Annotated in this window: 42 protein-coding genes and 5 pseudogenes; 18 read left to right on the top strand and 29 right to left on the bottom strand. The window is 60.2% G+C overall.

The features are described 5' to 3' along the window. Window positions 1–628: 628 nt before the first annotated feature. Window positions 629–1,564, top strand: coding sequence for a chemotaxis protein CheV (locus ACXPVS_RS24980; RefSeq protein WP_458512282.1), 936 nt, complete (start codon window positions 629–631; stop codon window positions 1,562–1,564). Window positions 1,565–1,655: 91 nt separating this feature from the next. Then, complete coding sequence (locus ACXPVS_RS24975) at window positions 1,656–2,462, top strand: MOSC domain-containing protein (protein ID WP_458512281.1); 807 nt, start codon at window positions 1,656–1,658, stop codon at window positions 2,460–2,462. A gap of 56 nt (window positions 2,463–2,518) precedes the next feature. Here the strand turns inward: ACXPVS_RS24975 and ppnP are convergent, their stop codons facing one another. From ppnP to ACXPVS_RS24935, 8 genes and pseudogenes are all read right to left on the bottom strand, one after another. Beyond that, on the bottom strand, window positions 2,519–2,803 hold the full coding sequence (ppnP, locus tag ACXPVS_RS24970; protein WP_458512280.1) for a pyrimidine/purine nucleoside phosphorylase: 285 nt from the start codon (window positions 2,801–2,803) through the stop codon (window positions 2,519–2,521). Between the two features lie 69 nt (window positions 2,804–2,872). Next, on the bottom strand, window positions 2,873–3,415 hold the full coding sequence (locus ACXPVS_RS24965) for an exonuclease domain-containing protein (RefSeq protein WP_458512279.1): 543 nt from the start codon (window positions 3,413–3,415) through the stop codon (window positions 2,873–2,875). 71 nt (window positions 3,416–3,486) lie between these two features. Further along, window positions 3,487–5,448, bottom strand: coding sequence for an acetyl-CoA carboxylase biotin carboxylase subunit (locus ACXPVS_RS24960; protein WP_458512278.1), 1,962 nt, complete (start codon window positions 5,446–5,448; stop codon window positions 3,487–3,489). A 63-nt stretch (window positions 5,449–5,511) separates the two neighbouring features. After that, on the bottom strand, window positions 5,512–6,309 hold the full coding sequence (locus ACXPVS_RS24955) for an enoyl-CoA hydratase/isomerase family protein (RefSeq protein ID WP_458512277.1): 798 nt from the start codon (window positions 6,307–6,309) through the stop codon (window positions 5,512–5,514). Next, window positions 6,306–7,463 carry a citronellyl-CoA dehydrogenase gene (gene atuD / locus ACXPVS_RS24950; RefSeq protein WP_458512276.1) on the bottom strand — a complete coding sequence of 386 codons (1,158 nt, stop codon included), beginning with the start codon at window positions 7,461–7,463 and terminating at the stop codon, window positions 6,306–6,308. The genes ACXPVS_RS24955 and atuD overlap by 4 nt, the downstream gene beginning before the upstream one ends. 23 nt (window positions 7,464–7,486) lie before the next feature. Continuing rightward, window positions 7,487–9,103: pseudogene (gene atuC, locus ACXPVS_RS24945) on the bottom strand (geranyl-CoA carboxylase subunit beta). 70 nt (window positions 9,104–9,173) lie between these two features. Beyond that, window positions 9,174–9,270: pseudogene (locus tag ACXPVS_RS24940) on the bottom strand (2,4-dienoyl-CoA reductase); the annotation flags it as partial. A 12-nt stretch (window positions 9,271–9,282) separates the two neighbouring features. Further along, entirely contained in the window at window positions 9,283–11,073 is a 1,791-nt protein-coding gene (locus ACXPVS_RS24935) for an acyclic terpene utilization AtuA family protein (protein WP_458512275.1), read from the bottom strand. A 190-nt stretch (window positions 11,074–11,263) separates the two neighbouring features. On the opposite strand from ACXPVS_RS24935, the gene ACXPVS_RS24930 reads away from it, so the two are divergent. The 3 genes from ACXPVS_RS24930 (at window position 11,264) to ACXPVS_RS24920 (ending at window position 13,902) form a co-directional block, all read left to right on the top strand. Then, window positions 11,264–11,890, top strand: coding sequence for a TetR/AcrR family transcriptional regulator (locus tag ACXPVS_RS24930; protein WP_458512274.1), 627 nt, complete (start codon window positions 11,264–11,266; stop codon window positions 11,888–11,890). Window positions 11,891–11,981: 91 nt separating this feature from the next. After that, window positions 11,982–12,788, top strand: coding sequence for a substrate-binding periplasmic protein (locus tag ACXPVS_RS24925; protein ID WP_458512273.1), 807 nt, complete (start codon window positions 11,982–11,984; stop codon window positions 12,786–12,788). Window positions 12,789–12,888: 100 nt separating this feature from the next. Further along, a complete protein-coding gene (locus ACXPVS_RS24920) occupies window positions 12,889–13,902 on the top strand; it encodes a GNAT family N-acetyltransferase (protein ID WP_458512272.1) in 1,014 nt (337 codons plus the stop codon). Window positions 13,903–13,952: 50 nt separating this feature from the next. Here the strand turns inward: ACXPVS_RS24920 and ACXPVS_RS24915 are convergent, their stop codons facing one another. Beyond that, window positions 13,953–14,501, bottom strand: coding sequence for an RNA polymerase factor sigma-70 (locus ACXPVS_RS24915; protein WP_458512271.1), 549 nt, complete (start codon window positions 14,499–14,501; stop codon window positions 13,953–13,955). A gap of 382 nt (window positions 14,502–14,883) precedes the next feature. Here ACXPVS_RS24915 and ACXPVS_RS24910 point away from each other — a divergent pair, with 382 nt between their 5' ends. Next, window positions 14,884–27,882, top strand: coding sequence for a non-ribosomal peptide synthetase (locus ACXPVS_RS24910; protein ID WP_458512270.1), 12,999 nt, complete (start codon window positions 14,884–14,886; stop codon window positions 27,880–27,882). A gap of 50 nt (window positions 27,883–27,932) precedes the next feature. Continuing rightward, window positions 27,933–28,031: pseudogene (locus ACXPVS_RS24905) on the top strand (alpha/beta fold hydrolase); the annotation flags it as partial. A 61-nt stretch (window positions 28,032–28,092) separates the two neighbouring features. Here ACXPVS_RS24905 and dsbG read toward each other — a convergent pair. Genes dsbG through dsbD form a run of 3 tightly spaced genes read right to left on the bottom strand, consistent with a single transcriptional unit; the run spans window position 28,093 to window position 31,438 of the window. After that, the gene (gene dsbG / locus ACXPVS_RS24900; RefSeq protein WP_458512269.1) at window positions 28,093–28,863 is read right to left on the bottom strand and encodes a thiol:disulfide interchange protein DsbG; all 771 of its coding nucleotides are present in this window, start codon (window positions 28,861–28,863) and stop codon (window positions 28,093–28,095) included. Then, window positions 28,839–29,705, bottom strand: a complete 867-nt coding sequence (locus ACXPVS_RS24895) for a prolipoprotein diacylglyceryl transferase family protein (RefSeq protein WP_458512268.1) — start codon at window positions 29,703–29,705, stop codon at window positions 28,839–28,841. The genes dsbG and ACXPVS_RS24895 overlap by 25 nt, the downstream gene beginning before the upstream one ends. Beyond that, on the bottom strand, window positions 29,705–31,438 hold the full coding sequence (dsbD, locus tag ACXPVS_RS24890) for a protein-disulfide reductase DsbD (RefSeq protein ID WP_458512267.1): 1,734 nt from the start codon (window positions 31,436–31,438) through the stop codon (window positions 29,705–29,707). Before dsbD ends, ACXPVS_RS24895 begins: the two co-directional genes overlap by 1 nt. A 153-nt stretch (window positions 31,439–31,591) precedes the next feature. Here dsbD and ACXPVS_RS24885 point away from each other — a divergent pair, with 153 nt between their 5' ends. From ACXPVS_RS24885 to ACXPVS_RS24865, 5 genes are all read left to right on the top strand, one after another. Next, the gene (locus ACXPVS_RS24885) at window positions 31,592–32,275 is read left to right on the top strand and encodes a response regulator (protein WP_367372412.1); all 684 of its coding nucleotides are present in this window, start codon (window positions 31,592–31,594) and stop codon (window positions 32,273–32,275) included. Further along, on the top strand, window positions 32,272–33,597 hold the full coding sequence (locus ACXPVS_RS24880; protein WP_458512266.1) for an ATP-binding protein: 1,326 nt from the start codon (window positions 32,272–32,274) through the stop codon (window positions 33,595–33,597). Before ACXPVS_RS24885 ends, ACXPVS_RS24880 begins: the two co-directional genes overlap by 4 nt. 100 nt (window positions 33,598–33,697) lie before the next feature. Next, window positions 33,698–34,183, top strand: coding sequence for an N-acetyltransferase family protein (locus ACXPVS_RS24875; RefSeq protein WP_458512265.1), 486 nt, complete (start codon window positions 33,698–33,700; stop codon window positions 34,181–34,183). A gap of 77 nt (window positions 34,184–34,260) precedes the next feature. Beyond that, window positions 34,261–35,673: a diaminobutyrate--2-oxoglutarate transaminase gene (locus ACXPVS_RS24870; protein WP_458512264.1), complete on the top strand. Its 1,413-nt coding sequence runs from the start codon at window positions 34,261–34,263 to the stop codon at window positions 35,671–35,673. A gap of 81 nt (window positions 35,674–35,754) precedes the next feature. Then, entirely contained in the window at window positions 35,755–35,982 is a 228-nt protein-coding gene (locus ACXPVS_RS24865) for an MbtH family protein (RefSeq protein ID WP_458512263.1), read from the top strand. 15 nt (window positions 35,983–35,997) lie between these two features. On the opposite strand, the gene ACXPVS_RS24860 is transcribed toward ACXPVS_RS24865, so the two are convergent. The 11 genes from ACXPVS_RS24860 to soxR all read right to left on the bottom strand — a co-directional run bounded on the left by ACXPVS_RS24860 (window position 35,998) and on the right by soxR (window position 43,539). After that, window positions 35,998–36,960: a metal ABC transporter substrate-binding protein gene (locus tag ACXPVS_RS24860; RefSeq protein WP_458512262.1), complete on the bottom strand. Its 963-nt coding sequence runs from the start codon at window positions 36,958–36,960 to the stop codon at window positions 35,998–36,000. Beyond that, complete coding sequence (locus ACXPVS_RS24855) at window positions 36,961–37,860, bottom strand: metal ABC transporter permease (protein WP_458512261.1); 900 nt, start codon at window positions 37,858–37,860, stop codon at window positions 36,961–36,963. Then, window positions 37,860–38,603 carry a metal ABC transporter ATP-binding protein gene (locus ACXPVS_RS24850; protein ID WP_458512260.1) on the bottom strand — a complete coding sequence of 248 codons (744 nt, stop codon included), beginning with the start codon at window positions 38,601–38,603 and terminating at the stop codon, window positions 37,860–37,862. The genes ACXPVS_RS24855 and ACXPVS_RS24850 overlap by 1 nt, the downstream gene beginning before the upstream one ends. Then, window positions 38,600–39,526, bottom strand: a complete 927-nt coding sequence (locus tag ACXPVS_RS24845; RefSeq protein WP_458512259.1) for a metal ABC transporter substrate-binding protein — start codon at window positions 39,524–39,526, stop codon at window positions 38,600–38,602. The genes ACXPVS_RS24850 and ACXPVS_RS24845 overlap by 4 nt, the downstream gene beginning before the upstream one ends. A 35-nt stretch (window positions 39,527–39,561) precedes the next feature. Beyond that, a complete protein-coding gene (locus tag ACXPVS_RS24840; RefSeq protein ID WP_458512258.1) occupies window positions 39,562–40,134 on the bottom strand; it encodes a DUF6162 family protein in 573 nt (190 codons plus the stop codon). Next, the gene (locus ACXPVS_RS24835) at window positions 40,131–40,460 is read right to left on the bottom strand and encodes a hypothetical protein (protein WP_458512257.1); all 330 of its coding nucleotides are present in this window, start codon (window positions 40,458–40,460) and stop codon (window positions 40,131–40,133) included. Before ACXPVS_RS24835 ends, ACXPVS_RS24840 begins: the two co-directional genes overlap by 4 nt. Then, window positions 40,457–40,999: a thiamine pyrophosphate-binding protein gene (locus ACXPVS_RS24830; RefSeq protein WP_458512256.1), complete on the bottom strand. Its 543-nt coding sequence runs from the start codon at window positions 40,997–40,999 to the stop codon at window positions 40,457–40,459. The genes ACXPVS_RS24835 and ACXPVS_RS24830 overlap by 4 nt, the downstream gene beginning before the upstream one ends. Then, window positions 40,996–42,195 (bottom strand): PepSY-associated TM helix domain-containing protein, encoded by a 1,200-nt coding sequence (locus tag ACXPVS_RS24825; protein WP_458512255.1) that lies wholly within the window; start codon window positions 42,193–42,195, stop codon window positions 40,996–40,998. The genes ACXPVS_RS24830 and ACXPVS_RS24825 overlap by 4 nt, the downstream gene beginning before the upstream one ends. A 230-nt stretch (window positions 42,196–42,425) precedes the next feature. Further along, window positions 42,426–42,884, bottom strand: coding sequence for a VOC family protein (locus ACXPVS_RS24820; protein WP_458512254.1), 459 nt, complete (start codon window positions 42,882–42,884; stop codon window positions 42,426–42,428). Between the two features lie 62 nt (window positions 42,885–42,946). Next, window positions 42,947–43,069 (bottom strand): hypothetical protein, encoded by a 123-nt coding sequence (locus tag ACXPVS_RS24815; protein ID WP_458512253.1) that lies wholly within the window; start codon window positions 43,067–43,069, stop codon window positions 42,947–42,949. 2 nt (window positions 43,070–43,071) lie between these two features. Beyond that, window positions 43,072–43,539: a redox-sensitive transcriptional activator SoxR gene (gene soxR / locus ACXPVS_RS24810; protein WP_458512252.1), complete on the bottom strand. Its 468-nt coding sequence runs from the start codon at window positions 43,537–43,539 to the stop codon at window positions 43,072–43,074. A 95-nt stretch (window positions 43,540–43,634) separates the two neighbouring features. On the opposite strand from soxR, the gene ACXPVS_RS24805 reads away from it, so the two are divergent. Continuing rightward, window positions 43,635–44,000, top strand: coding sequence for an antibiotic biosynthesis monooxygenase (locus tag ACXPVS_RS24805; protein ID WP_458512251.1), 366 nt, complete (start codon window positions 43,635–43,637; stop codon window positions 43,998–44,000). A gap of 59 nt (window positions 44,001–44,059) precedes the next feature. Here the strand turns inward: ACXPVS_RS24805 and ACXPVS_RS24800 are convergent. After that, window positions 44,060–44,155, bottom strand: a pseudogene (locus tag ACXPVS_RS24800) (FMN reductase); the annotation flags it as partial. Between the two features lie 182 nt (window positions 44,156–44,337). Here ACXPVS_RS24800 and ACXPVS_RS24795 point away from each other — a divergent pair. From ACXPVS_RS24795 to ACXPVS_RS24780, 4 genes are all read left to right on the top strand, one after another. Continuing rightward, window positions 44,338–44,607: a hypothetical protein gene (locus tag ACXPVS_RS24795; RefSeq protein ID WP_458512250.1), complete on the top strand. Its 270-nt coding sequence runs from the start codon at window positions 44,338–44,340 to the stop codon at window positions 44,605–44,607. A 106-nt stretch (window positions 44,608–44,713) separates the two neighbouring features. Then, window positions 44,714–45,328 (top strand): LysE family translocator, encoded by a 615-nt coding sequence (locus ACXPVS_RS24790; RefSeq protein WP_223431748.1) that lies wholly within the window; start codon window positions 44,714–44,716, stop codon window positions 45,326–45,328. Between the two features lie 204 nt (window positions 45,329–45,532). Next, complete coding sequence (locus ACXPVS_RS24785) at window positions 45,533–46,690, top strand: cysteine desulfurase family protein (protein ID WP_458512249.1); 1,158 nt, start codon at window positions 45,533–45,535, stop codon at window positions 46,688–46,690. 65 nt (window positions 46,691–46,755) lie between these two features. Continuing rightward, complete coding sequence (locus tag ACXPVS_RS24780) at window positions 46,756–48,564, top strand: aminopeptidase P family protein (protein WP_458512248.1); 1,809 nt, start codon at window positions 46,756–46,758, stop codon at window positions 48,562–48,564. Here the strand turns inward: ACXPVS_RS24780 and ACXPVS_RS24775 are convergent. From ACXPVS_RS24775 to ACXPVS_RS24765, 3 genes and pseudogenes are all read right to left on the bottom strand, one after another. Then, window positions 48,560–48,655: pseudogene (locus tag ACXPVS_RS24775) on the bottom strand (LysR family transcriptional regulator); the annotation flags it as partial. The gene ACXPVS_RS24780 and the pseudogene ACXPVS_RS24775 overlap by 5 nt on opposite strands. 16 nt (window positions 48,656–48,671) lie before the next feature. After that, a complete protein-coding gene (locus tag ACXPVS_RS24770; RefSeq protein WP_458512247.1) occupies window positions 48,672–49,262 on the bottom strand; it encodes a 2-hydroxychromene-2-carboxylate isomerase in 591 nt (196 codons plus the stop codon). A 35-nt stretch (window positions 49,263–49,297) separates the two neighbouring features. After that, window positions 49,298–50,026 carry an SDR family oxidoreductase gene (locus tag ACXPVS_RS24765; protein ID WP_458512246.1) on the bottom strand — a complete coding sequence of 243 codons (729 nt, stop codon included), beginning with the start codon at window positions 50,024–50,026 and terminating at the stop codon, window positions 49,298–49,300. A gap of 92 nt (window positions 50,027–50,118) precedes the next feature. On the opposite strand from ACXPVS_RS24765, the gene ACXPVS_RS24760 reads away from it, so the two are divergent. Beyond that, on the top strand, window positions 50,119–50,679 hold the full coding sequence (locus ACXPVS_RS24760) for a TetR/AcrR family transcriptional regulator (RefSeq protein ID WP_458512245.1): 561 nt from the start codon (window positions 50,119–50,121) through the stop codon (window positions 50,677–50,679). 14 nt (window positions 50,680–50,693) lie between these two features. On the opposite strand, the gene ACXPVS_RS24755 is transcribed toward ACXPVS_RS24760, so the two are convergent. Beyond that, window positions 50,694–50,975 carry a hypothetical protein gene (locus ACXPVS_RS24755; RefSeq protein ID WP_458512244.1) on the bottom strand — a complete coding sequence of 94 codons (282 nt, stop codon included), beginning with the start codon at window positions 50,973–50,975 and terminating at the stop codon, window positions 50,694–50,696. 168 nt (window positions 50,976–51,143) lie between these two features. Then, a complete protein-coding gene (gene rhtA / locus ACXPVS_RS24750) occupies window positions 51,144–52,031 on the bottom strand; it encodes a threonine/homoserine exporter RhtA (protein WP_458512243.1) in 888 nt (295 codons plus the stop codon). Between the last annotated feature and the right edge of the window lie 569 nt (window positions 52,032–52,600).

The following is a 52,600-nucleotide window of genomic DNA, read 5'->3' as shown; positions in this document are numbered from 1 at the left end:
CTGCCTGTCCAAGTGGACGTGGATCAGGTGTCCAAGTGAGCATGGAACGAGTGTCCAAATGATCGTGGGCTGAGTGTCCAAGTGTCGTGGAATCCGCAAGCAGTGTCTCTGCTTCGACGAGAAACTCCGGGAGCCGTTGAGCCCACTCTTTACGATCGTTCGGCATGCTTATCTCCACAACGTCATGTCATATGAGGGGATGTCGTGTGTGTCGACGGGGACGATCAGGGTCCCCGCATTGCCTTGCCGTCGTGAGGTCGCGCCCTGGCCTGTCTGGCTGCAGACAGGGGAACTCGATAGGGTGGATGGCCACTTACCTGCGATCGCACACAAAAGCCTGACTCCGTTCATGCAATGAGAATGGCGTCACATTAATGGCTATTGGATATTGCGAATATCAGGTTGGGCCTGATTGTGACTAGGGGAATCCCTTACACGGGGGAACCAACCGAACGAAACGAGGTCTCGCGGCAGGCGATGATGCAGATGAAATCACCTGACCAGTAAAGCATGATGTTAATGTGACATCAATGCTGGGTCGTGGCATTTTACAGGGGGGTCAAGGTCCGGCAAAAACAGCCGATAACCCCCTTTAGTGAATTCATCAGAACAAGCCCAGGAGTTATTGATGGCCGGCATTCTCGACACGGTAGACCAACGCACGCAATTGGTGGGTGAGAATCGCCTGGAAATTCTCATGTTCCGGCTGGCCGGACGACAATTGTTCGCGATCAACGTGTTCAAAGTGCAGGAAGTGCTGCAACTGCCGAAGCTGACACTGATGCCCCAGCGTCATCCGTTTGTCTGCGGTGTGGTTAATTTACGTGGCCAGACGCTGCCGGTGATCGATCTGTCCCAGGCCATTGGTATGCGTCCGCTGGTGCCAAGCCCGACCAGTACGATCATCGTCACCGAGTACAACCGTTCGGTGCAGGCGTTCCTGGTCGGTGGTGTGGACCGTATCGTCAACATGAACTGGGAAGCCATTCTGCCGCCGCCGGCCAGCGCCGGTCGTCAGCATTACCTGACGGCCATCAGCAAGGTCGACGATCAGTTGGTGGAAATCATCGACGTCGAAAAAGTCCTTGCAGAAATCGTCCCGTACAACGCCAAGGTCTCGCGCGACAAACTCGACGATCCGGTTCTTGAGCGTGCCCGTGGCCGTGAAGTGCTACTGGTGGACGACTCGAACGTGGCGCTGTCGCAATTGCGTGACACCTTGGGTCAGTTGGGCGTGAAGATGCACATCGCCAGCGATGGCTTGAAGGCACTGAACATGCTCAAGGCCTGGGCCGATACCGGTGTGAACATGACCGACAAACTGCTGATGGTTTTTACCGACGCGGAAATGCCGGAGATGGACGGCTATCGCCTGACCACCGAAATCCGCAACGACCCGCGTCTACGTGGTCTTTATGTGGTTCTGCATACCTCGTTGTCCGGCAGCTTCAACGACTCGATGGTGAAGAAGGTCGGCTGCGACGACTTCCTCTCCAAATTCCAGCCGGACAAACTCATCGATGTGGTGCGCCAGCGTCTGATACTTGATGAAGTACCTGCCTGACACCACGCACAGAGGCTGACGTGACGTCAGCCTTTGATTCGGTGATCAAGCTCGTATAGGGTGGCTTTTTTTGCCCACAAGGGAGCTGGCCATGTTGCGTCTGAGCGCGCTTTATCGTTATCCGTTGAAATCCGGCAAGGGTGAGATCCTGCAGCAGGTCAGCCTCGACAAGCTGGGCCTGGACGGTGATCGACGCTGGATGCTGGTAGATGAGGCCAGCGGGCGCTTTCTGACTCAACGTGCAGTGGCGCAGATGAGTCAGCTGTCGGCGTTGTGGAATGCCGACGGAGGCTTGACCCTCAGTGCGCCGGGCCGCTCACCGATCGATATCGTCTTGCCTGCCAGCGACGCGCAACTGCGTGGCGTGACCATCTGGCGCGATACGTTGCGTGTGCCGGATGCCGGTGACGAGGCGGGTGCCTGGGTCAGTGAGTTCATTGGCAAACCGACTCGCCTGGTACAAGTACCTCTTGATCGCGCACGGACCACTCAGGCCGGCTACGGCAAGGACGATGATCAGGTGGCCTTCGCGGATGGCTTTCCGCTGTTGCTGATCGGACAGGCCTCACTGGAGGACGTGTCGCAAAAAGTCGGCCGCCCGCTGGAAATGCTGCGCTTTCGGCCCAACCTGGTGATCGAGGGCAGCGAGGCGTATGCCGAAGATGGCTGGAAGCGTATCCGCATCGGCGATGTCGAGTTCCGCGTGGTCAAGTCGTGTTCACGCTGCATTCTGACCACCATTGACCCGCAAACCGGCGAACGTAGCGAGGATCGCGAACCTCTGGCCACGTTGCAAAAATACCGTGCCGAGGCTGATGGTGCGATGTTTGGACAGAACCTGGTCAACGACAGTAATGGACAGCTTGAAGTCGGTATGCCGGTGACTGTCCTGGAATAAAAATGCCCGTGTCCAAGGACGCGGGCATTTTTTTGTCGCTGTGAAAACCCAGGGGTTTAGCCGCGGTATTCGCACAGGTAAGCGGTGTCGACGGCCACTTTCAGTTGGAACTTGCTGTTGGCGGGCACGTTGAACTGGCTGCCGGCGGCGAAGGTTTTCCAGTCGCTGCTGTCCGGCAGTTTGACGGTCAGGGCGCCGGACACCACGTGCATGATTTCACGCTGGCTGGTGCCGAATTCGTATTCGCCCGGCGCCATGACGCCGATGGTCGCAGGACCTTCAGCGGTGCCAAAGGCGATCGACTTGACGGTGCCGTCGAAGTACTCGTTGACTTTAAACATGGGCGATTCCTCGAAAAGGGCTAAAAAGGGCGGGCCAGTATGCACAAGGCCCATGGCGGCGTCACCTCTCTAAGACGGAAGAACCAGCGGCAGTAATCGAGCGGTATTGCGTGCATCTTCCAGTGCCCGATGTTGTTGGCCGCTGAACTGCATCCCTGCCAGTTGCAGCGCGCCGTTGAGCCCCAGCGGGCGTTCCAGCCGGCGAGCCTTGGCAAAGCGCTGTTTGAGGTTCATGTGCGGCACTCGGCTCAAGGCGCTGTCGAGTTGCAGGCGCTCCCACTCCTGAACCAACTGTTTGCGATCGTAATCGCCCCAACTGGCCCAGCCTTCGAGGCGTGAGTGATGCTGGCCGAGCCAGTGCTCGAACGACGCCCATACCTCGCTCAGAGGCTGCGCGGCGTCGATGTTGGCCTGGGTGATGTGGGTCAGTTGCCGGCAAAACGGCGTCAGCATGGGCCGACGCAGCGGCCGGACGAAACGCTGGAAAGCATCCAGTTCGCGCCCCTTGCGGTCCACCAGGGTGGCGCCGATTTCGATGATTTCCATTTCTGTTACTGGCCAACCACCCTCATCGGTGGTGGCTTCGAGATCAATGACCAGCCAGTGAGGCATCGCAGGGTTCCTGGTATCCGCGTCCTGATAGGGCCTGAGCGTAGCTAAACCCGGCGGATCCGCCTAGCGGCTTATTCAACCTCCAACAAAATCTGACGATTTTTTACCTGATCGCCAACCCTGACCTGCAAGCGTTTGAGCACGCCGTCGATGCCCGACTTGAGCGGATGTTCCATTTTCATGGCCTCCAGCACGACCAACAACTGGCCTTTACTGACCCGGCTGCCCTCAGTCACCAGCACGTCGACGATCGCCCCGTCCATCGGAGCCTTGAGGGTACCGGTGCTGACACTCACCTGGCTGCTGACCAAGGCCTGGGTCCGGTCCACCAGGCGCACACTGCCGGGACGGGTGAACAGCCAGAGTTGTCCTGCCTCGAGACGATACGCATGGCGTCGCCGGATGCCGTTGATTTCCAGGCTGGCCCAGCGTCCGTCGCACTGGATGATCTTCAATTCAAAGGGCGTTGTGGCGACTAGAATCCGATACGTCTCACCCGGCACAGTGTTCAATTCCACTGACCAATCCTGATCCTCAACGCCGATTCGATAGTGCAACGGTACGCTGGCGTTGTTTCGCCAACCGGTCAGTGGCGCGTGATGAACCTGCGCCGAGGCTTGATAGAACAGCGCCGCAGCGATGGCCAGTTCTTCGGCGCTTGGTACATGCGCATGCAGGCAGGGGTGCTCGGCGAAGTGAGCCTGGATGAACCCGGTACTGAACTCGCCACGGATGAACTGCGGGTGTTCGAGCAGGCTGGCGAGCAAGCGCTGATTGCTTTGCATACCGAGCAGCACGGTGTCCTGCACCGCCCGCAGCAACTGACGCCGGGCTTCTTCGCGGGTGGCGCCGCGCGCGATGATCTTGCCCAGCATCGGGTCATAAAACGGGCTGATATTCTGGCCTTCGATCACGCCATGATCGATCCGCACGCCGCGCTGCAACGCAGGCTCCCAGGCGGTGATGCGACCGGTTTGTGGGAGAAAATCGTGTGCCGGATCTTCGGCGTACAAACGGACTTCGATGGCATGGCCGCTGAGCTGAAGCTGCTCCTGTCGCAAGGGCAGAGGCAGTCCTTCGGCGACGTGCAACTGCCAGGCCACCAGGTCGAGGCCGGTGATCAATTCGGTCACCGGGTGTTCCACCTGGAGTCGGGTGTTCATCTCCAGAAAGTAAAACTGCCCACGCGCATCCAGCAGGAACTCGACAGTGCCCGCGCCGACGTAACTCACTGCGCGCCCCGCCTTTAGCGCCGCTTCACCCATGGCCTGACGCAACTCGGCGGTCATTATCGGGCAGGGCGCCTCTTCGATGATTTTTTGATGGCGACGCTGGATCGAACAGTCGCGCTCGCCAAGGTAGATCAGGTTGCCGTGCTGGTCGCCGAACAGTTGAACTTCGACGTGACGCGGGTCGATCAGCGCTTGCTCGAGAATCAGTTCGTCACTGCCAAACCCGTGCAGCGCTTCGGAGCGGGCGGTGCGCAGTTGTTCGAGCAAATCATTGGCCTCGTGCACCAGACGCATGCCACGCCCGCCACCGCCGGCACTGGCCTTGATCATCAGCGGATAGCCGATACGTGCGGCTTCGCGGGTCAGGGTTGCGTCGTCCTGTTCTTCGCCCTGATAACCCTTGATGCACGGCACACCGGCATCGATCATGGCGAGTTTCGACAGGCGTTTGCTGCCCATCAGTTCGATGGCGTAGGGGCTGGGGCCGATGAAGGTGATGCCGGCATCCTGGCAGGCGAGGGCGAACCCGGCGTTTTCCGAGAGGAAACCGTAGCCCGGATGGATTGCATCAGCGCCCGTGCGCCGGGCGGCGTCGAGAATGGCTGGGATATTCAGATAGGACTGCTGCACCGGGGCCGGACCGACGTTCACGGCTTCGTCGGCCATTTGCACATGCAGGGCACCGGCGTCGGCATCGCTGAAGATTGCGACCGTGCGATAGCCCAAGGCCTGGGCGGTGCGCTGGATGCGGCAGGCGATTTCACCGCGGTTGGCGATCAGGATTTTGCTGAAAGCGGGCATCGGTTGTTCCCATTGCATTACGGTGAATGTGATGGCTCCATCGCAGGCTTGCCCGTGAAGCTTTTAAGGCGCCCAACCCGGTTTGCGTTTCTGCACGAAGGCCATGGTTCCCTCAATACCTTCGGCCCCGGTCACCGCCTCGCTGAACCAATCGGCCGCTTCATCCAGCAACGCATTCGGTGGCTGTCCGGCACTCGCCAGCAACAGCTTTTTGGTCGTCGCATTGGCCTCCGGCGCGCAGCACAGCACGTGGGCCAGGATTTCATCGAGACGCTCGGCCAACGCCTGCGCGTCATGCTCGACAAAATGCACCAATCCCATGCGTCGTGCGTGTGTGCCATCGAAACGTGCGGCGGTCAGAGCCAGGCGGCGAGTCTGAGTCAGGCCGATGCGCTGGACCACGAACGGCGCGATTTGCGCCGGCAGCAGACCGAGGCTGGTTTCCGGCAGACCGAATTGCGCCTGGTGATCGGCCAAGGCGACGTCGCTGACGCAGGCCAGACCCAAACCACCGCCGAGCACCGCACCTTGCAGCACCGTGATCACCACTTGCGGCGCGTGTTGCACCTCCTGCAGCAGCGCGCCGAACGCGCGATTCATGTCACGATAGGCGTTTGGGCCTTGAGCGTGAGCGTCGGCCATGTCCTTGATGTCGCCTCCGGCGCAGAAATGCCCGCCCGCACCGCCGATCACCAGCGCGCGGGTGGCTCGGTCGTCACGCACCGCCGCCAGTACCGCACGCAGTTCGGCGACCATCTGCAAGTTCATGGCGTTGCGGCTTTCGGGGCGATTGAGGGTGATGTGCAGGACGCCGTTATGCGGTTCGAGCAGCAAGGTCTGGCAAACCGGCAACGTGCTCATTTCTTTCTCCCCGGCAGGATGCCCATGAGTTTGCAGATGATCCCCAGCATGATTTCGTCGGCACCGCCGCCGATCGACACCAGCCGCACGTCACGGTAAGCCCGGGCCACCGGGTTATCCCACATGAAGCCCATGCCGCCCCAGTATTGCAGGCAGCTGTCGCTGACTTCCCGGCCCAGCCGTCCGGCCTTGAGTTTGGCCATTGACGCCAGGCGGGTGACGTCCTGGCCTTTGATGTACTGCTCGGTGGCCTGATAGACCAATGCCCGCAGGCATTCGATTTCGGTTTGCAGTTCAGCCATGCGGAAATGGATGACCTGATTGTCGATCAGCGCATTGCCGAAGGTTTTGCGCTCCTTGCAGTACTCGATGGTGCTGTCGACGCAGTACTCCAGGCCCTTGATCATGTTCGCCGCGCCGAACAGCCGTTCTTCCTGGAACTGCAGCATCTGCATCATGAACCCCGCGCCTTCATGGCCGATGCGGTTGCGTTGCGGCACGCGCACGTTGTCGAAAAATACCTGGGCGGTTTCTGAGCTGCGCATGCCGAGCTTGTCCAGGTGCGAGCTGAGGCTGATGCCAGGGGTGTTCATCGCCACCATGATCAGCGACTTGTTGATGTGTGGTTTGTCGTCCGAGGTGTTGGCCAGCAGGCAGATGAAATCGGCGCTCGGCGAGTTGGTGATCCACATCTTGCTGCCGTTGATCACGTAGTCGTCGCCGTCCTTGCGGGCGGTGGTTTTCAAACCGGCCACGTCGGAACCGGCGCCGACTTCGGAGACACCGATGCAACCGACCTGCTCGCCAGTGATGGCCGGGCGGAGAAATGCTTCACGCAATTCATCGGAGCCGAAACGCGCCAGCGCCGGGGTGCACATGTCGGTCTGCACGCCGATGGACATCGGAATGCCGCCGCAGTGGATGGTGCCGAACTCTTCAGCCGCGACGATCGAATAGCTGTAATCGAGCCCCATGCCGCCAAACTTCTGCGGTTTGCAAATCCCCAGCAGGCCGAGGTCGCCGGCCTTGCGAAAGATCTCGTGGATCGGAAAGCGTCCGGCCTTTTCCCATGCCTCGACGTGAGGATTGATCTCGTGATCGACGAACTGGCGGACGGTGCGGCGCAGTGCTTCGTGTTCCTGGGTGAAGATCATTTTTATTGTTCTCCTGAGCGCCCTTAGAAACGGGCTACGCCAAAACTGTTGGATTGCAGCGGCCGCACTTCGGCTTCATGGCAGATATCCAGCAAGTACCCGAGCAAGGTCCGGGTATCGCGCGGATCGATCAACCCGTCGTCCCACAGGCTGGCGCTGCCGTACAACGCGGTGGACTAGCTGTCGAGTTTCTGCGCGGTGACCTGCTCCAGCATGTCGAGCATTTTCGGGTCGGGCACCAGACCGTCCTTGGCCTGCTTGGCCTCGGTGACGATCCGCAGCACTTTACCGGCCTGGGTACCGCCCATCACCGCCGTGCGGCTGTTGGGCCAGGCGAAAATGAAGCGCGGGTCGAGGCCGCGGCCGCACATCGCGTAGTTGCCGGCGCCGTAGGAGCCACCGACGACGATGGTCAGTTTCGGCACGCGGGCGTTGGCCACCGCTTGAATCATTTTCGCCCCGTGCTTGATCACGCCTTGCTGCTCCGACTCGGTGCCGACCATGAATCCTGTGGTGTTGTGGAAAAACAGCAGCGGCGTCTGGCTCTGGTCGCAGAGCTGAATGAACTGCGCCGCCTTGCTCGCACCCTTGGGCGTGATCGGCCCATTGTTGCCAATGAATCCACAGGCGCGGCCTTGAATCTGCAAATGACCGCAGACGGTTTGCTGATCGAACTCGCCTTTGAATTCGAGAAAGTTCGAGCCGTCGGCAATCCGCGCGATGATTTCGCGCACGTCGTAGGGTTTTTTTGCGTCGTCCGGAATCAGCCCGAGCAAGTCGTCGATGGGGTAGAGCGGTTCTTCCCAGCGACGTTCGGGTACCCAGGGCAACTGATCATTCCACGGCAACAGGCTGACAATTTCGCGTACCTGCCGCACGCCATCGGCATCGTTCTCGGCCAGGTATTCAGCGGTGCCGGCAACTTGCGCATGCATCTCGGCGCCGCCCAGTGCTTCATCGGTGGCGACTTCGCCGGTGGCAGCCTTGAGCAGCGGCGGCCCGGCCAGAAACAGCTTGGCCTTGCCACGCACCACTACCACGTAATCCGACAACCCTGGCTGATAGGCGCCGCCCGCCGTGGCCGAGCCATGGACCACTGTGATTTGGGGCAGGCCCATGGCCGACATCCGCGCCTGATTGGCAAAGCTGCGGGCGCCCTCGACGAAAATCTCCGCTGCGTAATTGAGGTTGGCGCCACCGCTTTCAGCCAGGGTAATGACCGGCAGTTTGTTCTCCATGGCGATCTGTTGCAGGCGCAGGGATTTTTTCAAACCGCTGGGGGAAATGGTCCCGCCCTTGATCGCACTGTTGTTCGCCACCACCAGCACCCTCACGCCGGACACGTAGCCGATCCCGGCGATCAACCCGCCGCCGGCGGTACTACCGTCCTTGTCGTCGTGCAGCTTGTAACCCGCCAGGCTCGCCAGTTCGAGGAACGGGGCGCCGGGGTCCAGCAGCAGGTTGAGGCGTTCACGGGGCAACAATTGGCCGCGCTTGTCGAACCTGGGTTTGGCTTCGGCCGCCTTGTTCAACAGGTTCTGCTCGAGCTGGCGGATGTGCTTGATGCTGACCTGCATCGCCGCGTGATTGCGGGCGAACTGTTCGCTGAGCGGGTCCACTTGCGACTCAATCACCGGCATGGCTTATTCCTTATCCTTGAGGACGTCCGGCCAGTAGGCGCGATGGAAACCGTTATACGACTCGCTGATCTGCGCCTTGTGCAACGACCGATGCCGCTGCCGCCAGCGGTGACAATGATGGTTTGGCCTGCAAACAAATCGGCTTTGAAAATCGAACCGTAAGCCATGGCGACAGCCCTCTAGTTGACTTGGTCGGCGATACGCCGCGGCACCGGTACCTGGATTTCCAGCAGTTGCTGGGCGAAGGCTTTGCCCTGCGGATCAATCCGCAGGCTGGCCACGCCACCGCCTCCCAGGGCGTTCTCCAGCAGAAAATTAAGGCTGTGGGTGCCCGGCAGATACCAGCGTTCGACACGTCCGTGGAGCGGGTCGAGGACGTGACTCATCCAGTCGACGATCACTTCTGGCGTCAAGGCTTCGGCAATCCACGGCAGGTACTCCGGCTTGCGGGCCATGACGCCGATGTTGCTGTGATTGCCCTTGTCGCCGGAGCGCGCCACGGCGAGTTTGATCAGGGCCACGCTGGCATCGGCCCGGCCTGAGGGTTTCGGTGGGGTGTATGCCACCGGCAAGTCGGCGGTGTCGAGTACATCAACGGCGGGCAAGGCACAGGGGTGGTGCTGGCCCTTGAGAATAATTTCCAGCGTGCAGGCGGTTTTGTCGATAAGGAACGAGAACAGCCGGATCAGCGGATACACCGCCGGCCGTCCACCGACAATACCGGTCAATCCCGGCGCCATGCCGGTGGCGGCCTGGGCGATTTCCCGGGAGAACACGATCAATGCCTGTTTACCCGGATGGCGCACCGCAAGTTTGATCACCACTTCGCGGCTGTCATGACGCTGACCGTGGGGGCCGTAAGTGGCCTCGCTGCCGAGCAGTTCGATGTTCACTTCGCTGTAGGGTGGCCAACCGCGCTGGCTGAAGATTTCCGACGTCTTGTTGATAATCGCTTCGCTGACTCGACGCGCCTTGTCGACGGCATCGATCCCGGCGATCAGGCAACTGGCGGTGCAGCGAAAACCGTCCAGGTACGTCGCGCTGACCTTGTACTGATTGGTCGGCGGCAAGCCTTTTGCGCCGTGCACCTGGACTGCATGTTTGCCTTGTTGCACGAGTTTGACTTCAGTGAAATCGCAGACCACGTCCGGCAGCAGATACGCCTGCGGGTTGCCGATTTCATACAGCATCTGCTCGCCGACCGTCAGTGGAGTGACCAGCCCGCCGGAGCCTTCGGGTTTGCTGACGATGAACTGGCTGTTGGCGCTGACTTCGACGATGGGGAAGCCGATGTGTTCGTAGTCAGGCACCTCGCGCCAATCGGTGAAGTTGCCACCGGTGCACTGGGCGCCGCATTCGATAATGTGCCCGGCCAATGCGGCCTGGGCGAGTTTGTCGTAGTCGTGCCACGACCAGCCGAACTCATGCACCAGCGCGGCACTGACCACGGCGCTGTCGACCACGCGGCCGGTGATGACGATGTCGGCACCCAGACGCAGGGCTTCGACGATGCCGGGTGCGCCGAGGTAGGCGTTGGTCGAGACACACATCGGCGGCAAGGGCGCGCCGCTGAACATTTCATGGATACCGCTGCCGCCCAACTGTTTGAACTGCGGCTGCAAGTCATCGCCCAACAGCACGGCGATTTTCAGCGTTACCCCGGCTTTGTCGCAGGCCGTTTGCAAGGCGTCGGCACAGGCTTGCGGATTGACCCCGCCGGCGTTACTGATGACTCGGATTTTCTGTTCGGCGAGTTGACCCAGCAGCGGGCTGAGGACCTCGATGAAGTCGCTGGCGTAACCGGCCTGGGGATCTTTCATCCGTGCGCCGGCCATGATCGACATCGTAATCTCGGCCAGATAATCGAAGACCAGATACTCCAGGCGCCCACCTTCGACGAGTTGCGCGGCGGCGGTCGAGGTGTCCCCCCAGAAGGCGCTGGCGCACCCGATGCGGATTGTTTTTGGCACAGTCAACTCCATAGCCACCTCCGATAGAAGTGCACCGAGACTACCAAGCAAGCGCTTGGTTTGTAAACGGCTTAACGTTCTTCTGCCCGAGCGCTTGCTTGGTCGCGCCGGCCAGCTTAAATTGCCCGCGCAACCCCGCAGTTTTAGCGGCGAGCGGCGAATTTGATTGATCGACTGTAGGAGATAACGGGTGGACGAGCAAAAAGCCCTGAGGGTGATGCGCGAACTGGTCGACAGCGGCCAGTTGACCGACCCCGATAGCGCCCGCGGCAAACTGCTGCAAGTGGCGGCTCACCTATTTCGCAACAAAGGTTATGAGCGCACCACCGTGCGCGATCTGGCCGGCGCGGTGGGGATTCAGTCAGGCAGCATTTTTCATCACTTCAAAAGCAAGGACGAGATCCTGCGGGCGGTGATGGAGGAAACCATTCGCTACAACACCGCGTTGATGCGTGCAGCCCTGGCGGAAGCCGGCGGTGTGCGCGAGCGGGTACTGGCGCTGATTCGTTGTGAGTTGCAGTCGATCATGGGCGGCAGCGGCGAGGCCATGGCGGTGTTGGTGTATGAATGGCGTTCGCTGTCCGCAGACGGGCAGGCGCAGGTGCTGGCGCTGCGTGATATTTATGAAGAACTCTGGCTACAGGTGCTGGGTGAGGCCAAGGAGGCCGGTTTTATCCGCGTGGATGTGTTCATTACACGTCGTTTCCTGACCGGTGCGTTGTCCTGGACCACCACCTGGTTTCGCGCCGGCGGCGGCATGAGCCTCGATCAATTGGCCGATGAGGCGTTGATTCTGGTGCTCGAAGAGAAACCATAGCTTTCCACGTCAGAAGGAAACTGGCTAAGTGGCCGAAACCGCCTAGCTTGAATGCACTGAACATTATTTTTTTGGGGAGTGGGTTGTTTTGATGTCTTCGCCAATTAGGACGGCTTCTCGGCTTTTGCTGGCGATGCTAGCGGCGTTATTTATGGTTCCGTCCCAGGCCGTACAGCAGGTGCGGGTCGGTGCCGCACATTTCCCCCCTTATACCGTGCGCCCGGAATCCGGTGCGGACACCGGTTTGCTGCCGCAACTGGTCGAGGCGCTCAATGCCTTGCAGAACGACTATCAGTTTGTATTGGTACCCACTTCCATTCCCCGGCGTTTCGGTGACCTCAAGCAAGGCCGGGTGGACATGGCGATTTTCGAGAACCCGGACTGGGGCTGGAAGGACATTGCGCACACCACCGTCGACATGGGGCTGGAAGACGCCGAGATTTTTGTCGCGCAACGCCAGCCCGATGGCCAGCCGGTTCGTCAGCAGAATTATTTTGCCGACCTCGCCGGCAAACGTCTGGCGCTGTTCAGCGGCTATCACTACGAGTTCGCCAACTTCAATGCCGATCCAAAATTCCTCGCGCAACACTACGACACAACGCTGACGTATTCCCATGACAGTAATCTGCTGATGGTGCTGCGCGGACGTGCCGACGTTGCCCTGGTGACACGCTCTTTCCTGAGCGATTACTTGCTGCGCAACGAGAAAGTCGCCGATCGGCTGCTGGTGTCCCAGCGTATCGATCAGATTTATCACCACTACGCCATCCTCCGGCCGGCCGCACCGATCAGTGGCGAGGCATTTGGCAAGTTGCTGCAAGGGTTGCGGGACAATGGCCAGATGCTGAAGATTTTCGAACCCTACAAGATCGCCGTGGTGCCGATCCCTGGCCCCTGATATCGCACCACAGGTTGCGTATTGACCGACTTCTCTTAAATTTTCCGCACTGGCTGACGTCACCTCGTTGAACTGTCGACGATTAACGTGAGCCCGACCCATGTCCAATCTCAATGACCTGACTGCCCTGGCCTTGCCGCCAGGACGCCGTCTTGTAGCGGATGAAGCCGAAAACCGCCTGTGTCTCAGCCTTGAAGGGCGGCCGCTGATTCAGTTGCGCCTGACTCGCGAGCCCGCCCTGCACGTGCAAGTAGAAGAGCGCCTCGACCACACCGACATTCAAGCCGTCTGGGCGGCCTGCTATTGGTTGTTTGCCCGTGACCCGGCCTGCCAGCGCCTGACCTGGCATCTCGATGAAGCCCCCTCCGAAGCATTGCTCAGTGGGTTGCTGATCCCTACCGAAATCGTCGGCCAGTATCGTTGCGAACGCACGCTGTTCTGGCAGTTGCCTCAGCCTTGGCTGGGCGCGTCACTGACACCGAGTTATCCGCAGCAAATGGTCTTCTGTGGCGGCAAGCGTCATCCGCTGCGGCCGGTGAAACCGCGCGGTGAAGTCTATCGGCGTTTTGATGCCCGCCTCGGTGCCTGGATTTCCCTGCGCACGGTGGACATCGATCTGGACCTGGCGCGTTTCAATCGTTGGCAGAACAGCCCGCGCGTGGCGAGTTTCTGGGAGGAGGAGGGCAGTTTCGAGCAGCATCACCAGTACCTCAGCAAACTTGAAGCCGATCCCCACACGTTGACGCTGATCGGTTGTTTCGATGATGAGCCGTTCGCCTACTTTGAAGCCTATTGGGCCAAGGAAGATCGCATCGCGCCGTTCTATGAGGCCGGCGATTACGACCGAGGTATTCACATGTTGGTGGGTGAGGAAAATCACCGTGGCCCGCACAAGGTGGCGAGCTGGTTATCGGCGTTGACGCATTACCTGTTTCTCGACGATCCCCGCACTCAGCGAGTGGTTGCCGAGCCTCGCGCCGACAACGCGAAGATGATCGGGCATATGCAGCATCAGGGCTTCCACTGCGAAAAAGGGTTCGACTTCCCGCACAAGCGCGCGGCGTTGATGGTGTTGGGGCGTGAGCGATTTTTTGATCGGTGTGCGTTGGCTTGATACAAAAAAACGCAGCCTCGGGCTGCGTTTTTCATAGGCGCGATTGAGTATCAGCGGCGGGCAAAAGTATCCACACGACTGCCTGACACCTTGCGGCAGTGCACCAGCGCATCGCGAATCATGAAGTTCACCAGCGTCGGCGAGACGCCAAGCTCCTTGGCAATGTCCTTTTGCGGCACGCCGTGCAGGCGGTACATCTCGAAGGCGTAGCGGGTGCGGCTGGGCAGCTCTGTCAGCGCGTCGGCAATGTGTTCCAGCGTCGAGAAGTTGATGTGCGAGGTTTCCGGAGAAGCGCCTTGAATCACCACGTTCAGGCCTTCCTCTTCAGGGCCCGAATACTTTTGCTCCAGCGCCTGTTTGCGGTAGTGATCGATGGCCAGATTGCGCACGATCTGGAACAGGTAGCTGAGCTGAGCCTTGAATGAAGACGTGATCTGCGGTGCTGAATGCAGCCGGAAGAACGCATCCTGCACGACGTCTTCGGCACGCGACCGGCAACCGGTAATGCGGGCTGCAATCTTGACCAGAATCAGTCGATTGTCGACGAATGCCTGAAGTAGCGGTGAATCGCACCTGCTTGTGGACACTTGTTCCGTCATGGAAATCACCTTCCTGCAAATAGGTTCGTGGGACGGCAAGCCGGGGCTGAGCCGTCCAACACATCGAGCGACAAATTATTCTGAATGATAATTATTGTCAAATGAGAAAGATAACTAATGCTCCTCAGAGGTGCCGAGTGAGCACTGCGACACGCTGACGTGCCCGCTTGCCTCATTCGGCCCTGTTGGGTTTCAAGCCTGCGGACTAATTATTTCAAGACGTCAACCGTTCTCATTGGTGAATGGTTCCGGGTAGCGGCTGCGACCCAAACAGCATTCCCAAGCCTTGCGCGGTCGGCGAAGACCGCGCCCTGCACGCCCCGAAGGGCGTGACGTCAGAAAACCGATTTCACTTGCAAGCCGAATTCAGGCAGGAAACCTCATGACCGACGCGTTCGAACTCCCCAGCACACTGGTCCAAGCCCTTCAGCGCCGAGCGGCCCTGACGCCGGACCGGATGGCCTTGCGTTTTCTTGCCGAAACCCAGGATCAGGCTGTGGTGCTCAGTTATCGCGAGCTGGATCAGCGGGCGCGGACCATCGCTGGCGCGTTGCAGCGCGAGGCTGCGTTTGGCGATCGCGCGGTGCTGCTGTTTCCCAGCGGCCCGGATTACGTCGCGGCGTTCTTCGGCTGCCTGTACGCCGGTGTGATCGCGGTGCCGGCCTATCCGCCGGAGTCGGCACGTCGTCATCATCAGGAGCGTCTGCTGTCGATCATCAGCGATGCCGAACCGCGTCTGCTGCTGACCAGCGCCAGTCTGCGCGATGCGTTGCAGCAAATAGAGGGCGCGCCGCCGTTGCTGTGTGTCGATACGCTCGACAGCGCCCTGGCCGAACATTGGGTGGCGCCGAACCTTGCAGATGACCACATCGCTTTCCTGCAATACACCTCCGGCTCCACCGCGTTGCCTAAAGGGGTGCAAGTCAGCCACGGCAACCTGGTGGCCAATGAGCTGCTGATTCGCCACGGCTTTGGCATTGATCTGAATCCTGACGACGTGATCGTCAGCTGGTTGCCGCTGTACCACGACATGGGGCTGATCGGCGGTCTGTTGCAGCCGATTTTCAGCGGCGTGCCGTGCGTGTTGATGTCGCCGGCGTATTTCCTTGGCCGGCCGTTGCGCTGGCTGGAGGCGATCAGCGAGTACGGCGGCACCATCAGCGGCGGGCCGGACTTTGCCTATCGACTGTGCAGCGAGCGAGTCAGCGCATCAGCCCTGGCGCGCCTCGACCTCAGCGGCTGGCGCGTAGCGTATTGCGGTTCCGAACCGATTCGCCTCGATACGCTGGATCGCTTCGCCGAAAAGTTCGCGGACTGCGGTTTCACCCAAGACAGTTTCATGGCGTCCTACGGGTTGGCCGAAGCGACGCTGTTCGTGGCCGGCAGCCCTCGCGGCCAGGGCATTGGCAGCCTGCGCGTGGACGATCAGGCCCTGGCACAAAACCGTGCCGAGCCGGGCGATGGCAGCCCAATCATGAGTTGCGGCATCAGTCAGCCGGATCACGCGGTGATGATTGTCGATCCGACGGCGCTCAACGCGTTGGCTGACAACACGGTCGGCGAAGTCTGGGCCGCCGGGCCGAGCATCGCCCACGGCTACTGGCGCAACCCGCAGGCCAGCGCCAAAACCTTCGTTCAGCACGCTGGCCGTACCTGGCTGCGCACCGGCGACCTGGGCTTTATGCGCAGCGGTGAAGTGTTTATCACCGGGCGCCTGAAAGACATGTTGATCGTTCGTGGTCACAACCTTTATCCACAGGACATCGAGCAAACCATTGAGCGCGAGGTGGAGGTGGTGCGCAAAGGTCGTGTCGCCGCTTTCGCCGTGAACATCGAGGGTCAGGAAGGCATTGGCATTGCGGCGGAAATCAGCCGCAGCGTGCAGAAAATCCTTCCGCCTGACGCCCTGATCAACGCCATCCGCCAAGCCGTGGCGGAGGCGTATCAGCAAGCGCCAAGCGTGGTGGTGCTGCTCAATCCGGGCGCGTTGCCCAAGACCTCCAGCGGCAAACTGCAACGCTCGGCATGCTGCAATCGTCTGGCGGACGGCAGCCTCGACAGCTATGCACGGTTTCCGTCGACGCTTACCGACAGAGAAGAGAAAACCGAAACGGGTACTGAGCTGCAAATCTTGATTGGCCAGATCTGGTGCGAGCAACTGCAGATCAAACAGATCAGTGCCGACGATCACTTTTTCCTGCTGGGCGGCAACTCCATTGCCGCCACTCAGGTGGTTGCGCGTCTGCGCGAAGCACTCGGCCTGGAGCTGAACCTGCGCCTGCTGTTCGAAGCGCCGACCCTTGGCGCGTTTGCTGGCGCAGTCGCTCAGCAACAACAGGACGGCGGTCTCGCCCAAGGCGCGATCACCCCGCTGTCGCGCACCGAAGCCCTGCCGCAATCGCTTGCGCAAAACCGTCTGTGGATCACCTGGCAACTCGACCCGCAGAGCCGCGCCTACAACATTCCCGGCGCCTTGCGCTTGCGCGGCGAGCTGGATGAAGACGCCTTGCGCGCCAGTTTCCAGCAACTGATCGAGCGTCACGAATCCCTGCGCACACGGTTCTTCGAGCGTGACGGGGTGGCGCTGCAACAGGTCGATGCAGCGAGCGAATTCAACCTGCAACTCATCGATATCAGCGACCTGCCGGTTGCCGAGCGTGAAGTCCGTGCGCAGCAGATCCGAGAAGACGAAGCCCGTACTCAATTCGATCTGGAGCAAGGCTCATTGTTGTGGGTGACCTTGGTGCGACTCGATGAAGCGGACCATCAACTGTTGGTGACGCTGCACCACATCATCGCCGACGGCTGGTCGCTGAACGTGCTGATCGACGAGTTCTCGCGCCTGTATGCCGCCGCGTCACAAGGACAAAAGGCGACACTTCCAGCATTGCCGACCCAATACGCCGATTACGGCAGTTGGCAGCGTCAATGGCTGGCGCAAGGGGAGGGCGAGCGTCAGTTGGCTTACTGGAAAGCACAATTGGACTTTGATCATCCGACCCTGGGCCTGGCCACTGATCATCTGCGTTCGGCGCACCACATGCACACGGCTGCCCGCCATTCTGTGAAGCTGGGCGCGACCCTGAGCGATGCCATTCGCCAAACCGCCCAGGCCCATGAATCCACCTCGTTCATGCTGTTGCTCGCCGCGTTCCAGAGCCTGCTGCACCGCTACAGCGGCCAACGCGACATCCGTATCGGCGTGCCGAACGCCAACCGTCCGCGCCTGGAAACCCAAGGGCTGATCGGCTTCTTCATCAACACCCAGGTGCTGCGTGCCGAGCTGGATCCGCAGCTGCCATTCGTTGAGCTGCTGGCGCAAACCCGTCGGGCCGCGTTGGACGCGCAAGCGCATCAGGATTTGCCGTTCGAACAATTGCTCGAAGCCTTCCCGCACGCCCGCGAACAAGGTTTGTTCCAGGTCATGTTCAACCACCAGCAGCGGGACTTGAGCGCACTGCGTCGCCTGCCCGGGTTGCTGGCCGAAGAGCTGCCGTGGCACAGCCGTGAAGCCAAGTTCGACCTGCAGTTGCACAGCGAGGAAGACCGCAAGGGTCACCTGAGCCTGTCCTTCGACTACGCCAGCGAACTGTTCGAGGTGGCGACTATCGAGCGTCTGGCCGAGCATTTCAGCAACCTGCTGCGAGCCATTTGCGAACAACCGAAAACCGCCATCGGTGATCTGCAACTGCTGACCCCCTCCGAGCTTGATCAGCAAGCATCGTGGAGCGCCGCACCGTGCACACCGGCCAGCGTTTGGTTGCCACAATTGCTCAACGAACAGGCTCGCCGGACCCCTGAGCGCACTGCGCTGATGTGGGACGGTGGCGCCATGGACTTCGCCGAACTGCACACCCAATCCAACCGCCTGGCCCATTATCTGCGGGACAAAGGCGTCGGCCCGGACGTCTGCGTGGCCATTGCCGCCGAGCGTTCACCGCAGTTGCTGATCGGTCTGCTGGCGATTATCAAGGCCGGTGGCGCCTACGTGCCGCTGGACCCGGATTACCCGGCCGAACGCCTGGCCTACATGCTCCGCGACAGCGGCGTCGAGTTGCTGCTGACCCAAACCCAATTACTCGAGCGCTTGCCGGCCACCGAGGGCGTCAGTGTGATCGCCATGGACGCCTTGCCTCTGGAGTGCTGGCCGAACCACGCACCGGGCCTGCACTTGCACGGCGACAACCTGGCGTATGTGATTTATACCTCCGGTTCCACCGGCCAGCCGAAGGGCGTCGGCAACACCCACGCAGCCCTCGCCGAGCGTCTGCAATGGATGCAGGGCACCTATCGTTTGAACGACACCGACGTGCTGATGCAAAAGGCGCCGATCAGTTTTGACGTGTCGGTGTGGGAATGCTTCTGGCCGCTGATTACCGGCTGCCGTCTGCTGCTCGCCGGGCCGGGTGAACACCGCGATCCGCACCGCATCGCACAGCGTATTCGGCAATACGGCGTGACCACGCTGCACTTCGTGCCGCCGCTGCTGGCGCTGTTCATCGACGAACCGCTGACCGCTGAATGCACCAGCCTGCGCCGCGTATTCTCCGGTGGCGAAGCCTTGCCCGCCGAACTGCGCAACCGCGTGTTGGAACAACTGCCGGCCGTGCAATTGCACAACCGCTACGGCCCGACCGAAACTGCGATTAACGTCACTCATTGGCACTGCACAACCGCCGATGGCGAACGCTCGCCGATTGGTCGTCCGCTGGGCAATGTGCTGTGCCGCGTGCTCGATGAGGCGCTCAACCCCGTTCCGGCCGGTGTGCCGGGCGAGCTGTGCATCAGCGGTATCGGCCTGGCCCGTGGCTATTTGGGTCGTCCAGGCCTGACCGCCGAACGCTTTGTGGTCGATCCGTTGGGCGAGCAGGGCGCGCGTCTGTACCGCACGGGTGACCGTGCCCGCTGGACCGCCGACGGCGTGATCGAATACCTCGGCCGTCTCGATCAGCAGGTCAAGCTGCGTGGCTTTCGCGTTGAGCCGCAAGAAATCGAAGCGCGTCTGCTGGCTCAGGACGGCGTCGCTCAAGCCGTGGTGCTGGTGCGCGAAACAGCGGCCGGCGGACAGTTGATCGGTTACTACACCGCAATCGATTCCATCGAAGATGTTGATGTCCAAGCCGCACGTCTGAAAACTGCGCTGGCGGCTGAGTTGCCGGCGTATATGGTCCCGGCGCAACTGATGCGCCTGGACGAAATGCCCCTGGCCCCCAGTGGCAAACTCGACCGTCGCGCCTTGCCTGAACCGCAATGCCGAGTCCGCGAACACGTCGAACCGGTCACAGCCCTCGAGCAACAAATCGCCGGCATCTGGCGTGAAGTGTTGGGCCAAACACAAATCGGCCTGCGTGACGATTTCTTCGCACTGGGCGGCCATTCCTTGCTGGCCACGCAAATCATTTCCCGTACTCGTCAGGCCTGCGACGTCGAGTTGCCGTTGCGTGCGCTGTTCGAAAACAGTGAGCTGGGCGCGTTTGTCGAACAGGTTCAACTGATCCAGGCCAGTGGCAAAACCAACCAGCAACCGCCGATCGAGAAAGCCGACCGCAGCCAACCGGTGCCGTTGTCCTATTCCCAACAACGCATGTGGTTCCTCTGGCAGATGGAGCCGGATAGCCCCGCCTACAACGTCGGCGGCATGGCGCGGCTGCGCGGGGTGCTCGATGTCGGGCGCTTCGACGCCGCGCTGCAAGCGCTGATCAGGCGTCATGAAACCCTGCGCACCACGTTCCCGAGCGTCGATGGCGTGGCGCAACAACGGGTTCACCCGGACACCGGGATGCGCATGGACTGGAAGGACTTCTCCGTGCTCGACGTTGATCGCCGCGAACAACGCGTCCAGCAACTGGCCGACGAGGAGGCGCATAAACCCTTCGATCTGGAAACCGGCCCCCTGCTGCGCGCCTGCATGGTCAAGACCGCCGAGCAGGAGCACTACCTGGTGCTGACCCTGCACCACATCGTCACCGAAGGCTGGGCGATGGACATCTTCGCCCGGGAACTGAGCGCGCTCTACGAGGCCTTCGTCGATGACCGCGAATCGCCGCTGCAACCGCTGCCGGTGGACTACCTGGATTACAGCGTCTGGCAGCGTCAGTGGCTGGAGTCCGGTGAACGTCAGCGCCAACTCGACTACTGGACCGCGAAACTGGGCCGCGAACATCCATTGCTGGAGCTGCCGAGCGACCGTCCGCGTCCTCCCGTGCAAAGCCATCAGGGCGAATTGTTCCGTTTCGATCTGAGTGATGATCTTGCCGCGCGCGTTCGTGCCTTTAATGCACAAAACGGTCTGACCTTGTTCATGACCATGACCGCCGCACTGGCGGTGCTGCTTTACCGCTACAGCGGCCAGACCGACCTGCGCATTGGCGCGCCGGTGGCGAACCGGATTCGTCCGGAAAGTGAAGGGCTGATCGGTGCATTCCTTAACACCCAAGTGCTGCGTTGCCAGCTCGACGGGCAGATGTCCGTGGGCGAGTTGTTCGAGCAGGTTCGCCATACCGTGATTGAAGGCCAGTCCCATCAGGACCTGCCGTTCGATCACTTGGTGGAAGCCCTGCAGCCATCGCGCAGCGCGGCGTACAACCCACTGTTCCAGGTGATGTGCAACGTGCAGCGCTGGGAATTTCAGCAGAGCCGCACGCTCGCCGGCATGACCGTCGAGTACCTGGCGAACGATGCACGGGCGACCAAGTTCGACCTCAACCTGGAAGTCACCGACCTCGACCATCGCCTGGGTTGCTGCCTGACCTACAGCACCGATCTGTTCGATGAACCACGCATTGCGCGGATGGCCGGGCATTGGCGCAACCTGCTGGAAGCGCTGCTGGCCGATCCACAACAACGCCTCAGTGAACTGCCACTGTTGGAAGCCACCGAACAGCAACACCTGCTCGACAGCCTCGGCGTCGAGCCGGGCGAGCATCGCCTCGACCAGTGCATTCATCACCTGTTCAGCGAGCAGGCCCTGGCCCGAAAAGATGCACCGGCATTGACCTTCGCCGGGCAAACCCTGAGCTACGCCGAGCTCGACAGCCGCGCCAATCGTCTGGCCTGGATGCTCCGCGAGCGTGGCGTCGGGCCGCACGTTCGGGTGGGTCTGGCGTTTGAGCGTTCGCTGGAAATGGTCATCGGCTTGCTGGCGATCCTCAAGGCGGGCGGCGCCTATGTGCCGCTGGACCCCGAATACCCGCTGGGCCGTTTGCACTACATGATTGAAGACAGCGGCATCGGTTTGCTGCTCAGCAATGCGGCGATGTTCGCAGCGCTTGGCGAGCTGCCGCCAACCGTGGCTCGCTGGTGCCTCGAAGAGGACGCCGCCACACTGGCCAACTACCCGGCCACCGAGCTGCCGTTTATCAGCCTGCCGCAGGATCAGGCGTACTTGATTTACACCTCGGGCTCTACCGGCAAACCGAAAGGCGTGGTGGTGTCCCACGGTGAAATCGCCATGCATTGCCGTGCGGTGATCGAGCGCTTCGGCATGCGAGCGGACGACTGCGAACTGCATTTTTACTCCATCAACTTCGACGCCGCGACCGAGCGTTTGCTGGTGCCGTTGTTGAGTGGCGCTCAGGTGGTGTTGCGAGCACAGGGTCAGTGGGACGCGGAAGAAATCTGCGGTCTGATTCGCCGTCACAACATCAACATCCTCGGCTTCACCCCGAGCTACGGCAGCCAGTTGGCACAGTGGCTGGCGACTCAGGGCGAAATCCTGCCAGTGCGCATGTGCATCACCGGCGGTGAAGCGCTGACGGGCGAGCACCTGACGCGGATTCGTGCGGCGTTCAAACCGAGCCTGTTTTTCAACGCCTACGGGCCGACCGAAACCGTGGTCATGCCCCTGGCGAGCCTGGCGCCCGAGCAATTGGAAGAAGGCCTCGCCAGCGTACCGATTGGCAGTGTGATTGGCGCGCGCGTGGCCTACATCCTCGACGCTGATCTGGCATTGGTGCCGCAAGGGGCAACGGGCGAGTTGTACGTCGGTGGCGCCGGTCTGGCGCAGGGGTATCACCAGCGTCCGGGTATGACGGCCGAGCGGTTTGTCGCCGATCCTTTTACGACCAACGGCGGGCGTCTGTACCGCACCGGCGATCTGGTGCGCCAGCGCGCCGACGGTCTGGTGGAATACCTCGGACGTATTGACCATCAAGTGAAAATTCGAGGTTTCCGCATTGAACTGGGCGAAATCGAGACCCGTCTGCTGGAACATGAATCGATCCGTGAAGCCGTGGTACTGGCGCTGGATGCCCCGAGCGGCAAACAACTGGTCGGCTATCTGGTGACTGAAGTCGCCGAGCAGGACGAACCGCAACAAGCTGTACTGCGCGAAGCGCTCAAGGCCCACCTCAAATCCCAACTGCCGGATTACATGGTGCCAGCGCATTTGATCCTGCTGGCGTGCATGCCGCTGACCGCCCACGGCAAACTCGACCGCCGCGCATTACCGGCACCGGACCCGGAACTGAACCGTCAGCATTACGTGGCGCCGAGCAACGCGCTTGAGCTGACGTTGGCCGGCATTTGGTGCGAAGTGCTGAACGTCCTACAGGTCGGCCTCAATGACAACTTCTTCGAACTGGGCGGCGACTCGATTCTGTCGATTCAGGTGGTCAGTCGTGCGCGGCAGCAGGGCATTCACTTCAGCCCGCGTGACCTGTTCCAGCACCAGACCGTGCAGACCCTGGCCGCCGTGGCGACCCGCACCGAGCAGGTCAGCGCCGAACAAGGTTTGCTGACTGGCGAATCGCGTCTGACGCCGATCCAGCACTGGTTCTTCGACACCGACATCCCCCAGCGCCAACACTGGAACCAGGCACTGCTGCTGGAACCGACCGTGGCACTGGAACCTCATCGTCTGGAGCAAGCGCTGCTGGCGGTGATTGAACAGCACGACGCTTTGCGTTTGTGCTTTAGCGAAGTCGCAGGTCAATGGGAGGCCGAGCACCAGGCGATTTCCGACGCGCCGGCGCTGTGGCAAGTGCGTGTTTCGTCCATGGACAAATGCGCGGCACTGTTCGCCGATGCCCAGCGCAGCCTTGATCTTGAGGACGGGCCACTGATGCGCGTGCTGCTGGTCGATGGGCCGGAGGGGCAACAGCGGCTGTTTATCGCCATTCACCACTTGGTCGTGGATGGGGTTTCGTGGCGGGTGTTGCTGGACGATGTGCAAACGGTGTATCGCCAACTGGACGCGGGGCAGTTGGCAAAACTGCCAGCGAAAACCAGTGCGTTCAAGGACTGGGCCGCACGCTTGCAAACGTATGCCAGCAGCGAATCCCTGCGTGAAGAACTGAGCTGGTGGCAGTCGCAACTGGCCGGTGAGAGCAGCCAGTTGCCGTGTGATCGCCCTGAGGGTGGCCGGCAGAATGGTCATGCGCAAACCGTCAGCGTGCGCCTGGACAGTGAGCGCACCCGCCAGTTGTTGCAGCAAGCGCCGAGCGCCTATCGCACTCAGGTCAACGACTTGCTGCTGACCGCATTGGCTCGCGTGCTGTGCCGCCGGAGCGGTCACGAATCGGTGCTGATTCAACTCGAAGGGCACGGCCGCGAAACGCTGTTCGACGAGATCGACCTGACCCGCACCGTCGGCTGGTTCACCAGCGCTTATCCGCTGCGCTTGACGCCGCTCAACATTGAAGAAGCCGCCGAGCAGGGCGCCTCGATCAAGGCGATCAAGGAACAACTGCGCGCGGTGCCGCATAAAGGTCTGGGGTATGGCGTGTTGCGTTATCTCGCCGATGACTCGAGCCGGCAGACCATGGCCGCGTTACCGGTGGCACCGATCACCTTCAACTACCTCGGTCAGTTCGACCAGAGCTTCGGCGCGGACGCCTTGTTCCTGCCTCTCGATGAAGCGGTCGGCGCGGCCCATGATCCGCGCGCGCCGCTGCCCAATGAACTGAGCGTCGACAGTCAGGTCTATGGCGGTGAACTGGTGCTGCGTTGGACCTTCAGCGCTGAACGCCATCACCTGCAGACCATCACTGAGTTGGCAGACGCTTACCTCGACGAATTGCATCGCCTGATCGAGCATTGCCTGCGCGACGACGTGGAAGGCCTGACGCCGTCGGACGTCCCGTTGGCGAAACTGACCCAGTCGCAACTCGACGCGCTGCCAATCCCGGCCGCCGCCATCGAAGACGTCTACCCGCTGACCCCGATGCAGGAAGGCATGCTGCTGCACACCTTGCTGGAACCGGGCACCGGCCTCTACTGCATGCAGGATCGCTACCGCATCAACAGCGAGCTCGACCCGCAGCGTTTCGCCCAGGCCTGGCAAGCGGTGATCGCCCGTCACGAAGCCTTGCGCGCATCGTTCTGCTGGAACGTCGGCGAAGACATGCTGCAAGTTATCCACAAGCCGGGCAGCACGCCAATCGAGTACCTGGACTGGAGCGCAATCGCCGACGCCCAGCAGGAACCGACGTTGCAGGCGCTGCTCAAAAGCGAGCGTGAGGCCGGGTTCGATCTGCTCAATCAGGCACCGTTCCACCTGCGTCTGATCAAGGTTGGCGCGGCGCGTTACTGGTTCATGATGAGCAACCACCACATCCTCATCGATGCCTGGTGCCGTTCGCTGCTGATGAACGATTTCTTCGACATCTACACCGCCCTCGGCGAAGGCCGGGAGGCGCAGCTTGGGCCTGTGTCGCGCTATCGCGACTACATCGGCTGGCTGCAACGCCAGAGCCTGGCCGAGGCGCGGCAGTGGTGGAAAGCCAACCTGCAAGGCTTCGAGCGGACCACGCCGATACCGAGCGACCGGCCGTTCTTGCGTGAACATGCCGGCGAAAGCGGTGGCATGATCGTCGGCGACCGCTACACCAGGCTCGATGCCCGAGACGGTGCGCAACTGCGTGAGCTGGCTCAGGCGCATCAACTGACCATCAACACCTTTGTCCAAGCGGCGTGGGCGTTGGTGTTGCGCCGTTTGAGCGGTGATCGCGACGTGTTGTTCGGTGTCACAGTGGCCGGGCGCCCGGTGGACATGCCAGAGATGCAACGCACGGTCGGGCTGTTCATCAACAGCGTCGCGCTGCGGGTGAAAATGCCCGAAGACGATCAGCGCTGCAGCGTTCGTCAATGGCTCAGCGGCTTGCTCGACAGCAACATGCAACTGCGCGAGTACGAATACCTGCCGCTGGTAAGCATTCAGGAAAATAGCGAACTGCCCAAGGGCCAGCCGTTGTTTGACAGCCTGTTTGTGTTCGAAAACGCCCCGGTGGACGTCTCGGTGCTGGACCGTGCGCAAAGCCTCAACGCGACCTCGGATTCGGGCCGCACCCACACCAACTTCCCGCTGACGGCGGTTTGCTATCCGGGTGATGACCTAGGCTTGCACTTGTCTTACGACCAGCGTTATTTCGATGAATCGACCGTCGAGCGCATGCTCGGCGAGTTCAAGCGGTTGCTGCTGGCACTGGTCCAAGGTTTCCACGGCGACATGGCCGATCTGCCGTTGCTGGGCTTTGATGAGCAGGACTTCCTGATCCATGGCTGCAACCAGAGCGAGCATGAATACCCGCTGGAGCAGAGTTACGTCGAGTTGTTCGAAGCACAAGTTGCTCGGCATCCACAGCGCATTGCCGCCAGTTGCCTGGATCAGCAGCATAGCTACGTCGAGCTGAACCAGCGCAGTAACCGTCTCGGTCATGCGCTGATCGACGCCGGTGTCGGGTTGGATCAACCGGTGGCGTTGCTGGCTGAACGTAACCTCGATTTGCTCGGCATGATTATCGGCAGCTTCAAGGCTGGCGCCGGTTATCTACCGCTGGACCCGGGTCTGCCGAGTCAGCGGCTTAGCCGGATCATCGACCTGAGCCGCACGCTGTTGCTGGTCTGTACCCAGGCTTGTCGCGAGCAGGCAGTCGTTTTACTGGAAGAGTTCGGGTGCGCCAATCGGCCGAAATTGCTGGTTTGGGAAGCGGTGCAAGCGAGCGACATTTCGGTGGCCAATCCAGGCATTTACAGCGCTCCGGATAACCTCGCCTACGTGATCTACACCTCGGGTTCCACCGGTTTGCCGAAGGGGGTGATGGTCGAGCAGCGCGGCATGCTTAACAACCAGCTGAGCAAGGTGCCGTACCTGAATCTGGGCATCGACGATGTGATCGCCCAGACCGCCTCGCAAAGTTTCGACATCTCGGTCTGGCAGTTCCTCGCCGCACCGCTGTTCGGCGCTCGGGTGGACATCGTGCCGAACACCATCGCCCATGATCCGCAAGGGTTGCTGGCGCATGTGTCGGCCCAGGGCATCACCGTGCTGGAAAGCGTGCCGTCGCTGATTCAGGGCATGCTCGCTCAGGAACGCATGAGCGTCGACGGTCTGCGCTGGATGCTGCCGACCGGTGAAGCGATGCCTCCAGAGCTCGCACACCAATGGTTGCTGCGCTACCCGCAGATCGGGCTGGTTAATGCTTACGGGCCGGCGGAATGCTCGGATGACGTGGCATTCTTCCGCGTCGACATGGCGTCGACGCGTGGCAGTTACCTGCCGATTGGCACGCCGACCGACAACAACCGTTTGTACCTGCTTGATGGCGCGCTGGAGCTGGTGCCGTTGGGTGCGGTGGGTGAGTTGTGCGTCGCGGGTACCGGTGTCGGCCGTGGCTACGTCAGTGATCCGTTACGTACGGCTCAAGTGTTTGTGCCTAACCCGTTTGGCGCGCCGGGGGATCGTCTGTATCGCACCGGCGATCTGGCCCGTCGTCGCAGTGACGGCGTGCTGGAATACGTCGGGCGGATCGACCACCAAGTGAAAATCCGCGGCTACCGCATCGAATTGGGTGAAATCGAGGCGCGTCTGCATGAGCAACCGCAAGTGCGCGAAGCGGCGGTCGGTGTACAGGACGGCATCAACGGCAAGCATCTGGTCGGCTATTTGGTAGCGGCTGATTCTTTGATCAATCCAATGGAGCGACTGGAGCGCATCAAGCAATGCCTGCGCGCTGAATTGCCGGAATACATGGTGCCGCTGCATTGGTTGTGGCTTGAGCGGATGCCGCTGAATGCCAACGGCAAGCTTGATCGCAAGGCACTCCCGGTGCTGGACATCGGCCAGTTGCAGCGTCAGGACTACCAGGCACCACGCAATGAGCTGGAGCAGACGCTGGCGGATATCTGGGCCGAGGTGCTGAAGGTCGAAAAGGTCGGTGTTCGCGACAACTTCTTCGAGCTGGGCGGGCATTCATTGCTGGCGACGCAGATCGCTTCGCGGGTGCAAAAAAACCTGCAACGTGATGTGCCGCTGCGGGCGATGTTCGAATGCAGCACGGTGGCGGAGTTGGCCCAATACATCGACGGATTGGCGGCGAGCGACATCACCGAGGAGAAGGCAGATCGCCTCAATGACCTGATGGCTGAGTTGGAGGGGCTTTGATTCTCGATGAGACCACAGTGCAGACAACTGCAAGGTTGACGGTGGAGTTCCCATCGGTGCTGGTGCCGGAAGCGGCGCCTATCTCCAATCTGGAGAATCCGCCGTTTGTCACCGATGCACTCCTGAAATGGCTGGAAAAAGGCAAGTAAAGATCGTTCCCACGCTCTGCGTGGGAACGCATCCTGTGGCGCTCTGCGCCACGCTTTTTGGTCACTTAGGCCCGAGAATCTTCACCAACTTGTCCGGCGACGGCGCGCCTTGGTGTTGTTGCAGCTCGCCCTTGTCGTCCATGTAGAAAATCGCCGGGGTGGCCTGCAGCTCCAGATCTTCCATCAACTGCATGTTCGCCGCCAGTTTCGCCTGGATCGCCGGGGGCACGTTTTTCAGGGCTTTTAGCGAACTTCCCTTGCCAGCCTTCTCATGGTCTTCCAGCGCTTTCTGCGGATCCTTGGCGGCCAGCAGTGCAGCCGATTTCCCCGGACTGTCTTCGCGAATGATGCCGACCATGATGTGCCGCAGTTGCACCTTGCCAGCCTTGACCCATGGCCGCGCCTGTTCCCAGAACACGTTGCAATACGGGCAGTTCGGATCGCTGAACAGGTACACGATCCGCGGTGCCTCTTTCTTCCCGTCACCGATCCAGTTGCTGGCTTCCATCTTGCTCCAGACTTCCTTGGACATCGGTGCGTAAACCAGCTTCTGCAACGGCGCGTTGCTCAGGTCGTTGCCCTCGGCGTCGTACAGATTGCCGAGCAGCACGTGCTTGCCATCCGGGGTCAGGTACAACGCCATGCCACGGTTCTGGTACTGCGCCGCGTAACCGCGCAAGCCGTCGGGTGCGTCGAACTGGCCAACGATTTTCGCGCCCTTGGCTTCGATTTTCTTGATCGCTTCGGGCAGTTCTTCGGCGGCCTGCACCGACGGTAGATGCAGTAGGGCAGCGCCCAGGGTCAACGTCAGCAGGTGGCGGAGGCGGGGCATGGCAGTTTCCTTGAAGAGGTGGCCGGTGAGGCAGAATTCGGGGTGTCGAAGTTTTCCAGGGCACGGGCCAGGCTGGCTTCCGACAGCTCTCCCAGATGGCTGCCCAGCAGGCGACCGTCGGGGCTATAGAACAGCGTAGTCGGCAACGCCATGGAGCCGACGGCCTGGCCCAATCGGCCACTGCCGTCAAAAAGTATGTTGGACAGACTCAGGCCCTGGGTTTCCAGAAAAGTACTGACGCTTTGCATGCTTTCAGCCTGATTGACGAACAGGAACGTCAGGTCCGGACGGTGTTGTTGGGCGTTTTCCAGTACCGGCATTTCCCGACGGCACGGCGGACACCAGGTGGCCCAGAGATTGATCACCAACGGGCCGCCCTTGTAGTCCGTCAGTTGCACGGTTTCACCGGCGGCATTGCGCAGGGTAATTTCCGGCAGGCGTGTGCCTTGTTCGTAAAGGGTCAGGGAGAAGGTCGCCAGCAGCCAGAACGCCAGGCCGCTGGCCACGCCAAAGCCCAACGGGCGTCGCAAGCCCGGGCGACGCCAGCTTAGATAAAACCCGGCAAGCAGCAGCACGATCACACCCGGCCAGGCGAGGAAACCGCCGTCGCGCAGGTCGATGATCTGCCACCTGTCATCGTGATAATAGGCCCAGTACACGGCCACAAAACTGACCCGGGCGGCCAGCATGCCCAGCAGGAACAGGCTGAACAGCACCGACTCCGGATTCTCGCCGCCGCGCTTGGCCACTCGCCAGCCGATGAAAGTCGCCAGCGCCAGGGCACTGATCAGCAGCAGGTGATTAAGCGCGATGGCAAAAGTGCCGAGGGTAAAGGTCAGCATTAACGGGCGTCTCGGGTGGTGGTCCAGCGTTGCAGGAAAGTGTCGGCATCGACCTCGCCGGTGATGCGCTGGCTGCGACGCTCGATGCCGTCGGCACCGATCCACAGCAGGCTCGGTGGTCCCGGCACCTTATAACGGCCGAGCAGTTCGCGGCTGGCGGCATTGTCGGCGGTGACGTCCAGCCGTAGCAAGCGCACATCGCTCAAGGCTTGCAGTACATGAGCTTTGCCGAACACCTGTTTTTCCATGACCTTGCACGACACGCACCAGTCGGCGTAGTAGTCCAGCAGCACCCACTGGCCTTGAGCCTGTGCCGCGTCGAGCTCCCGTTGCAGAGCTGTCGGGTCCTTGATCGTGGTGAACGCGTCGTGACCGACCGGGTTTGCGGTGCTGCTCGAGTTTGAAGCGCTGTAGACCTGCAATGGCTTCAACAGGTCGTCGCTGCCGCCGGCGGCTCCAATCATCAGCAGGCTGCCCCACATACCCAGTAACAGTGAGCTGGCGCCGAACACCTGGGCTATGCGACCGAAACCTTCCGATTGCTTCCAGGCGCAGTACGCGGCAATCAGCAGCAATGCGCCGCACAAACCAATCCACAATGATTCATCCAGCACCGGACGCAGCATCAGCAACGCGGTGGCGAGGAACAGGAAGCCGAACACACCTTTGAGCAGGTTCATCCACGCGCCCGGTTTGGGCAGGAAGCGATTGCCGACGGTCACCAGCAACAACAGCGGCACGCCGATGCCGATGCCCATGGCGAACAGAATCAACCCGCCATGCAACGCATTGCCGCTTTGAGCGATGTAAAGCAGGGCGCCCGCCAGCGGGGCGGTCATGCACGGACCCACCAGCAAACCGGACAACGCCCCCAGCACACCGGCGCCGAACAGGCTGCCGCCGCGTTGATTGCGCGAGACATTTTCCAATCGATCACGCACGGCCACCGGCAGTTGCAACTCGAAGAAGCCGAACATCGGCAACGCCAGCAACACAAACACAGCCGCGAAACTGCCCAGCAACCAGGGGTTCTGCAACAACGCCTGCAGATTCGCCCCGAGCAGCGCGGCCAGTACGCCCATCGCTGCATACACCAGCGCCATGCTGATGACATAGCTGGTGGCGAGAGAGAAACCACGTTTAGGCGTCGCGCCACTGCCGACGATCAGACCGGCCAGAATCGGCAGCATGGGCAATGAGCAAGGGGTGAAAGCGAGCAACAGGCCCAAGCCAAAGAACACCAGCAAGCTCCAGCCCAACGCCCGTTGTTGCAGGCCGCTGGCCAGGGCTTGGTCCGGTGCTTCGTCGGCTGCGCCCGCGACATTGCCGCCAAGGTCTACGACCTGAGTTTGCGGTGGGTAGCACAGACCGGCATCGGCACAGCCCTGGAAGCCGACCTTGACCTGACCCGTAGCACCCGCCGGAATCTTCAACTCCAGGCCTTGGCGATAGACCTGCTGTTCGCCGAAAAACTCGTCGCTGTGCGCTTCGCCTTCCGGCAACACAGGTTGCTGTTGCGCAGGTAAACCGTCGAATTTCAGGCGTTTTTGATAAAGGTAATAACCGTCGGAAATTTGCCAATACAGCTGGGTTTCACCGGACTCAAGACGTTCGGAGGTGAAGACGAACGCCTTGTCGACGGGAAGAAAATCCGGTGTGGTCGCGAACGGATCAGTCCCTGCCTGGGCCACACCCGAGATCAAGAGAACCAAAAATAGAAACAATCGACGCATGGGTAAGCCTTATCCCTGTGCAAGTGAGGTGCAGGATGGGAGGCGGCGATTAACCAATGATTAACCACAATGGCCTTGTGACAATGGCGCTTGCGGCATAATGTCCGCTTAATCGGCCACCGGCCTAATCACTTTTTTTCAACAGGTCTCACCATGCACGTACTGGTTTGCGAAGATGACGAGTTGATCGCCAGCGGCATTGTCGCCGGCCTCACCGCTCAGGGCCTGACGGTAGAGCATGTCGCCACCGCATCGTCTGCCCGGGCGATGCTCAAGGTCGCCGAGTTCGATGTGATGGTGCTCGACCTCGGTCTGCCCGATGAAGACGGTTTGAAGCTGCTGCAGCAGTTGCGACACAGCGGTCTGGAAATCCCGGTGTTGATCCTCACTGCCCGGGATTCAGTCACCGACCGCGTCGACGGCTTGCAAGCCGGCGCTGACGATTACTTGCTCAAGCCTTTCGACCTGCGCGAACTCGCCGCGCGCCTGCATACCCTGCTACGACGGGTGGCGGGGCGCAGCGTCAACCTGATCGAACACGGTCGCCTGACCTACGACCCAAGCAGCCGCGAAACCATGCTCGGTGGCCAGTCGGTGGACCTTTCCCGTCGTGAGCAGTCGCTGTTGCAGGCCCTGCTGCATAACCGGGGCCGGGTGTTGTCGACCGAGCAACTGAAAGACAGCGTTTATGGTTTTAACGATGAACTGGAAAGCAACGCGCTCAATGTGCATATCCACCACCTGCGGCGCAAACTCGGCAATGGCATTGTCGAGACGGTGCGCGGTCTGGGTTATCGCCTGGGGCCGGCCGATGGCGCAGAGGAATTGAAAAAGTGATGAGCCTGCGTTTGCGCCTGAGCCTGACACTCGGCGCCGCTTTTGCGTTGATCTGGGCGTTGGCGGCGGCCTGGATGCTCAGCGATTTGCGCAATCAGATGATGTTTTCCCTCGATCAGCGGCTGGTGGCTTCGGCTCGTATGGTCGCTGGCCTGATGGAACAATTACCGGCGTTGCCGAGCAAAGGCGAGGGCACCCATTTCAGTGCTGAACAACTGAACCTCCCCGGCGGCATGGCCTGCCAGGTCAGTTCGTTGCGTGGCGAAATCCTCGCCCGCAGTCACACCGGTCCGCAACAAACCCTGGAAGCCGAAAAAATGGGCTTCCACGACCAGATGATCGACGGTGCACCGTGGCGCAGTTTCACCCTGGCTCGCGGCGACGTGCGCATCACCACCGCCGACCGGCAGATCGAGCGTGAGGCGCTGAACATGTCGATTCTGCTGGCGGCTTCGGTGCCAGTGGGCGTGGCTTTGCTCGGTTGCCTATGCCTGCTCTGGCTGGGAATCGGCCAGGGGCTGGCGCCACTCAACCGCATGCGCGATGCTTTAATGAGCCGCAGCGCCGACTCTCTGGAACCGCTGCAGATCCAGCCGCTGCCCAGCGAACTGCAACCGTTGCTGGACACCCAGAATCAGCTGTTCCAACGGATTGGCAAGACCATCGAGCGGGAACGCCGCTTGACCGGTGACGCCGCCCATGAATTGCGCAGCCCGCTGACGGCGATCAAGACTCACCTGCAAGTGGCGCGCATGACCGAAGGCGCGGCCCGGGATCAATCCCTGGCCCGGGCCGAAGAGGGCGCCGATCGCCTGCACCGGACCCTTGAACAATTGCTGCTGCTGGCGCGGGTCGAGGGCAGTCTGTCGTTCGATGACGGCGTGCAATGCAGCGCCGAGCAGGTGGCGAAACTGGCGATTCAGGACGCCGCCAGCGGTGATCGTCAGCGGATCAAATTTGAGATGCCGCTGAAAATCTCTCACGCCCCGGTGCAAATGCCTGCGGTGCTGTCGATTGCCGCGCTGCGCAACCTGCTGGACAACGCGCTGCGTCATACCCCGGGCGAGGGCGTGGTGGAGTTGAGTCTGCAAACCACCGACAACCGCGTGCAGTTTGTGGTTCGCGACCATGGCTCGGGCATTGCCGAAGACGATCTGCAACACTTGACCCAACGCTTCTGGCGCAACAGCCAGAGCACTGGCTGCGGCCTGGGCCTGGCGATTGTTCAGGCGATCGTCCAGCGCTGCGGTTGTACGTTGCATTTCGACAGTCGGCCGGACGGGTTGCGAGTCGAACTGACCATGCCGTTGCAACCCAGCTAACAAACAACATCAAATGTAACTTCTCTCCAATGGCATTCGAGCCACCACCGGCGTTATCGTCACCGGCAGCTTTGACTCAATGGATTGAGGTAACGGCGTCATGGATGCATCCCTACACATCTGCAAGGCAACCCCCGCCGACGCCGGCATTATCAGCCGGATCGTCGAACGCTCCATTCGCGTGGGTTGCGTGCTCGACCATCGCAACGACCCGCTAACCGTCGCCACCTGGACCCACAACAAAACCATCGTACACGTGCAGCCCTGGCTGACCGACGAGCGGTTGTACCTGAACATCGCCCTGTTGCAGGACAAACCGGTCGGCGTCGCGATGGCGGCGATCAGCGGCAAGGTCGCGTTCTGCTACGTGCAGCCGGAATGGTTCCGGCGCGGTGCCGGGCAAGCGCTGGTGCACGACCTTGAAGGCTGGTTGACCGATCGGGGTTTGCGCCAGGCCCGCCTCAACAGCACCCGCACCAGTGAAGCGTTTTACCGATATCTGGGTTACCAGCCTTGCGCCGAAACCTTCGCCGTTGCCGGGCTCCACGCCATTCCCATGCACAAAGCGCTGCCACCCCCTGCATAGAAAGCTGATCGAGGGTCTAAATCCTCGGCGCCCTGATGCGTTTCCAGAACAGGAAAACCTTATTGAGGGGTCGAGAGATGTCAGTCGCTACCAGCCTTATGGAAGATCAGTCGGCCCGGATCACTCCGGCGTCGACCGAGACGCTTTATCAGTTCAACGAATCGCCGCTGCTGGCCCGTCAAAATCAGCAGGAATCGAATGCCCGCAGCTACCCGCGACGCATTCCTCTGGCCCTCAAACGGGCCAAGGGCATTTATGTCGAAGACGTCGAAGGTCGCCGTTTCATCGATTGCCTGGCCGGCGCTGGGACGTTGGCCCTTGGGCATAACCATCCGGTGGTGATCGAAGCGATCCAGCAAGTGCTGACCGATGAACTGCCGCTGCACACCCTCGACCTGACCACCCCGGTCAAAGATCAGTTCGTTCAGGACCTGTTCGGTCTGCTGCCACAGGCTCTGGCCGCTGAAGCCAAGATCCAGTTCTGTGGCCCGACCGGCACCGACGCGGTGGAAGCCGCGCTGAAACTGGTGCGCACCGCCACCGGGCGCAGCACCGTGTTGTCGTTCCAGGGCGGTTATCACGGCATGAGCCAGGGCGCGCTGAGCCTGATGGGCAGTCTGGGGCCGAAGAAACCCTTGGGCGCCTTGCTCGGCAGTGGCGTGCAGTTCATGCCGTATCCCTATGATTACCGCTGCCCGTTTGGTCTCGGCGGCGCGCAAGGTGTGAGGGTCAACCTCAACTACCTGGAAAACCTGCTCAATGATCCAGAAGCCGGCGTGCAGTTACCCGCAGCGGTGATCGTTGAAGTGGTGCAAGGCGAGGGTGGGGTGATCCCGGCCGATCTCGACTGGCTGCGCGGCCTGCGGCGGATTACCGAAAAGGCCGGTGTCGCGCTGATCGTCGACGAGATTCAGAGCGGTTTTGCCCGCACCGGCAAGATGTTCGCCTTCGAACACGCCGGGATCATTCCGGACGTGGTGGTCATGTCCAAAGCCATTGGCGGCAGTTTGCCGCTGGCCGTGGTGGTCTATCGTGACTGGCTCGACACCTGGCTGCCGGGCGCCCATGCCGGGACCTTCCGTGGCAATCAGATGGCCATGGCCGCAGGTTCTGCGGTGATGCGATACCTGACCGAACACAAGGTCTGCGAGCACGCAGCCGCCATGGGCGAACGCCTGAGCGAACACTTGCACATCCTGCAGCGGGACTTCCCGCAACTGGGAGATATCCGCGGTCGCGGCTTGATGCTTGGCGTCGAATTGGTCGATCCGACGGGCGCGCTGGATGCCTTGGGTCATCCGCCGATTTTCGGTCGTCTGGCGCCGCTGGTGCAGCGTGAATGCCTCAAACGCGGTTTGATCCTTGAGCTGGGCGGCCGTCATGGCGGTGTGGTGCGTTTCCTGCCGCCACTGGTGATCACCGCCGCGGAAATCGATCGGGTAGCCGAGATTTTCGGCAGGGCCATGGCTGCTGCTACCGCCAGCCTCTAAATTTCTCAGCCTCTGACACGTTCCTTCTACCTAACGGCTGCGCACGCAGTGCAGCCCACCCTAAAACGATGGAGAAACACCATGACTTCAGTATTCGACCGCGAGGACATCCTCTTTCAGGTCGTGGTCAACCACGAAGAGCAGTACTCGATCTGGCCCGACTACAAAGCCGTGCCAGCAGGCTGGCGCACCGTAGGCAAGAGCGGCTTGAAGAAGGAATGCCTGGCTTACATCGAAGAAACCTGGACTGACATGCGTCCGCTGAGCCTGCGTCAGAAAATGGAAGCACAGGCGGCTGTGGCTCACTAAGTCAGCGGGCTGTTTTCACTGATCGTTCTCACGCAGCGCGTGGGAACGATCTTCCTCAGCGGCAGGTTTACCGCTCAATCCTTTGATCAGCAAATCCACATTCCCCTCCAGCTCGGTCACCGGATCCGCCGCATCCACACTCAACACCACCAACCGACTCCCCGCCTCAGCAATCAGCGCTTTCACCGCCTCCGACGGCTGTCGATGGTGCAGCACCACCGCCACGTCATTGTCCTTGAGCGTCGCCCCTAATTGCTTGAGCGCTTCAGGTGTCCACTCGGCGTCCGGCCGTGCATCGAGGCCGATCAGCTCCAGATTGAGGCCGCTAATCAGATAGCCAAAGTGATCACTCAGGCTCATCACGCTGGGGTTATCGGCACTGGCCAGCCGCGCTTCGCTGTCGGCGCTGAACTTGAGCAAGCGCTGTTTGAGCGCTGCCAGGTTAGCCTCGATCTTCGGCTTGGCCTCGGGCGCCAGGCGCACCAGGTCCGCCGCCATGACGTCCGCCATCCGTCCCATGTTGTTACTGGAAAACCACGGCTGACTGTTCAACCCATCAACCGCGTTGTCGGGTTGCACGGCGATGCCAGGCAGGGCGCCGTCTACCGGGCGCGCGGCGTCGACCTCGATGATGCGGATGTTGCTGCGCCGGGAGATCGGGTAAAGCGGATCATCCGCCCACAATGAACGCAGACCAATCACCGCATCGGCGTCGGTCGCCAGTTTGGCCAGCGCCGGGGCGCCACGACCAGTGAAGTACGCGGTCTGACGGCTGCCGGGCAGGTTCTCGGGCGCGGCACGTTCAAGGTTGACGTCGGTGCCCTTGAGCAAGACTTCGCCCAGACCATAAGTGATCGGCAAGGACGCCAGCACGCGCAGCGGTTTGGCGCTATCAGCCGCGATGGATGTATTGACCAGCCCGCACAAGGGCAATGTGAAGGTCAGAGCCAGGGTCAATTGACGCAAAGTAAAAGACATTTATCCGAGATTCCCTTTCAGGCTGGGGACAACGCCACGCGCGATGGCGGCGAGAGCGAAGGCGATACCGGCCACCAGAATGATCGCGGCGCCGGACGGGATAGGCAGGTCGAAGACAATCGGCGCGAGAATCCCGCACAGTGTGCTGATCGTAGCGATCAGCACCGAACACCAGAAGAAGCCCTTCAGCGACTGACTCAGCAATCGCGCCGCTGCCGCCGGAATCACCAACAGAGCACCGACCAGAATCGCACCGATGACTTTTACCGCCGCCACGGTGATCAGGGTCACCAGAATCACAAACAGATAATCCAGGGGCTTCACCGCCACTCCCCGCACGGCCGCCAGTTGCGGATTGAAACTGGCCAGCATGATGCGGTTGTACAGCGGCAAGGCCAGGGCCATGACCAGCGAACCGACGATGGCCAACACCAGCAGGTCATTGCCGTTGACGGTCAGCACCGAACCGAACAACACGTTTTCGAGGATATGTACGTTGATCTTGCCCGCCAGAATCAGCAGCAGACTGGCACCCAGTGCCAACGACACGGAAAGAAACACGCCGATCAAGGTGTCCGGCGCCAGACCCGTGCGATTGCGCAGGTAGTTCAGCAAAATGCCAAACAATAAGCAGTAGCCGAACAGGCTGCCGTAAGGCCCTGTGTACGGTTCGCCCAGCAGAATGCCGATGGCCACGCCGGTCAATGCTGCGTGGCCTACCGCTTCGGAGAAAAACGCGAGGCGCTTGACCACCACCAACGTACCCAAGCCGCCCAGCACGGGGCCGATCAGCAAGCCGGCGAGCAACGCGTTGACTACAAATCCATAGGCCAGCGCCTCAGGCAAATAACCTGACGAGGCCCAGCCCTGGACCATCAAACGGAAGGCTTCGTAACTCATCAGGCAGCGCTCCGTGGATGGGTCGAAAACAGGCTCAGCAGGCGTTCCGGGGTCAGCGCTTGTTTCGGCGCGGCATCGAACAGTACCCGGCGATTAAGCCCGGTGACGCGATCCGCCAGCCGTCCAACCGCTTCCAGATCATGCTCGATCCACAGCACGGTAATTGCGTTTTGACGCCAGTCACCGAGCAGCCGTTCGAACACCTGAACTCCGGCCTCGTCGAGCGCCGACATCGGTTCGTCGAGCACCAGCAACTGCGGCGCGGGAATCAGTCCCTGAGCCAGCAACACCCGCTGGCGTTCACCGCCGGACAACGCCCCCATGCGCCGTTTGCGTTTGTCCTGCATGCCGACCCTTTCCAGGGCTTCGCCAATCGCGGCGGCGTAGTGCTTGCTCAACCCGAGAAACGCCGGGCGCCGCTGGCACATCGCAGCCATGAAATCGTCGACGGTCATCGGCAAACCCCGGTCGAATTCCAGGGCTTGAGGCACGTAGCCGATGGTTCCAGGTGTGCCGTGCCATTGCAGACTCAGACGACCCTGATGGGGCATCTGCCCGAGCAGGGTCTTGATCAGCGAACTTTTGCCGCCGCCGTTGGGGCCGACCAGCGCATGCACGCTGCCGGGCCGGACCTGAAAAGTGACGTTGTCGAGGATCGTCGTGCGGCCGAGGGTCAGGCTGACGTCGGCGAAATCGAGGGTCGGGCCGGCAGTATGTACGAGCAGATGTTCTTGAGCGCTCATTGGCCGGACTCCTGAATCGCCCGGACCACGGTGTTGAGGTTACCGGCCATTTCCTTTTCGTACTTGTCACCGGTGTATTCGCCATAGGAAATGTGCGACAGCGGGTACAGCTTCACCCCGGATTCACGCTGGATGGTGTCGACGTAGGTGGACGGGAAATCCATCTCCGAGAAGATCACTTTCACATCCAGTTCGCGCAACTGATCGATGGTCTTTTTCAGCTGGCTCGGGCTCGGTTCGATGCCGTGGGCCGGTTCGACCACGGCGGTCACTTCCAGGCCAAATTCGCGCAGCAAATAGTCGTAAGCCGCATGAACCGTGGCCACCCGCAGTTCGGCGTTCGGTGCCTGGGTCAGTTTCGCCAGGGCGTCGGCGCGCATCTGCCGCAGGCGCTTGCCGTAGGCGCGGGCGTTTTGGGTGTAGGTCTTGGCGTTGACCGGGTCGAGCTTGCCCAGTTCCCGGGCGATGTTGTTGACCTGGGCAATCGAGGCGCTGATCGACAGAAACGTATGCGGGTTTACGACGTTGCCGGCGCCACGGGCGGCAATCCCGGTGGCGGCCAGCAACGGTACGTTTTCGTTGGCTTCGATCACCGCAATGTTCGGGGTTTCGCTGGCGGCGATCATGCGGTCGGCGAAGTCGTCATGACCGACGCCGTTGAGCACGACCACGTCCAGGCCGCTGATGCGCTTGATGTCTGCGGCGCGCGGCTCGTAGGCATGCGGGTTGAAACCGGCCGGAATCAGCGGCACCACCTCGGCCTTGTCACCGACGATGTTGGCCACGTAGCTGTAATAAGGGTGCAGGGTGATGCCGATGCGCAGGCGCGTGGCCTCGTCGGCATTGGCCAGCGGGGTCAGCAGACACGTCAGTAAACCGACCCACATCAGGCGCAAGAAAGAACGTTGAGATGAAATAAGCATGGGCAAGCGGTCTTCTCTTGGGTGAAGGCGGGGGATCAGTGCCGGTGCTGGCGGGTCACGCCGGCATCGAATTGCGCGACGATCTGCTGCCAGCCGGCGCTTTCGAGCGCGGCGTCGGTAAGGTCGGTCGGGGCCGCGAGGGCGTTGCCGCGGTTGAGCCAGACGTCTGGAGCATCGTCGTCAGCGGTCAAGCGCATCAGAAACGAACCCGCCACGGTGGGCGTCTGGCTCTGGCCGAAGTAAGCCTTGGCGTCGAGCAATTGCCAGGCATGACGGCCGCGGCTGACGGAGCTGGCGTCCTGAGCGAACGGTGCAAAACCTTCATTGGCGAGGTCGGCGGGGGCAGGGAGCGCCTGTTGCTCCTGACGCAGCAGGTGTATTTCGTCGAGCGTCACCCGCAGGTCGGCGTAGATGCCTTGCTCGGACGCGCTCAAGTCACGACGGGCATCCAGTTGATGGCTGCCAACGCTGCTGATTTCCTGAGACTCACCGCGCCAGGCGACCACCGAGCCGGCAACCGCGAGGATCATTAGGCACAACAACAGCACATAAAGGGTTTCATGGCCGGCACCGGCCGGGCGGACGATTTGCGTAGTCGGTGTACTCATGGGGCTTCGATGTCCGCTTGGTCAATCTCGACGACGTGACCGGGACCTGCATCGAACAGCACGTAGAACTCGGCGCCGGGCTTCTTGAAGGTCAGGGTCGAATCGGCGCCGAGCTTGCCCGGCACCAGAATGGTTTCGTCGTAGCCGATCACGTCCAGAGTCACCCTCGGCGCGCCGCTGCCGTCGGAAAAACCGCCAGTGCATTTGATCTGCTCGGCGTCGATGGCTTGGCATTCGCACATCGGGTTGTGGGCCAGGGTGCTGGCGCTGAAACCGGCGCAGAGCACCAGCAGCACGGCGCTTAGCGGACGTATAACGTTAATCATGGTTTGCCTCCTTGTTGGTTCAACCAGGTGAGGGTGGCCGGGGATGCCTGGCTCAGGGGGATGGAGGCCTGATGCATGGCGCCGTCCCAGCCTTCCATGGTGATCCACAGTTCGGCGTCGGCTTTGGTCTTCTTGGGGATTGGCAACATCGCGCCCATGCGGTACGGCGTACCGAAGAAAATCACCCCGGCGGCGCGCAGACTGCGCGGTTTGCCAATGCGCAGGTAAGTCGCCTTGACCTGATCGCGGCAGTTGTCGCACAGCGCCGCATTGAAGTTCTTCATGTAACCGGCCGGGCCATCGAGACTCGGTGCTTCGTTACGCAACTCGGCCAGGCGCAGGCTCCAGGGCCCCACCTGAACCTCGCCGATTTCCCGCTCACCCAGGCCGGTGTCGCCGCGAAACAGCGCCGCATCGGCGAAGTACTTAGGCATAAACCCCAGCGGCACCAGCAACAACAGAACGTTGATGTGGAAGCGCCATTTGTGCCAGAAACGACTCAGTTTCGAGCCCGGTTTATCAGCGGTAAACAGACTCATTGGCTGACCTCCGTGGTTTCACGGCTGTTGGCCGGAACGGTCTGACTGCGCGGGCGTTTATGGCTGCGCTTGAGGGCATTGGCGGTGGCCAGGGCGGTGCGTTTGGTCCAGATCAACAGGCCGCTGAGGACCATCATGCTCAGGATCAGTCCGAAGAAGAACCAGATCAGCTTGATCCAAATGCCGCCGAAATCTCCGGTGTGCAACGGACGCATGGATTCGGTCACCAGTTCCAGGCCGGAACGGTCCGACAACAGGCGGGTGGCGGCAATGTCGCCGGTATACGGGTTGATGTCGGCGGTCTGGAACATCAGCGGATACCAACTGCGCCCGCCTACCGAGAGATAGCTATAGGCATTGGCAGGCAGGCTGACGAAGCTGTCGTCCAGACCGGGAATACGTTCCTTGGCGTCGCGAATGGCCGTCTCGAGACTGATCATCGGCGCTGGCGAACCGTCGGCAGTCAGCGGGACACTTTCACGCGAAACCACGGCAGCCACCGGCGCGGTGGAAATCGAAATCTGGTTATCGAACATGAACGCCTGAATCAGAAACCAGGTGCTGGTGATGGAGATCACCGCGATGAACCAGATCGACCAGAGGCCGCTGAGGCGGTGAAAATCGCCCCAGAAAACCCGTGCGCCGTGACGAATGCGCAAGGTCGGTCGCAAGAATCCTTTCCAGAAGCGCTTGTAGACCACCAGCCCGGTGACCAACGACGCCAGCAATGGCAGGCTCAGAAACGACACCAGGTACCAGCCCCAGCTATAACCGTTGGTGAACGGCACCAGCCACCAGCCATGCAGGGCGCGTGTAAACGCTTTGAAATTGAATGGCGGGGCAGTGCCTTGAATGGTGCCGCTGTAGGGATTGACGTAAACCGTCACCGAGCGACCGTCGGGGTAGCTGACCTCCACGTCGAGGGCGAAGTGCGATTCATCGGGCCGACTGATGCTTTCGACCAATGTGTTCGGCTCCGCTTTTTTGATCGCGGCGATGATCTGGTCGTAACTGAGCAGCGGCGCATCGTCCGAGGGTTGACTGGCGCGCATTTGCGGGTTGGCCAGCCAGACGATTTCCTGGCTGACCACCGCCAGGGTGCCGGTCACGCACACGATCAGGACGAAAAACCAGATCGGCAATGCCAGCCAGCTATGGACCAGAAACCAGAGTTTTGAACGGGATTTCTTCGACATGATTAAAGGTCTTGTTTCGATGAGAGGGCCGCCGCTAAGGGCTACCCAGCGATGAGGTCCATGAAGGGCCGGGCCGTGGCTTTTGCCTGTGCGGGGCGACTGCATCTAAATAAGACGGATGAGCATCGAAAATCCCGAAGAGGGATATGAAAGAAAATGTTTCGTATTGTTGGAGGACTGACCTCATCGCGAGCAAGCTCGCGAAGAGGCCTTAACATTCACTACAAAAATCAACTTTGCTTAAACATCTCCTGCGCCCGCTGCTCGATCTGTTGCTGAGTCAGATCCTCCTTGCGCGTGGCCAGAAACCACAGATGCCCATAGGGATCCTTCAGGGTTCCCGAGCGGTCGCCATAAAACTGATCCTTGACCTCGGACACCACCGTGCCGCCAGCCGCAATCGCCTGTTTATAAGATTTGTCCACATCGTTCACATACAGGTGCAGCCCCACGGACGGCGACGTGTCCGGAGTGCTCAATGGCCCCTGATCGCACGGGGTGCCAAGCATGATCGGGCAATCACCGATGCGTAGTTCAGCGTGGCCGATGCCGCCATCGGGCATGGACAGGCGCATGACTTCGGTGGCGCCAAAAGCTTTCTTGTAGAACTCGATGGCTTCGGCCGCTTTTTGAATGCCCAGATACGGGGTGATGCTGTGATAACCCTCGGGAATGGGTTTGACGGTCATGATGGTTCTCCCTGATTTTTTGTCGATGGAAGATTTCACTTCGCCGCTTTTCAGCAGAGTAATCAAGTGTAGGCGCTGCCAAAAATGGCGATGTCTTGATTTTGTTCTTCAGCATCTACCACGGTCACAAAAAAGATCACTGCCCGAGGCTGCGTCACCGCTGTCAAGGGCAGATTGCGCCGCATCGCTATTTCGGGCTAGCCGTCGGCTCTAGCAACTGCGCCCCTGGCCCACGCTCCCCCAGCACATCGCCAAAGTTGCGCAACGGGCATGCCTCCATCGACAGACACCCACAGCCAATGCAGCCATTGAGCTTGTCCCGCAGCAAGGTCAGATGATTGATCCGCTCATCCAGATCCCGACTCCACTGCGCCGACAACACCTTCCAGTCCGCCGCCGTCGGTGCCCGGTTGTCTGGCAGCGATTTCAATGTCTCACCAATCTCCGCCAACGCAATCCCCAATCGCTGAGCCACTTTGATCAACGCCACCCGCCGCAACACTTCCCGTGGATAACGCCGCTGGTTGCCCTGGTTGCGATTGCTTTTGATCAAACCTTTGGATTCGTAAAAGTGCAGTGCCGTGACCGCGACGCCGCTGCGCGCAGCCACTTGGCCGACGGTGAGTTCCTTGTGCAGATTTTCCGAGGTGATCATTTAAAAAATGCCCCTTGACCTAAAGTTAACTCGAGGTTTTACCCTGCAGGCCTTCGGATCGCAAGATCCGGCTTACAAGTCAGTGGGGACTCTTCATGCAAGCATCAGAGAAAAATCGCAGCTTCACCCAATTGATCGAATTCGAGATCGAACCCCATCAGCAGCCCGCACTGGTGTCGGCACTGTCGAAACAGACCGAGCGTCTCGCCCAGGGCTATAACGGTTTTCTGAGTGCCAGCATCCAGGCCAGCGACGATGGCAGGCGGGTGCTCAACTACCTGCAATGGCAAACACGCGAGGCGGGAGAGGCCGCGTTTAAAGCCTTTGAAAGCGGCGAGCAGGATTTCTGGCAACTGATCCGCGCTCACCAGGCGAGAACCGTGACCTTCGGCTCGTTCCAGGTGCTGCACAGCTTGGAACGCAGCCACGACAACGCGCTGCACTGCAATCTGGTGGGTTAGATCGAAAGTTGCATGACGCGCGCGCCCCGAAGGTTTTCCGTGGGCCGGCGTTTGTTCACGGCCAGTTGCGCCAACAGCGCCTGGTTCAGCACCCGCGTGCGGGACGGACGCCAGGTACCGCCGGACAGGGCAACGGCTTTCAATGGACGCGACATGAGCAGTTCCTTATTCAACAGTTGCTCTGGGAGCAGTGAGTAGTCTTAGAGATATAAGGCGGTTTACCAGAGCGGCATTAGTCAAAGTCGATAGCCACTATCGAGAGCGTTGATTTCTGCTGATCGGATGCCCGGCGTAGCCTGTGTTCATTGCCTCGAACCCAGATGTCAGGACGCTCACAATGAAACCTCTATTCGCTACTTTCTGGCTGCTTGCGGTCTCTGTGCTTGCCGGATGTGCCAGCCATGTTTCCCCGGAATTACGGCCGTACACCGCGGAAGAAACCAGAGAGCTGGCACTTGAGGAGTTGAATCGTCGAGGTTTGTCCTTTGATGAATACCACGCAAAAAAAGCCGAATTGCTCGGCCCTCCGCAAAAATCGTTCAGTTTCGACAAACAAGGTGAAATGAACGCCGAACGTGCTGTACAGCTTCACGGTCGTTCTAGCTGATCGAAAACTGTACCGCTCGAAGTTTCACGCAACTGTCCGTGGGTTTCCCTTAAGGCCTGCGATAGGGTCAATACCTGACTGACCCTAATGTAATGGACTGCCACCCATGACGCTCTCGCTCGATTTGCTGCTGGGCTTCGCCCTGTTTGCGCTTGTCACCTCGATAACTCCCGGCCCTAACAACACGATGTTGCTGGCGTCAGGTGTGAACTTCGGCTTTAACCGCACCATCCCCCACATGCTTGGCATTACCTGCGGCTTCTTCGTGCTCGTCGTGGCAGTGGGTTTCGGCTTGGGCGCAGTGTTTCAAACCTATCCTTTGCTCTACAGCGTGCTGCGTTACGTCGGCGCGGCGTACTTGTTGTATCTGGCGTGGAAAATCGCCCACTCAGGACCGGTTTCCGAGAGTGAAAAAGGCGACAGTAAGCCGATCAGCTATTTGGGCGCCGCGGCGTTTCAGTGGGTCAATCCCAAGGCCTGGATCATGGCCATCGGTGCCATCAGCACCTACACGCCGATGCAGGGTTACTTCACCAATGTGATCGTGATTGCGGCCGTGTTCGCCTTGATCAACCTGCCGAGCGTCAGTGTCTGGGCCGGCTGTGGCACGTTGTTGCGCAACGTGCTCAAAGATCGCCGCTGGTTGCGGCTGTTCAACTGGGGCATGGCCTTGCTGTTGGTGGCTTCGCTGTATCCGTTGTTGCTCGAAAGCTTTAGCTGACGCATTGCTTCAACCGGTTGCCCGATGCCTGTTAAGCTCGACTTCAGGAGCGTTCCTACGCACTTTTAAATGAAGTTGCTCTTCTTTAACGGCCTCCGATCAGGTATTTCTAACGCTCTGAACGACCGGCGCAACTCACGAGGCTGCGCTTTGACGTTTCAGTGACGAGCCTCCTGATCCCGGAACATGCTCTGTGAGTTTTCTATGAATAAACGTCCTCTGTATTTCGACTACGCCGCCACCACGCCGGTGGATGAGCGAGTCATCAAGGTCATGGTCGAGTGTCTGGGTTTTACCGGCAACTTCGGCAATCCGGCGTCCAGTTCCCATGCGTTCGGTCAACAGGCCCGGCAATCGGTCGAGCAGGCGCGGCGTCAGGTCGCCGACCTGGTCGGCGCCCAGGCGCAACAGATCGTCTGGACCTCCGGTGCCACCGAATCAAATAACCTTGCCCTCAAGGGCGTGGTCCAGGCTCGCGGCGTTTCTGGCGGCCACATCATCACCAGCCAGATCGAACACAAAGCGATTCTCGACACGGCAAAGCAGTTGCAGGACGCCGGTGTTGCGGTGACTTACCTGGTGCCTGACGCCGAGGGTCTGATTACCCCGCAAGCGGTCAGCGAAGCGATGCGCGAGGACACCTTTCTGGTGTCGTTGATGCTGGTCAACAACGAGCTGGGCACGGTCAACGACATATTGGCCATCGGCGAAGTCGTGCGTGCTCGCGATGCGCTGTTCCATGTCGACGCGGCTCAAGGTGCAGGCAAAGTGGTGATCGATCTGGCCCGGTTGCCAGTGGATCTGATGTCATTTTCCGCCCACAAGATTTACGGCCCGAAAGGCATCGGCGCGCTGTACGTCGGGCCGCGCGCGCAGCAGCGTGTGCAGGCGCAGATTCACGGCGGTGGTCATGAGGGCGGTTTGCGTTCCGGCACCCTGGCGACTCACCAAATCGCTGCCATGGGTGTGGCATTCGCGTTGGCGGCCTCTTCGTTCGATGAAGAGAAAGCCATGATCGTCCGGTTGCGCGAACGCTTGCTCGAACAACTGTTGAGTATTCCCGGCGTTCGCCTCAATGGCAGTCCGAGCCAGCGCATCCCTCATACCTTGAGCCTGACCTTCAACGAAGGTGAGTTCAATTCTGCGGCGTTGAGCAACTCGATCGCGTTTTCCGCGACCTCGGCCTGCAACTCCGCCAGCAATGCGCCCTCCCATGTGCTGCTGGCCCTGGGGCATGACGCCCGCTCGGCGAGTCGCACCATTCGCTTGAGTCTCGGCCGGTTCACCACCGAGCAGGACATCGACCAAGCGGTACACCTGATCAAAGCGGCCTGCGCCAGTGCTCCGGCATTTTGGCAATAAGGTCTGAAAGTGCCGGCGTTGATCGGCACTCAACAATAATGATGATGTGATTAGCAGGAGACATGATGAGTACGCAGCCTTCGATCAATGGATCGGTGCCTCAACGCCTGGCGCAAACCCGCGAACTGATGAGCCGGGAGGGCATTCATGCTCTGCTGGTGCCGTCGGCCGACCCGCACCTGTCGGAATACCTGCCGGGTTACTGGCAAGGGCGGCAATGGTTGTCGGGCTTCCATGGCTCTGTCGGCACGCTGATCGTTACGCCGGACTTTGCCGGCGTCTGGGCCGACAGTCGTTATTGGGAACAGGCGACCAAGGAACTCAAGGGCAGCGGCATCGAACTGGTCAAGCTGCAACCGGGGCAGCCCGGCCCGCTGGACTGGCTGGCCGAGCAAACCCCAGAAGGCGGCGTCGTCGCGGTAGATGGCGCGGTGATGGCCGTGGCTTCGGCGCGTACGTTAGGTGGCAAGCTCCAAGAGCGCGGCGCACGTCTGCGCACTGACATCGATGTATTGAACGAAGTCTGGAGCGACCGTCCGACGCTGCCGAATGAACCAATCTATCAACACCTGCCGCCTCAGGCGACTGTCAGCCGCGGCGAGAAACTGGCCAAGTTGCGTGAGGTTTTGAAAGATCGCGGCGCCGACTGGCATTTCATCGCCACCCTTGATGACATCGCCTGGCTGTTCAACTTGCGCGGCGGTGACGTGTCGTTCAACCCTGTGTTTGTTTCCTTTGCCTTGATCAGCCAGCAGCAAGCAACCTTGTTCGTTGCGTTGAGCAAGGTCGATGCCGAGTTGCGCGCTATCCTCGAAAAGGACGGTGTGACCCTGCGTGATTACAGCGAAGTGGCCGCCACCTTGCGCGCCGTACCGAGCGGGGCGAGTCTGCAGGTCGATCCGGCGCGCGTCACCGCCGGCTTGCTGGATAACCTCGATAGCGGCGTGAAGCTGGTCGAAGGCCTGAACCCGACGACGCTGGCCAAGTCGCAGAAAAGCCTGGCCGATGCCGAGCACATTCGTCAGGCCATGGAGCAGGACGGCGCGGCGCTGTGCGAATTCTTCACCTGGCTGGACACTGCGTTGGGTCGTGAGCGCATCACCGAACTGACCATCGACGAACACCTGACGGCCGCGCGTACCCGACGTCCGGGTTTTGTGTCGCTGAGCTTCAACACCATTGCCGCATTCAACGCCAATGGCGCGATGCCGCACTACCACGCCACCGAAGAAGAACACGCGGTGATCGAAGGCGACGGTCTGTTGTTGATCGACTCCGGCGGCCAGTACCTGGGCGGCACCACTGACATCACGCGGATGGTGCCGGTCGGTACGCCGACCGAAGAGCAGATGCGCGATTGCACGCGGGTGCTCAAAGGTGTAATTGCGTTGTCCCGGGCACAATTCCCTCGTGGCATTCTCTCGCCGTTGCTCGATTCGATAGCTCGCGCGCCGATCTGGGCTGAAAGCGTTGATTACGGTCACGGCACCGGTCACGGTGTCGGCTACTTCCTCAATGTGCACGAAGGCCCACAGGTCATCGCCTATCAGGCCGCCGCTGCACCGCAAACCGCGATGCAGCCGGGCATGATCACCTCCATCGAACCGGGCACTTACCGCCCGGGCCGTTGGGGTGTGCGGATCGAGAACCTGGTGTTGAACCGTGAGGCGGGCAAAAGCGAATTCGGTGAGTTCCTGAAGTTCGAAACCCTGACCTTGTGCCCGATCGACACTCGCTGCCTGGAACCGTCGCTGCTGACCGATGACGAAAAACAGTGGTTCAACGCCTACCACGCCGAGGTACGCGAGCGCTTGAGCCCGTTGCTCGACGGGGCAGCCCTTGAGTGGTTGAACACTCGGACTGCGGCCATTTGACCAGTTGGAATTCAGGCGCTTCTTTGAGCGCCCGGCTCATGTAGTCGACTAAGGCTTTGACCCTGGCGGATTGGCGACGATTCGCCGGGGCGGTTGGTTGTCGAGATTTAACTCAGGGCTTCAAGGACAAAGTCCAGGCGATCCTGGCCGAAGAACAGCTGATTATCGACAAACAGGCTTGGTGCACCGAATACACCCCGTTGCACGGCTTTCGCTGTGTTGTCCTTGAGAGCGGCTTTGACTTCCTCATCGGCGGTCAGGGCCAGCACCTCATCTGGATCGAAACCGTTCTGTATCAGTACTGACGCGACGGTCGCCGGGTCATCGAGGTGGCGGCCTTCAACCCAGAGGGCGTGAAACAGGCAATCGATGAACACCTGAAAGCGGACAGGATCGCGCAACTGCATGCCGGTCACGGCGCGCATCAGCATCAGGGTGTTGATAGGAAAGTGGGGATTGAACTTCAGTGGCACCCCATAGCGCTTGGCATAGCGGTCCAGGTCTTGAAGCATGTAACGACCCTTGGCGGGGATGGTCACCGGTGAAGCGTTGCCGGTGGCTTTGAAGACACCCCCCAGCAGGATGGGTATGTAGATCAACTGGCTGTCGGTTCGCTCGCAAATATTCGGTAATTGGGTATAGGCCAGGTAGGTGGCGGGGCTGCCGAGGTCGAAATAGAACTCCACGGTTTTGCTCATGGTCAATGCGCTCTGATTAATATTTTCAGGGGGAGTTACCAGCGTTCACTCCAGGGGCGCAGGTCCAGTTCAAAGGTCCATGCGTCACGGGGCTGGCTGTGCAGGTACCAATAGTTCTCGGCAATGTGGTCTGGATTGAGAATGCCGTCCTGGTCCTTGGTCACGTACTTTTCGGGGAAGCTCTCGCGGATAAACTCAGTATCGATGGCACCGTCGACTACAACATGGGCGACGTGAATGTTCATCGGCCCCAGCTCACGCGCCATGCTTTGCGCCAGGGCACGAATCCCGTGCTTGGCGCCGGCGAACGCCGCAAATCCTGAGGCTCCACGCAGGCCGGCGGTAGCACCGGTGAACAAAATAGTTCCGCGTTGACGCTTGGCCATGCGCTTGGCCACTTCACGAGCGTTGAGAAATCCTGAGAAGCAGGCCATTTCCCATATCTTGAAATATTTGCGCGCGGTTTCTTCGAGAATGCTGCAAGGCACATTGGCGCCGATGTTGAAAATGAACGCTTCGATTGGGCCAATCTGACTTTCGATCTGCTCAACTAACGCAATGACGTCCTCTTCTTTGCGCGCATCGCAGGCAAACCCTTGGGCTTCACCGCCGTCGGCCTTGATAGCGTCCACCAACGGCTGGAGTTTGTCCGCGCTACGGCGAGTGACACACGCCACAAACCCTTCCTGCGCAAAGCGTTTTGCAATTGCGCCGCCGGTGGATTCCCCTGCACCTACCACCAGTACGACCTTCTTGTTGTTCATGGGTAGACCCCTTTGCTAAACGATCGTTAACTAAACGAACGTTATGCTACGATTCGGCAAGCGTCAAGGCGATCAATCCTGAGGGCAAGGCAATGCGTTACTCGGCCAATCACAAACTGGAAACCAAAGAGAAACTACTTGAAAGCAGTGCGGTGTCAGCCAAGAAGTCTGGTTTTTCAACGGTTGGTGTCGACGGTTTGATGAAAGCGATCGGTTTGAGTGGCGGGGCTTTCTACAGTCACTTCTCGTCGAAGGATGAGCTGTTTGCTTCAATTGTTGAGCGTGAGCTGTCTCAAAGCCTGGAGCGTTTAGGGGCGGAACAGAATCGTGACAAGCTCCAGCGCTGCCTGAAACACTACCTGAGCATGGCCCATGTCGAACACCCGGAAGCTGGTTGTGCTTTGCCAGCATTGGGCGCTGAGATAGCACGTTCAGACGTGATGATTCGCCAGCAGGCGGAGAACTGGATCTGTCGGCTTCAGAAGAATTGGGCGCAGGTTCTGGAAAGCGACAGCCTGGCTTGGGCGATTCTGTCGCAATGTATCGGTGCGTTGGTTGTGGCACGAATGCTGGCCACGCCAGACATCCAGCGCACGGTGCTGGAGTCCAGTTACGATGAGATTGGCCGTCAGATCGCAGGTTCACGAACCTGACAAGCGGCATCAATCTATTTGCAGATGACGATCATGCTGCGGCTGGTATAGCCTGCAGGGTTGAGGCCGAACAGGTAATCGCCTGGTTCTTCCACAGCGTCTCCTGACTTGGCGATGACCTTGTAACCTTTGGGCGCGCACGAGTTGGCAGCGCTGGTGTAGCACTTGTCCCAGGATGAAGACAGCCCGGAACAGTTGATATGCATCCCTTTCTTGCCGTGTTTAATCTGGGTCTTCGATGTCGCCGCGCAGCCCGCAACAGCAAGTACGGCGATCAGTATCAAAATTCGTTTCATTACTGTCCTTATAGCGTCCCCGGATCTTTGCGCCCGGGTTTGGCTGTATTCGCTTTCGCTTGAAGCGTTCTGATATCCCTATCTGAAAAATCCATGTCTGACACTGGGTTACGGGCCTAAACATGGCCTAATTGCGCGGCAAATACCAGACCCTCGTCAAATCCTGTCTCAATCTGCAGCGACAGCAGGCTTGGCTGTACTCCCCATGGTCATGGTCGCGCCTATGGAAGCCAGAATGATGCACATGATGGCCATCCATTGTGACAGTGAAAGGTACTCATGGAGAAACAACAGGCCTGACAGGGCGCCGATCGCAGGTTCAATGCTCATCAACGTGCCGAATGTCCGGGTCGGGATTCGGGTGAGGGCGATCATCTCCAGCGTGTAGGGCACGGCGGTGGACAGAATGGCGACAGCGATGGCCACGGGGATCAGAGAGGGTGTGAGCAGCGCGGCTCCAGCATGGACGATGCCGATAGGGGCTACAAAAAATGCCGCAATCATCACCCCCAGTGCCGCGGTCTGCACGCCATTGTCGGCGCCGGCCTTTTGGCCGAACAGAATGTACAGCGCCCAGCAGATACCTGCGCCCAATGCATAACCGGCGCCTACCAGATCGATCCCCGCGGTCGTTTCTCCCATGGGTATTAACAGCAGCAAACCGACGGCTGCCAGGGCTATCCACAAAAAGTCGATCGCCCGACGTGAGGCGTAGATGGCTACCGCCAGTGGGCCAGTGAATTCCAGCGCAACCGCGATACCGAGGGGGACGGTTTGCAAGGACATATAGAAGAGGAAGTTCATGCCGCCCAATGCCATTCCGTAGACGATGACGGTGCGCAGGGATTTTGCGGTGAACTTCGCTCGCCAGGGGCGCAATATCAACATCATGATCACGCTGGCGAAGATCAGTCGCAGGGTGGTGGTCCCTTGCGCACCGATAATGGGGAACATGCTTTTAGCAAGGGAGGCTCCTGACTGGATTGATGCCATGGCTATTAATAGCAGGCCTACCGAAAACAGGGTCGTGGCAAGGCTGCGAGGTTGGTCATTCATGGTGTGGCATCGTCCGAAGTAGGAAGCGAGAGTGTTATTGGGCAATATACTGCGCATTCATGGCGGGCGCGTCTATATATAAGCGGCGATTTTGAGCATCCTTATAGAAAGGCTCAATTAAGAGTTGACGGCAGATTCTGGACGTCTATAATTCGCCCCACTTCCGGCGCAGTCGAAACAGAAAACTCCTTGGTAAACAAAGAGTTATGCGGTTTTCGGCAGCGAGTTGCTTCAGGTCATCGAAGCCCAGAAGGAGTTGAAAGAGCGGCGTTGTTTGGCTCTTTTAACGATTCGATCTTCTCGGTCGAAAGCGGTGTAAAAGAGGTGTTGACAGCAGCGGGTAACGCTGTAGAATTCGCCTCCCGCTAACGAGAGATCGGAAGCGCAAGTGGTTGAAGTTGCAAAGGAAACTTTGAAAACTTCGAAAAATAACCGCTTGACAATAACAGAGGCTGCTGTAGAATGCGCGTCTCGGTTGAGACGAAAGATCTTAACCAACCGCTCTTTAACAACTGAATCAAGCAATTCGTGTGGGTGCTTGTGGAGTCAGACTGATAGTCAACAAGATT

It is taken from the genome of Pseudomonas sp. Ma2-10 (assembly GCF_054330215.1).
Note: the sequence above shows the minus strand (reverse complement) of the source record. Positions and strands in the feature narration are given on the sequence as shown.

Coding starts and splice junctions, on each gene's coding strand:
- ACXPVS_RS24845 (WP_458512259.1), bottom strand. CDS start 39,526: ATGCTTATTTCATCTCAACGTTCTTTCTTGCGCCTGATGTGGGTCGGT.
- ACXPVS_RS24920 (WP_458512272.1), top strand. CDS start 12,889: ATGTCCAATCTCAATGACCTGACTGCCCTGGCCTTGCCGCCAGGACGC.
- ACXPVS_RS24875 (WP_458512265.1), top strand. CDS start 33,698: ATGGATGCATCCCTACACATCTGCAAGGCAACCCCCGCCGACGCCGGC.
- ACXPVS_RS24795 (WP_458512250.1), top strand. CDS start 44,338: ATGAAACCTCTATTCGCTACTTTCTGGCTGCTTGCGGTCTCTGTGCTT.
- ACXPVS_RS24925 (WP_458512273.1), top strand. CDS start 11,982: ATGTCTTCGCCAATTAGGACGGCTTCTCGGCTTTTGCTGGCGATGCTA.
- soxR (WP_458512252.1), bottom strand. CDS start 43,539: ATGATCACCTCGGAAAATCTGCACAAGGAACTCACCGTCGGCCAAGTG.
- ACXPVS_RS24815 (WP_458512253.1), bottom strand. CDS start 43,069: ATGCGGCGCAATCTGCCCTTGACAGCGGTGACGCAGCCTCGGGCAGTG.
- dsbG (WP_458512269.1), bottom strand. CDS start 28,863: ATGCCCCGCCTCCGCCACCTGCTGACGTTGACCCTGGGCGCTGCCCTA.
- atuD (WP_458512276.1), bottom strand. CDS start 7,463: ATGATCTTCACCCAGGAACACGAAGCACTGCGCCGCACCGTCCGCCAG.
- ACXPVS_RS24980 (WP_458512282.1), top strand. CDS start 629: ATGGCCGGCATTCTCGACACGGTAGACCAACGCACGCAATTGGTGGGT.
- ACXPVS_RS24850 (WP_458512260.1), bottom strand. CDS start 38,603: ATGAGCGCTCAAGAACATCTGCTCGTACATACTGCCGGCCCGACCCTC.
- ACXPVS_RS24830 (WP_458512256.1), bottom strand. CDS start 40,999: ATGAGTCTGTTTACCGCTGATAAACCGGGCTCGAAACTGAGTCGTTTC.
- ACXPVS_RS24960 (WP_458512278.1), bottom strand. CDS start 5,448: ATGCCCGCTTTCAGCAAAATCCTGATCGCCAACCGCGGTGAAATCGCC.
- ACXPVS_RS24835 (WP_458512257.1), bottom strand. CDS start 40,460: ATGATTAACGTTATACGTCCGCTAAGCGCCGTGCTGCTGGTGCTCTGC.
- ACXPVS_RS24760 (WP_458512245.1), top strand. CDS start 50,119: ATGCGTTACTCGGCCAATCACAAACTGGAAACCAAAGAGAAACTACTT.
- ACXPVS_RS24895 (WP_458512268.1), bottom strand. CDS start 29,705: ATGCTGACCTTTACCCTCGGCACTTTTGCCATCGCGCTTAATCACCTG.
- ACXPVS_RS24915 (WP_458512271.1), bottom strand. CDS start 14,501: ATGACGGAACAAGTGTCCACAAGCAGGTGCGATTCACCGCTACTTCAG.
- ACXPVS_RS24765 (WP_458512246.1), bottom strand. CDS start 50,026: ATGAACAACAAGAAGGTCGTACTGGTGGTAGGTGCAGGGGAATCCACC.
- ACXPVS_RS24755 (WP_458512244.1), bottom strand. CDS start 50,975: ATGAAACGAATTTTGATACTGATCGCCGTACTTGCTGTTGCGGGCTGC.
- ACXPVS_RS24825 (WP_458512255.1), bottom strand. CDS start 42,195: ATGTCGAAGAAATCCCGTTCAAAACTCTGGTTTCTGGTCCATAGCTGG.
- ACXPVS_RS24790 (WP_223431748.1), top strand. CDS start 44,714: ATGACGCTCTCGCTCGATTTGCTGCTGGGCTTCGCCCTGTTTGCGCTT.
- ppnP (WP_458512280.1), bottom strand. CDS start 2,803: ATGTTTAAAGTCAACGAGTACTTCGACGGCACCGTCAAGTCGATCGCC.
- ACXPVS_RS24820 (WP_458512254.1), bottom strand. CDS start 42,884: ATGACCGTCAAACCCATTCCCGAGGGTTATCACAGCATCACCCCGTAT.
- ACXPVS_RS24865 (WP_458512263.1), top strand. CDS start 35,755: ATGACTTCAGTATTCGACCGCGAGGACATCCTCTTTCAGGTCGTGGTC.
- ACXPVS_RS24910 (WP_458512270.1), top strand. CDS start 14,884: ATGACCGACGCGTTCGAACTCCCCAGCACACTGGTCCAAGCCCTTCAG.
- ACXPVS_RS24840 (WP_458512258.1), bottom strand. CDS start 40,134: ATGAGTACACCGACTACGCAAATCGTCCGCCCGGCCGGTGCCGGCCAT.
- ACXPVS_RS24955 (WP_458512277.1), bottom strand. CDS start 6,309: ATGAGCACGTTGCCGGTTTGCCAGACCTTGCTGCTCGAACCGCATAAC.
- ACXPVS_RS24965 (WP_458512279.1), bottom strand. CDS start 3,415: ATGCCTCACTGGCTGGTCATTGATCTCGAAGCCACCACCGATGAGGGT.
- ACXPVS_RS24870 (WP_458512264.1), top strand. CDS start 34,261: ATGTCAGTCGCTACCAGCCTTATGGAAGATCAGTCGGCCCGGATCACT.
- ACXPVS_RS24855 (WP_458512261.1), bottom strand. CDS start 37,860: ATGAGTTACGAAGCCTTCCGTTTGATGGTCCAGGGCTGGGCCTCGTCA.
- ACXPVS_RS24780 (WP_458512248.1), top strand. CDS start 46,756: ATGAGTACGCAGCCTTCGATCAATGGATCGGTGCCTCAACGCCTGGCG.
- ACXPVS_RS24860 (WP_458512262.1), bottom strand. CDS start 36,960: ATGTCTTTTACTTTGCGTCAATTGACCCTGGCTCTGACCTTCACATTG.
- ACXPVS_RS24975 (WP_458512281.1), top strand. CDS start 1,656: ATGTTGCGTCTGAGCGCGCTTTATCGTTATCCGTTGAAATCCGGCAAG.
- dsbD (WP_458512267.1), bottom strand. CDS start 31,438: ATGCGTCGATTGTTTCTATTTTTGGTTCTCTTGATCTCGGGTGTGGCC.
- ACXPVS_RS24805 (WP_458512251.1), top strand. CDS start 43,635: ATGCAAGCATCAGAGAAAAATCGCAGCTTCACCCAATTGATCGAATTC.
- ACXPVS_RS24785 (WP_458512249.1), top strand. CDS start 45,533: ATGAATAAACGTCCTCTGTATTTCGACTACGCCGCCACCACGCCGGTG.
- ACXPVS_RS24885 (WP_367372412.1), top strand. CDS start 31,592: ATGCACGTACTGGTTTGCGAAGATGACGAGTTGATCGCCAGCGGCATT.
- ACXPVS_RS24770 (WP_458512247.1), bottom strand. CDS start 49,262: ATGAGCAAAACCGTGGAGTTCTATTTCGACCTCGGCAGCCCCGCCACC.
- rhtA (WP_458512243.1), bottom strand. CDS start 52,031: ATGAATGACCAACCTCGCAGCCTTGCCACGACCCTGTTTTCGGTAGGC.